The sequence below is a fragment of the Tabrizicola flagellatus genome, from assembly GCF_046295235.1.
GTDB lineage: Bacteria > Pseudomonadota > Alphaproteobacteria > Rhodobacterales > Rhodobacteraceae > Tabrizicola > Tabrizicola flagellata_A.
The window spans coordinates 1-55,999 of sequence record NZ_JBKBLV010000002.1; the positions used below are offsets into that span (position 1 = coordinate 1).

A 55,999-nucleotide genomic window follows, 5' to 3' on the forward strand; every position below is an offset into this window, starting at 1 on the left:
CGCGCTTTCCGGTGGGCGTGGCTCCCCAGATCATGGCGGGATCGAACCAGATCGTCAGCGAGCCGCGGCGCTTGAGCGCCTTGTTGTAGGCTGGCCAGTTGCGGGTCTTGTAGGCGGGGGGGTGTCGGTCTGCTCATGTGCCCCAGCTATCATGCTGGAGTCACGACATGAATCCCCTCAGGCGATTTGTGCAACAGAGCCGTCGCGGTCCTGAACCGCTTCACCGCGCTCGGAACGCCCGTCACAGAGGTCGCGGGATAAGTCTGTCCAGGGATGGGGAAGTTCCGGACATCAGCCGATTTGTGCAACAGAGCCTACTCAGGCTGGTAGCCCGCAATCAGCTGTCTCAGGCCAATCATGGCCCCGGCGGCGATGGCCGCAAGCGTCACCGGCCCCGACCAGGCCAGCGTGGCGAATCCGGTGACGCCCTGTCCGACCGAGCATCCCATCGCCACCACGCCGCCGATTCCCATCAGCGCCGCGCCGCCAACTTGGCGGCCGAGTTCCCGCGGGTCCTCGCAGGCTTCCCAGCGGAACAGACCGCGGATGGTTGAGCCGATCAGTGAGCCGGCCATCACCCCCACCACCGAGCCGACCGAAAAAGTGATGCCGCCGGCGGTCGAGGTCATCAGGAAGATGAGCGTCCGCCCGACCGGCGCGGTGAAGGAGGGGCCCTCGACCGCGACCTCGCCCAGGCTTTCGGCGGCGAGCCAGGTCGTGCCCAGGAAGCACCAGGCCACGGCCAGACCCGCCGCGACGCCCCAGGCGATCTGGCGCGGACTCTGCCGCAGCTCCTTGTGCGCCAGGCCCCAGGCCAGGAAGGCCAGCGCGATGCCGGCGATCACCAGGACTGGCGGAAGGCCCATCTGGCCGAGGTCGTGGACGATGCCCTGCGGCCCGGTCGCCTCGGGCTGCGGAAAGAGCATCACGCGCATCGGTGCCAGCGGGCCTGAGAGTGCTATGAAGCCGAAGATGCCCATGACCACGACCACGACCAGCGAGCGCAGGTCGCCGCCGCCGAAGCGGACCAGCGCGCCGAAGCCGCAGTTGCCGGCCAGCGCCATGCCGTAGCCGAAGACCAGCCCGCCAAGGATCGAGCCGAGCGCGTTCCATTCGAGACTGTGGTAGAAGGTGGCCGACAAGTCGATCAGCCCGGCCATCGCGCCGAACTGCGTGGTGAGGATCGCGACGGCCAGCACGACGCCCCAGAGCCGGAGCCGGGTCTGGTCGCCGCCATAGGTTGCCGATTCCAGCGCACCGAGCGTGCAGAAGTCGCCCAGCCGCGCGGCGAGGCCCAGAACCAGCCCGCCCGCAAGGCCCACCAGGGCCGCCAGCACGCCAATCGGAACCACATCCAGCATTCGACCTCCTCCTTGCCGGCTGTTCAGCCGTAGTCGTTCCTGTCGTAGAGCTGCGCGAGCAGTTCGATGATCGCCACAGCCTTCGGATCTAGCAGCGAATAAAAGATTGCCTGACCTTCGCGCCGGGCGCTGACCAGCCCCTCCAGCCGCAGTCGCGCCAGCTGCTGGCTGACGATAGCCTGACGCGCCGACAGAAGCTTTTCAAGTTCGGTCACGCTTTTCGGCCCGGTGCGCAGGCAACACAGGATCGTGAGGCGCCCGTCATGGCCCATGGCCTTCAGAAGAGTCGAGGCCTCCTCGGCGGAAGCGACCAGCCCGCGCAGGTCGGGAGCCGCGCCGTCCTCGGCGCTCTCTGCCAGTCCCTCCATCGGTGGAAGCGGCTTGTCCACCCTAATCCTGCCCCCGGCGTCTCCCGGTCGGTTAATGCTCTCACCCTGGCGAAAGGGCAACCCTTGTTCTGTTGCGGCGCGTCCGAGTCGCCCCGGGGCGCGTTCTTCTTGCCTCAGTTCGCCGCCGCCTCGGTAATCAGCCCCGCCAAAAGCGGCCAGAAGAAATCGGCGCCCGGATAGCCTTCGATCCGGCCGGTCTCGACGCCATCGGCCATCAGGACGAAGGTCGGGGTGAAGACCGGCGGCCGGTCCAGCGCGAGGTCGGGCGGCAGCGGCGCGCGCAGCTGGAGCCGGCGCAGGGGCGCGGCCTTGCCCTCGGTGGTCAGCGGGTACTGGGGCGCGATCTCCTGGTCCCAGGCGGCGCAGTAGACGCAGCCGGGCTGCTCGAACATCAGCAGTTCCAGGTCTGCCGCCGCCGCGCGAAGCGGGGCCAGGGCAAGGGCCAGAAGCGAAAGCAGAAGGCGAGCGGCCACGTTGACAGCCTCATAGAAACATAGAACTATCGTAATCTGCCTTTGCCCTTCCGGCAAGGCGGCGCTTCCCTGGGAGGAGGGGCGATGCTCGACATTTCGTTCGGGGGCGCAGCCCTGGCAGGGTTGTTGTCATTCCTGTCACCCTGCATCCTGCCGATGGTGCCCTTCTACCTGTCCTACATGGCCGGGCTTTCGGTGCGCGAGCTGCGCGATGGCGGGACCATCGCCCCGGGCGCGCGCGGGCGTCTGGTGGTGCAGGCGCTCGCCTTCGCGCTGGGCGTCACGACGATCTTCGTGCTTCTCGGCCTCGGGGCCACCGCTCTTGGCCGCAGCTTCGCCCAGTGGAAGGAGCCCCTGTCCTATGTCGCCGCCGCGGTGCTGATTCTCTTCGGGTTGCATTTCCTGGGCGTGCTGCGCATCGGCTTTCTCTACCGCGAGGCGCGGGTGGAAAGCGCGGGCAACCCGCGCACCCTGGCCGGGGCCTACCTGATGGGGCTTGCCTTCGGCTTCGGCTGGACGCCCTGCGTCGGCCCGGCGCTGGCGGCGATCCTGATGGTCGCCTCGGGGATGGGCGACCTGTGGCGGGGTGGGATGCTGCTCTTGGTCTATGGCCTGTCGATGACGCTGCCCTTCGTTGTGGCGGCGCTGTTCGCCGGACCGTTCCTGGCCTGGGTCGCCCGCCACCGCGCGCTGATGGGTCATGTCGAAAAGGCGATGGGCGTCATGCTGATCGTCTTCGGCATTCTGATCGCCACCAACACCGTGAACCTGATCGCCGACTGGATGATCCGCAATTTCGACTGGTCCGCGACCCTGACCTGACAGGAGACACCGATGCTGCGCCGCCTTGCACTTGCCGCCGCCCTTGCCCTTTCCACCCCGGCCCTTGCCGTCGAACTCGGTGACGACGGCCTGCACAAGCCGGCCTGGCTGCGCGAGACCTTCAAGGACCTGCGCGAGGACCTGGCCGAGGCCAATGCCGAGGGCAAGCGGCTGATGCTGATCTTCGAACAGCGCGGCTGCATCTACTGCACCGAGATGCACGAGAAGACCTTCACCGATCCCGCCATCGAAGCCCTGATCCGCGAGCATTACTTCGTGGTGCAGCTGAACCTGTTCGGCGATGTGGAGGTGACGGATTTCGATGGCACCGTCCTGTCGGAAAAGGCCATGGCGATGCGCTGGGGCGTGATGTTCACGCCCACGCTGATCTTCCTGCCCGAAGAGGTGCCCGAAGGCGCGACCACGCCCGAGGCCGCCGTTGCGATGATGCCGGGCGCCTTCGGCAAGGGCACGACCGAGGCCCTGCTGATCTGGGTGCGGGACCACGGCTACGAGTCGGGCGAGAACTTCCAGAAATTCGTCGCCGAACGCATGGCCGGCGGCCAGCAACCGTAGCTAAGGCGCTAGAAACATAGCAATATAGGTTTCCTGCTATATTTTTCTTGCGAGCCTTCCGAATTCGCCTCATAGTGTATGCGGAGGAATACAGGGAGGATGAGGATGACACGCCAGCCTTGCTTGGCGACAGCGTTTCTGCTGTCTCTCGCGATGCCAGCCCTGGCCGAAGTCGCGCCCAAGGACGTAGTCTACAACGAAGGCAAGGTCGAGGCGTCCCTGACCGGGACTCCGGGTGACCCGGCCAATGGAATCAAGGTGATGACGACAAATGCCCTGGGCAATTGCGTCGCCTGCCACACCATCGCGGCGCTGCCGGACGTGCAGTTCCCCGGCAACATCGCACCGCCGTTGGACGGCGTGGCCAGCCGCTGGTCCGAGGCCGAGCTGCGCGGCATCGTGGCCAACGCGAAGATGACCTTCGAGGGCAGCTTCATGCCGGCCTTCTACAAGACCGAAGGCTTCATCCGCCCCGGCAACGGCTACACCGGCAAGGCGCCCGAGGGGGATCTGCCCCCGATCCTGACCGGCCAGCAGATCGAGGATGTGGTGGCCTACCTTCTCACTCTCAAGGAATGACGGGCCGGACCTGACCGCCCACAGACAGACAGGAGATTTCCCGTGACCCTCAGCAGACGCAAAGCCCTGACGCTCGGCCTTGGCGGCATCGCCTTCGCCGCCATGCCCGGCCTGTCCGCCGCCGCGACCATCGAGGAACTGACCGCCGCCTTCACCGGCGGGGCGGCCCCCGGCACCGACGGCATCACCCTGACCACCCCGGAAATCGCCGAGAACGGCAACACGGTGCCGGTGTCGGTCGATGCGCCCGGCGCGGTGGCGATCATGCTTCTGGCTTCGGGTAACCCGGAACCGGCGGTTGCCACCTTCACTTTCGGCCCCGCCGCGGGCCGCCAGTTCGCCGCCACCCGCATCCGTCTGGCCAAGACCCAGGACGTGATCGCCATGGCCAAGATGGCCGACGGCTCGATCGTCCAGGCCCAGGCCACCGTCAAGGTCACCATCGGCGGCTGCGGCGGCTGAGAGAAAGGAGAAACACCATGGTCGAAGAAGTAAAACCCCGGGTGAAGGTTCCGAAATCCGCCAAGGCGGGCGAGGTCGTCACCATCAAGGCGCTGATCTCGCACAAGATGGAATCCGGCCAGCGCAAGGGCTCGGATGGCAACCTGATCCCGCGCCAGATCATCAACCGCTTCACCTGCGACCTGAACGGGGTGAACGTGATCGACGTCGCCATCGACCCGGCGGTTTCCACCAACCCCTATTTCGAATTCGACGCCAAGGTGGACGCGGCCGGCGAGTTCAAGTTCACCTGGTATGACGACGACGGCTCGGTCTACGAGGACGTCAAGCCGATCGAGCTCGGCTAGCGGTCGGCCAGGGGAGGAGAAAGCCATGCACCGCACAGCCACCGCCATCGCCGCGCTCGCCTGCGGGCTCGCCCTGTCGGGCGCGGCCCTTGCCGATCCGGTCGAGGACACGCTGGTCATCGACAGCGAGAACGGCCCCATCGAGATGGTGACGTCCGCCCCCGCGCCGGAGTTCCTGAAGGACAAGATGGATACCATCCATTCCGGCTGGCTCTACCGCGAGGACGAGACCCGCGATCTGGAACGCGACGATTTCGACAATCCGGGTATGGTCTATGTGGACCGGGGCCTGGATCTGTGGAACTCGGCAATCGGCAAGAACGGCGAAAGCTGCGCCGGCTGCCACGAAGGCCCGGAAAGCATGGCCGGCCTGCGCGCGGTAACCCCGCGGGTCGATGAAAAGACCGGCGCGCTGATGACGGTCGAGAACTACATCGACAAATGCGTGACCGAGCGCATGGGGCTGGAGGCCTGGAACTGGACCGGCAACGAGATGAAGGACATGCTGGCGCTGATCTCGATGCAGTCGCGCGGGATGATCGTCAACGTCGCCATCGACGGCCCCGCCGCCCCGTTCTGGGAAAAGGGCAAGGAGCTTTACTATACCCGCTTCGGCCAGCTCGAGATGTCCTGCGCGAACTGCCACGAGGACAACCAGGGCATGTTCATCCGCGCCGACCACCTGAGCCAGGGCCAGATCAACGGCTTCCCGACCTACCGGCTGAAGGACGCGGGGATCCTGTCCGCCCAGCAGCGCTTCGTCGGCTGCGTGCGCGACACGCGGGCCGAGACATTCAAGCCCAACTCGGACGAGTTCAAGGCGCTGGAACTCTTCGTGGCCTCGCGCGGGAACGGGCTATCGGTCGAAGGCGTCGCGGTGCGGCACTAGGCCATCCGGGTGGCCGGTCCATCGGTCGGCCGCCCCTCACAACGGAAATGACGGGACGGCCCGCCTGACGCGCCTGCGCGACCGGGAGAGCTTTCCGAAGGGAGTGAACGGGATGATTACCCGGCGCGAGTTTCTTCAGGCATCCCTTGCCGCCTCGGCGATCTACGGGGCGTCGGGCTTCGGCAACTGGTCGCGGCTGGCCGCGCAGCAGGCCCTGACCCAGGACCAGCTTTTGCAGTTCGACGATTTCGGCAACCTGACGCTGATCCACATCACCGACATCCACGCCCAACTGCGGCCGATCTGGTTCCGCGAGCCGGAATGGAACATCGGCGTGGGCGAGGCGAAGGGCCAGCCGCCGCATGTGGTGGGCAAGGCCTTCCAGGAGATGTTCAAGATCGCGCCCGGCAGCCCCGAGGCCTATGCGCTGACCTACGAGGACTTCGCAGCCCTTGGCCGCACCTATGGCCGGATGGGCGGCATGGACCGGGTGGCGACCGTGGTCAAGGCGATCCGCGCCGCGCGGCCCGAGAGCCTCCTTCTGGACGGCGGCGACACCTGGCACGGCTCGATGACCAGCTACCTGACCGGCGGGCAGGATATGGTCAACATCATGAACGCGCTGGGCGTCGAGGCGATGACCAGCCACTGGGAATGGACCTTCGGCACCGCCCGGGTGCAGGAGATCGTGGAAAGCCTGCCCTTCCCCTTCCTCGGCGCCAACATCTTCGATGCCGAATGGGACGAACCCGCCTTCGAACCCTACAAGATCTTCGACAAGGCGGGCCTGCGCGTCGCGGTGATCGGCCAGGCCTTCCCCTACATGCCCATCGCCAACCCGCGCTGGATGTTCCCCGAATACAGCTTCGGCATCCGCGAGGAACGGATGCAGCAGGTGGTGGACGAGGTCCGCGCCGAGGGCGTGGATCTGGTCGTCGTCCTGTCGCACAACGGCTTCGACGTGGACAAGAAGATGGCTTCCCGCGTCACCGGCATCGACGTGATCCTGACCGGCCATACCCACGACGCGATCCCCGAACCCGTGCTGGTCGGCCAGACGATCCTGATCGCCTCGGGAAGCCACGGAAAGTTCGTCTCCCGCGTCGATCTGGACGTGCGGGACGGCAAGATGATGGGTTTCCGCCACAAGCTGATCCCGATCTTCTCGGATGTCATCACCCCCGACCCGGAGATGGCCGCGTTGATCGAAAGCGAGCGCGCGCCCTTCAAGGCGGACCTGGAAGAGGTTGTCGGCCAGACCGAGAGCCTGCTTTACCGGCGCGGCAATTTCCAGGGCACCTGGGACGACCTGATCTGCAACGCAGTCCGGGCCGAGCGCGACGTGCAGATCGCGCTGTCGCCCGGCGTGCGCTGGGGCGCCTCGCTTCTGCCGGGCGATGCGATCACCCGCGAGGACATCCACAACGTCACCAGCATGACCTACGGCCAGGTCTACCGGACCGAGATGACGGGCGAGACGCTGAAAACCGTCCTTGAAGACGTGGCCGACAACATCTTCAACCCCGATCCCTACTACCAGCAGGGCGGCGACATGGTCCGGGTGGGCGGCATGGGCTTTGCCTGCGACGTGTCGAAACCCATCGGCGAACGGATCAGCGACATGGTGCTTCTCGACACGGGCGAGGCGATCGACCCCGCCAAGTCCTACACCGTGGGCGGCTGGGCCAGCGTGAACGAAGGCACCGAAGGGCCGCAGATCTGGGACGTGGTGGAAGCGCATATCCGCAAGCTGGGCACCGTCCGGCTCGAGCCCAACCCCTCGGTCTCCGTGACCGGAATCTGAACAGGAGAGTTCGCCAGATGACCGACGAACCTGCAACCAGCCGCCGCGCCTTCCTGGCCGGCACCGCCGCCGCCGGGGCGGGGCTTGTGGCCACAGCCGCCACCGCTCAGACAGCGCCCGATCCGCTGATCACCGAGGTCCAGCCCTGGGCTTCGGCCTTTGGCGATCCGGTGGACGCCACGCCCTACGGCATGCCGATCCATTTCGAAAGCCATGTGGTGCGGCGCAACGTTGAATGGCTGACCGAGAGCCCGGTCAGTTCGATCAACTTCACGCCGATCCATGCGCTGGAAGGCACGATCACGCCGCAGGGCTGCGCCTTCGAGCGGCACCATTCCGGCGCGATCGAACTGTCCAAGCAGGACTACCGGCTGATGATCAATGGGCTGGTCGATCGTGAACTGGTGTTCACCTACGACGACCTGATGCGCTTCCCGCGCCATATCGCCATCGCCTTCTGCGAATGCGCGGCCAACGGCGGCATGGAATGGGGCGGCGCGCAGCTGGAGGGCTGCCAGTTCACCCAGGGCATGATCCACAACATGGAATACACCGGGATCATGCTGCGCGACCTTCTGGCCGAGGCGGGGGTGAAGCCCGAGGGCAAGTGGGTCTATGTCGAGGGGGCGGATGCCTCGTCCAACGGCCGCTCGATCCCGATGGAAAAGGCGCTGGACGACGTGATGGTCGCCTTCTTCGCCAATGGCGAGGCCCTGCGCAAGGAACACGGCTATCCCGTCCGGCTGGTGGTGCCGGGCTGGGAAGGCAACATGTGGGTCAAGTGGCTGCGCCGGATCGGGGTCTATGATCAGGCGGTGGAAAGCCGCGAGGAGACCTCGAAATACACCGACCTGATGCCGGACGGCCGGGCGCGGAAATGGACCTGGGTGATGGATGCGAAGTCGGTCATCACCTCGCCCTCGCCCCAGGCGCCGATCCGGCACGGCAAGGGGCCGCTGGTCATCACCGGGCTGGCCTGGTCGGGGCATGGCAGGATCACCGGCGTCGATGTCTCGGTGGACGGCGGCAACACCTGGGTTCCCGCCCGCATCACCGGCGAGGCGCGGTCGAAGGCGCTGACGCGGTTCCATTACGACATGACCTGGGACGGGCAGGAGATGTTCATCATGTCCCGCGCCATCGACGAGACGGGCTATGTCCAGCCCACCAAGCAGGCCCTGCGCGACATTCGCGGGCTGAACAACGTCTATCACAACAACGGCATCCAGGTCTGGTGGGTGCGCGCCGACGGAGAGGTCGAGAATGTCGAAATCGCCTGAGTTCCCGACGATCCTTCTGGTCACCGGCTGGGCCACCGCCGCGACCATCGCCACCGTCCTTTTCGCCACGACCGGCCCCAGGGAGCAGCCCACCCCGGCGCCCGCGCCGGCCGTGACCGCCGCGGCCACGCCCGAAGCGACGGCAGAGCCGCCGGTTGCCGCCGTGGCCGAGGCGCCTGCCGAGCCCGCACCTTACGGGGCGGCGTCGGCGGAAACCATGCCGGCACCGGCCGCGGCTGAAACGCAGGCGGCTGCTCCGGTCATGGGCAAGCCGCTGGGTCTCGGCCGTCCCGCCCTGCCCGAAGAGGTCGAGGCCTGGGACGTGGCCGTGCTGCCCGACGGCACCGGCCTGCCCGTCGGTTCCGGCGATGTCGAAACCGGGGACGCGGTCTTCGGCGAGAACTGCGCCTCCTGCCACGGCGACTTTGCCGAGGGGCTGGACGCCTGGCCGGTCCTGGCAGGTGGTGCGGGCAGCCTGAAGGATCCCCGCCCGGTCAAGACCATCGGCAGCTACTGGCCGCACCTGTCCACCGTTTTCGACTACGTCCACCGCTCGATGCCCTTCGGCGGCGCTCAGACGTTGTCGGTGGACGACACCTACGCGATCACCGCCTTCCTGCTGTATTCCAACGGGCTGGTCGCGGACGACTTCGTCCTGTCGAACGAGAACTTCACCGAGATCGTCATGCCCAACGCCGAGGGCTTCTATGTCGATGACCGGCCGCAGACGGAATATCCGCTGTTCTCGGCCGAGCCCTGCATGGAGAACTGCCGCACCGAGCCGCCCAAGGTGACCAAGCGCGCGGTCGAGCTGAACGTGACCCCGACCGATCCCGACGGCAAGCCCGCCGGAACGCTGCCGGTGATTACCCTTGCCTCCACCGGGGCGACGGCAGAGCCCGCCCCCGAACCGGCCGAGGCCCCCGCGACCGAGGTCGCCCAGGCCGAGGCCGCGGCGGAACCGGCCACCGAGGCCGCTGCTGCCGAACCGGAGGCTCAACCGGCGGCTGCGGCGGGCGGCGCCGATCCGGCTCTGGTTGCCGCGGGTGAGGCGGTGTTCAAGAAGTGCTCCGCCTGCCACAAGGTCGGAGAGGGCGCGAAGAACGCGGTAGGCCCGGTGCTGAACGGCATCGTCGGCGCGCCGATGGGGCAGGTCGAAGGATTCAAGTATTCCAACACCCTGGCCGAGATGGGCGCCGCGGGCGGCATCTGGGACGATGCCTCGCTGCATGCCTTCCTCGAGAACCCCAAGGGCTTTGTGAAGGGAACCAAGATGTCCTTTTCAGGTCTCAAGAAAGCCGAGGAGCGCGACGCGGTGATCGCCTATCTGTCCACATTCACCGACGACTGACCATGCGAAGGTTCCTTGGCCGGCTTGCCCTCTGCATTGCCCTCGGCCCCGTGCCGGGGGGCGCCGAGGCGATCGGGGATTCAGAACGGGGGGCGGAGCTGTTCACCAGGCAATGCAGCGCCTGCCACCAGATCGGCGAAGGCGCAGTGAATCGGGTCGGACCCAGGCTGAACGGCATCTTCGGACGTCACGCTGGCAGCCTGCCGGATTTCACCTACTCGAAGTCCATCGCCCGCATGGGCGCCGATGGCCTGGTCTGGACGCTCGAGACGCTGGATGCCTACATCGCCAATCCCAAGGCGCTGGTCTCGGGCACACGGATGAACTATCGCGGCATGGCCGAGGCGACGGATCGCGCCGACCTGATGGCCTATCTGCGCGCCTATTCCGACCGGCCGCAGGACATTCCTGAATCCGAACCTACCGCCCGCAAGACCGACCCGGCGCTCTCGCCCGAGATCCTCGCGATCCAGGGCGACCCGGCCTATGGCGAATACCTCGCCTCGGAATGCCAGACCTGCCACCAGGCCGACGGGTCCGACCAGGGCATCCCGTCCATCACCGGCTGGCCGGCTGAGGATTTCGTGGTGGCCATGCATGCCTACAAGCAGAAGCTGCGCCCGCATCCGGTGATGCAGATGATGGCCGGCCGCCTGAACGACGAAGAGATCGCGGCGCTGGCAGCCTATTTTGCCACGGTTCAATGAGAAGCGCGGGTCAACCGCGCGGGAAGACGCAACCCAAGGGGAGGAGAACCCGATGCACCTGAACAGACGCAATTTCCTCGGCACCGGCATGGCCGCCAGTGCCCTGCTGACCGCGCCCACCGTCTGGGGCCAGGCCAAGCCCAAGGTCGTGGTCATCGGCGGCGGGGCGGGCGGGGCCACGGCCGCGCGCTATCTCGCCAAGGACTCGGGCGGCGCGATCGAGGTCACTCTGGTCGAGGCGAACCCGGTCTACACGACCTGCTTCTTCTCGAACCTCTATCTCGGTGGTTTCCGCGACTTCGAAAGCCTTCAGCACAACTACGACAAGCTGGCCGGCGGCGGGGTCACCGTCATCAACGACATGGCGACCGGCGTCGAGCGCGCGGCAAAGACCGTCACGCTGGCTGGCGGGCAGGTGCTGCCCTACGACCGGCTGGTCCTGTCGCCGGGCATCGACTTCAAGGACGGCTCGGTCCCCGGCTGGTCGCTGGACGCGGCCGAGAAGATGCCGCATGCCTACAAGGCCGGGCCGCAGACCCAGCTGCTGAAGAAGATGGTCGAGGAGATGCCCGAAGGCGGCGTCTTCGCCATGATCGCGCCCCCGAACCCCTACCGCTGCCCGCCGGGGCCCTATGAGCGCATCAGCATGATCGCCCATGTGCTGAAACAGAAGAACCCGACCGCCAAGATCATCGTCGCCGACCCGAAGGAGAAATTCTCCAAGCAGGCGCTGTTCGAGGAAGGCTGGAACAAGCATTACGCCGGCATGGTCGAATGGATCGGCCCCGACTTCGGCGGCGGCAAGGTCGAGGTGCGCCCGGACACTATGGAGGTCGTGATCGACGGCGAGGTGACCAAGGTCGATTGCTGCAACGTGATCCCCGGCCAGATGGCCGGCAAGATCGCGGCGCTGGCCGGGGTCACCGACGACTCGGGCTGGGCGCCGGTCGATCCGGCGACGATGAAGGCCAAGGCGGACGAGAACGTCTGGGTGCTGGGCGACAGCTCGGCGCAGGGCGACATGCCCAAGTCGGGCTTTTCGGCCAACAGCCAGGCCAAGGTCGCCGCCATGACGATCCGGGGCGAACTGACGGGGTCCAAGACCTTCCCGGCCAAATATTCCAACACCTGCTGGTCGCTGATCGCGCCGGACGACGGGGTGAAGGTCGGCGCCTCCTATGAACCGACGCCGGAAAAGATCGCCTCGGTCGAAAGCTTCATCTCCGAAACCGGAGAGGACGCCGCCCTGCGCAAGGCGACCTACGAGGAATCCCTGGGCTGGTATGCCGGGATCACGGCCGACATGTTCGGCTGAATTCTTCCTCCCAGACTGGCGGGCGCCCGACGGGACGCCCGCCCTTTCACAAGGATCTCCCCATGCTGACCCGCCGCCATCTTCTGACCGCCACCGCCGCCGCGCTTGCCGCGCCGCTGGGGGCAAGGCGGCTCTGGGCCGCCAGCACGCTGACGCTGGGCGAGGTGCAGATCGACACGCTGTCGGACGGCAACCTGGTGCTGCCGGGCAACTTCATCCTCGGCGGCATGCCGCAGGAGGAGATGCAGGCCATCGTCGCGAAATACGGCCTGCCGACCGACCAGCTGACGCCCCCCTGCAACGTGACGCTGCTGCGCGACGGCACGAATACGGTGCTGTTCGACGTGGGCGCGGGCCCGGATTTCCAGCCCTCGGCCGGCAAGCTGATGGAGGCGCTCGATGCGCTCGGCCTGACGGTCGAGGACATCACCCATGTCCTTTTCACCCACGGCCACCCCGATCACCTCTGGGGCCTACTGGACGAGTTCGACGAGCCGGTGTTCCCGAACGCCGAACACATGATCGGCCAGGCGGAATTCGATTACTGGACCGACCCGGGCACGGTGGTCTCCATCGGCGAGGCGCGGACGACCTTTGCCGTGGGCGCTGCACGGCGGCTGGAGGCGATTGCCGAAACCGTGCGCCTTCTGGCCGACGGGGAAGAGGCCGTGCCCGGCGTCACTGCCCGTCTGACCCCCGGTCACACGCCCGGCCATCTGGCCTTCGAGATCGCCGGTCCGACCCCAGCGATGGTGCTGGGCGACTGCATCGGCAACCATCACGTCGCCTTCGAGCGGCCCGAATGGCCCAGCGGCTCGGACCAGGATCCCGATCTTGCCGCCGCGACGCGGGTCGCGCTTTTCGACCGACTGGCCAGCGAGGGCCATGCGATCATCGGCTACCACCTGCCCGAAGGCGGCATCGGCCGTGTCGAACGGGCGGAAAAGGGCTATCGTTACAGCGCCGGGGCCTGAGTCCCGGCCCGCAGAGAGAGGTGCCGCCATGAGCAGACTTGCCGCAACCGTCCTTGTCTTCGCCCTTGCCAGCCAGACGGCGCTCGCGCAGGACGCCACCACCTATCCTTTCGACGGCAGCTTCGAGGATGCCACCTTCGCCGTGGAATCGGCCATCGTGGACCGGGGGCTGGTGATCGACTACCGCAGCCATGTCGGCGAGATGCTGAACCGCACCGGCGCCGATGTCGGCAGCGAGGTGAAGATCTACGACCAGGCGGACGTATTCCTGTTCTGCTCGGCGGTGCTGTCGCGCAAGGTGATGGAGGCCGATCCGATGAACATAGCGCATTGCCCCTATGGCATCTTCGTCACCGACCGCGAGGGTCAGGTCGCCGTCGGCTATCGCCATCTGCCCGAGGGTGCGATGCAGGAGGTGCAGGGCCTTCTGGACGAGATCGCGCGCGAGGCGACCGGGCAGTAGGGCTGGAGCAGCAGGGCGGTCAGGCCGGGACGCGCTGGCCGAGGCCGCCCTGATCGACCAGCCAATCGGTGACGCCCGCGCCGACCCACATGCAGAACAGCGCCAGCCAGGCGGTTGCGACGAAGATCGACCCGCCGGTCACGCCCGCGCCGATCGCGCAACCCCCGGCCAGCATCGCGCCGAAGCCCATCAGCGCCGCCCCGGTCATCGACCGGCGCATCTGGCCCTCGCCCTCGAAGCCCTGGAACTTCAGCTCGCGCCCCCAGGCCGCAGCCAGCAGCGCGCCGAGGAACACCCCCGGCACCAGACCGATGTCGAAGTCGAGCTCCGGGTTCTCGGTCAGGAAGAACATCAGCGTGTTGGCCGAGGGACCCGAGAAGGTGGCCGAGGTCACCGCCATCGGCTCGAAGGCGACCTGCGCGAGGGAATAGGTCAGCACCCAGCCCAGCGCAACGGCAAAGCCCACGCCCGAGGCGAAAACCATGGTCGAAAGCCCCAGCCCGTTGCGGCGCACCAGCACGAAAGCCAGGGCAGCGATGGCCATTCCCAGCACCAGACCCGCGGCATCGGGCAAGCCGAGCGCCGTCAGGAGGTTGACGTTCGCGCCCCCCGGCGTGACCCAGAGCCCCGCCAGCCACCCGCGAAGCGGAGCAAGCCAGCCGTGCAGCGACATCTGCGCCACCACGGCGAAGATCAGGCCCGACACCACCGACCTGAGGTTCCCCGTCGCCGCCAGCACCAGGAGCCGTCCGGAGCACCCCCGCGCCAGCACCATCCCCGCGCCGAACATCAGCCCGCCGATGATCGCACCGGACCAGGAACCGGCCACCGCCATCATCCGAGCCTCGCCAACATCGAAAAGGCCCGACAGCGCCGCCCCCTGCACCCAGATGAGCGCCGTCGAGAAGGCCAGCAGCCAGACCGCCACCCTTTGCCCCAGCCGGCCTCGGGCGAACTCCACTGTCGCCGCGCGCAGACAGAACTGCGACCGCTGCGCCGCCACGCCGAACACGACCCCGGTCAGAAGGCCGAAAAGCGCGGCCAGCGTTGCCTCGTCAACCAGTTCAAGCAGAGAAAGCACGTCCATTGCGGTCCTCCGATCATCCATTTACGCCAGTTCGATCCCTGCTGCCTTGATCCACATCAGTCCGAGCGGAAAAGCCGGACCGGAACCGGGCCAAGACGGCAGATGAAGTGCCCCCCGGGAGGGGCAGGTCATCCGAGATGACCGCTCGCTCTGTGGATCCTCGCAGATCCACCTTGGCATATCGACTCCGTCGGCGGGCTGTCACATCATCAGCGCCGTCAAATTCGCAACCGCATACTTATCGACCCGTCTTCAGACTGAGCCGTCGGCCGAAATCCTAACGCTAAATACAGATGCATAGCCCTGACCGCCCTGCGATCAACCTCGAGGTGCATGCTCGAGAAACCCAATCCGACGACATGCGCGATTGCAAACTGCATTAACCTGCGGGCGATCCCTTTACCGGCATGGCCCGCGAGAACGCTGACATTGCTGACGAATGCACCGTCTTCATCCTTTGAGTTGCAATAGATTGCAACAAGTCCGACAAGGTCGTTGCCAACCCACGCCTCAAATCGAACAGCATTGTCGAAAAGCTTGCGAGAGTAATCTTCCAGATTTACACGCGACGACAACGGTGGCTGAAAAGCATCATCATGGGCCTGCAAGTGTCGCAGCACATCTGTCAAACTAGACCGATCAATGTCAAAATCCGGACCCATTACAAGGCTAGCTCGACTGCGCCAAACCCCCACCGTCCAAAGCTGTTGCCATTGTAAAGGACATAGGGTCGGCCACCAGACACTGTCAGATGCGGATAGCACTGCATGTCGCTATCCCAGTCACCAGGCTGCCCGGTCAATCCGAGCGCCGCATCATCCCGGGTCCAGCCAACAAGGTCGGAGGAATAGGCATAACCGATGCGGTATCCTTTGGTCGGATCTGTACGAAAGCCGAACACATCGCGATAACAGAACACCATGTGATAGAGACCGGACCAACGGATCACGCTTGGCAGGGCCTGGCATTCGTTCGGTCCGATCCGGTCAGGCAGAATCTGGAGTCCGTCTTGCTTTGTCCAGTTCAGGCCATCCGGCGAGATCGCGTGGCCGATCTTGTAGACTCGGTCCGGGGCACTTCGGTCGTTTTCCCTCATCCAGCGCTGACCGAACATGTACCACATGTGAAAACGGCCGTCGGCCTTCAGCACAAAGGCATCGCCGACCAGAAAGGGCTCGTTCAAGGATGGACCCAGGATCGGCCCTGGACCAAGCCTGCGAAAGGTCTCGCCTTGATCGTCGCTGACGACGAACCCGACCGCCGTATCCACCGACACCGACCTGCGCCGGTTCCAGCCGCAGGTATAGCCCCAGATCTGGTTGCCCTCGCGGATGACGTTGATCGGGAAGATGCCGTGTTCGTCGAAGGTACCAAGATCGCCGAGCGGCAGAACGGTGTGGTCGGACACGCGCAACACCGAGGAGAAATCAGGCGTCATGTCGGTGAATGCGACATGGCTACGAAAACTCGCGCCATCGGTGTCCATGGATCGAGTTGAGAAATAGACGCGGGTGAAGTTGTCAAATTGCAAGGTCTGGGGACTTTGAGCAAACTCTTTGCATCCATTTGGCAGAGTATGCCCTGTCGGATCGAAGACCTTGCCAAGTCGTCGCCGTATCACGTCATGCCCCCCAGGTCAGTGCTGTCTTCAGACGGGCCAGGCCAAAACCTTCACGCCCGACTCCGTTGCCGAGATAGGCCATGTAAGTGGTGCCATCGAGGTGAAACACATGCGGATAGCTTATCATTTCGCTGTCCCAACCTGTCTGCGAAACGTCGATCCCAGCGCGAGCATCGTCGCGGGTCCAAGCTGTCAGGTCAGTACTGTGCGCATAGCCGATGCGGTATCCGCGGGCGTGACTGCGATACCCTTCGCTGTACCGATAGCAAAAGAACATGTGATAGCTGCCATCGGCAAAAAAGACATCGGGACTGGCCTGCGCCTCGTCGTTTTCCAGAACGGTTTCGATCAGATTTCGGTTCAATTTCGTCCATGAAAGCCCATCGATGGATGTGGCCATACGGATGCGGTAGACGGGTTCAGGCCGCCCTTCGACGACTTTCCAGGACGTCCCAGCGATGTAGAAGAGGTAGTACAGGTCGTTGAAGCGCCTGATCTTCGGGCCGCTCATCACAAAGGGCTCGTTCAGGGAATACGGGATAACCGGACCCGGCCCAAGTCGGTGGAAGGTGAGACCGTCGTCAGTGCTTTCCGCGCAGCCGATGGCAACGTTGAAAGGAACCGAGACGCACCGTGTCCATCCACCGTAATAGGCCCTTATCGTGTTGTGATGGCGGATGACTGAAACAGGATAGGTTCCGAATTCGTCGAACGTGCCCAGTTCCCCCAAGGTCAGAATCGGATCGTCGGCCACCCGAAGGACGCGGGTCGGGTCCGCCCGATCAAGATCGACATAGGCGGAATAACTTACGTACTGCCCCGCAGCATCGGCAGGCGGACGGCAGGAAAAGTAGATGCGGACGAAGTCGTCGAACAGCAGCGAGGCAGGGGCCTGAGCGAACTCACGCAACCATGGGCGCCCCGAAATCTGTTTCGGGTCGAAAACCTTTCCTAGCTTCTCCCACAGAAAGGGTTGCCTGGCTGGATCAATCGACAAGCTCTGCGGCCTCCAGCATCGTGGACCGGATGGTCTCGGGTGCATTGAACATCATCACATCGAGAATCGACAAGGACGGCACGAAGCCGGATCCGAATTGCTTGTACGGCGGCAGGCTTGGTTGCAGGAACTTCAGCTCTAGCCCGTGGGCGCGGAAATGCTCACTTGAATAGAGCGCCCGTCCTCCGGGAGGGTTCACATAGGTGCTTGCACCCGTGCGGCGGCAGATATCGATCACCCGATCGACACCGCGCAAAGAAGGGGCACCTCCCTCGACATCGCTTGAAACCTTGATTGGCGTCGCAATGCCCAGATGATCGCAGCACTGCCTGAGCGCGTTGTGGATGACATCGAACAGGTTGGCACCACGGTAGTTCAGCAGGCTTTCGATCAGTGGAAAGGTGCGGTCGAACTCTGGCGCTTTGCGATAGGCTCCCGCTATTTGCGCACTGAGGCTAGACGGTTCGAAGCTTTCAGCAAGTTGTCGGTCGCGAACATCCAAGAAGTCCGACGCCTTCTGCAACGGAAGCGTGAATGTGACCTTCTCTCCGTCACGCAGCATCTGGTTTCGGTTGATCCAGCCCTTCTTGGTGTACTGGATGGTATCGTAGATGACAAAGCAGTCCACCGCCGCAATCAGCTGAAAATACCCAAGATAGGGCAGAAAGTACGGCTGCATGATCGCGGTTTTCATATGAGCTGCGTCCCGTCACAAACTGGTGGATCGATCAGGACGGTTGCAACAAGGCCAGAATTCGGTCTACGGCCACCTGGTCGAGATCGGGATAGATCGGCAGACACAGGACCTGTTCCGCCATCATCCGGGCAATCGGCAGGTTTTCGGCACGGGCACTGGGAAGGTCGCGGTACATTTCGAAAGCGGTGATCAGCGGATAGAAGTAACGCCGCGGATGAACGCCGTTTGCCTTCATGTGATGGTAAAGCTCATCGCGGGTCCGGGGATACTCCGGACGCACGAGGATTGGAAAGTAGGCGTAGTTGGGCGTGACACCGCCAAGCTCCGGAGCAAGGTAGTCCAACCCCTCGATCAGGTCGATTCCCGCTCGATAAGCCTGGGTGATTTCGCCCCGGCGATGGATGACTGAATCGATGTGCCTGAGCTGGAGCAGACCAAAAGCGCAGTTGATCTCGCTCATCTTGCCATTGATCCCGGTGGCGACCACGCTGGTTTCACCGTCGTGACCAAAGTTCTTCAGTTTGTCGATCTGATCCTTCATCGCTGCCGAGTGCGAAACGATCGCCCCACCTTCGAAGGTGTTGAACACCTTTGTCGCGTGCAGGCTCAGCGTAGAAAGATCACCATGGTTCAGGATGCTGCCAGACACGTCCTGCACGCCGAAGGCGTGGGAAGCATCGTAGATCAACTTCAACCCGTGCCGCTTCGCAATATCGGCGAAGGCCTCAACTTTGGCTGGATTTCCGTAGCAATGGACGGGGAGAATTGCCGTTGTCCGAGGCGTTATGGCGGCTTCTACCCGGTCCGGGTCAAGGTTAAGGCTGTCCGGCTCGATGTCGGCAAAGACCGGGGTCTGACCGTTCCAGAGCACGGCATGGGACGTGGCCACGAACGAGAACGGAGTAGTGATGACTTCACCTTCTCCAGCCAGCATCTGCAGCGCCGTTACCAGGGCGATGGTCCCGTTGTTGAACAACGAAATGTGGGAGACACCCAGATACTCCGCCAGTTGCCGTTCCAGTTCGGCGTGATAGGGGCCACAGTTCGTGAGAATGCCATTGTCCCAGATCTGCTGAAGGTAGGGGGTGAATTCCTCTAGTGGAGGAAGGAATGGCTTGGTCACGAATATGGTCTTGGTCATTCTTTGACTTTCTTATTCCTGCACCATCCCAATCGAGCCTCAGGACAGATCTAGGTCAGTTGTTCAACAGGCGCCAGTTTCCGAACTGGCACCAGCAACCTGCGCGGCAGAAAATCGCGAGGTCAGCCCCTGTGATGCCCCTAGCCGGGCCTTTTCTTCCTGCTTAGCCCTTTCCTCCACTTGGTGAAGGCCTTTCGCCAACGCTTCAGACGTAGGCCGAGGGGGGCTGAACCCGACTTGTAGTACCTTAGCGCGCCGGGCCCGATCAAGTTGTAGTGCGCCTGTGCGTCCAGCATCGCGACATCGTGCGCGCCGGCGTCGCCCATTTCGGAATGGTAGGCGGCGATATGAAAGCGGGCGATTGCGGTTGTCAGGATCTGACGTTCGCGCCCTTGCATCGAGATCAGTCCGGACGCATGCAGCCTGTAGTTCGCCGGCAGCAGGTCGGGAAGATAGCGGGCCTGACCATGATAGCCCAGCATCGCCCAGACCAGGAGGTCTCCGATTGTCGAGGTGCGGACGAAAAGCGAGACCGGTCGGCCGCGGTAGATGTTTCGAAAACACGCGGTCAGAGTGTTGATCGGAGGCGCTGTCTTCAACTCCTCAGGGGTCAGGTCATGCTGAACACCGCCTTGGTAGCGCACTTCGGCCCCGGATGCGTCAACTCCGCGGACGGACCCGAAAGTCAGCACGGTCCCGGGTTCGGCGTCCAGAACGGCGGCTTGCCGCGCCAGCTTGTCTGGATCGGCCCAGTAGTCGTCGCCGTCGCAGATTGCCAGGTAGTCGCCCCGTGCGGCGGGAAAGACATGAGAGAAGTACGGGTTTACCCCCTTGGAATACAGGTTCTCCTGCATAAGGATCGTTCGAAAGATCGTCGGATGGCGTTTGGCGTAATCTTCGATTATGGCCGCGGTCCGGTCGGTTGACGCATCGTCGTAGATCACGACTTCAACCCTGAAATCGCAACGCTGGTCCAGAAAGCCCTCAAGGCATTGGGCGACGAAGGCTTCGTGGTTGAAGGCGATGCAGCAGATCGTCAGCTTGACCGGTTCGTCCGCCTCGAACACCCGGTCTCGCAAGGCCGGGATCGCTTGTTGACTGGTCATTGATAGTGCGTCGCAGCCGCCGCCAGCTCGGTATCCTTCCGGACGAACACGGCTTCGATCAGCCACAACACCCCGAGCCGAGGGCTGCGATTGAGGTCGGTGATGTCGAACAGCCGAAACCCCATCTCATCCATCCTCTGAAACACGACCGCGGCGGTGTTCGGATAGGTCGGACAGGCGACGGTAGCCTCAATGAGCACGATCGTTGCCCTCGCTATCGTCGAGGGTGCACCGTCCAGAACATTCAGGTCCAATCCTTCTGCGTCGATCTTGACAACTTCGGGCTGACCGAAGGTTGACGCAAGCATTGCCGTATCGAGGCGGCAGATCTCTACTTCGCCCTGAACCATGCCCTGCGCCGCGGCTTCGCTGGCACTGTAGATGAAGCTGGAACTGTCGTCATGCGGATGGAAGGTGAATGGAGCGGTGCCGTCAAAGTCGCCCAGACCTTTGTAGTGGATGGCAACCCGATCATCAGCAGCGAGATCCCGATGGTGATCAGCAAGCTTCTGCTGCGGCTCGAACATCGTGACTTTGGCAGAGGGAAATGCGGCCAATGCTGCCCGCGTCCAGTTGCCATGATTTCCACCCACATCGATCAAGTGACCCGGCCGCAAGCCAAGAGACTTCAGGGTTTCAAACAGTCGATCCGTCTCCGACACCCGGTGAGGTTTTCGACGCCCAAAGCCCCAAACCATGCTTAGTACTCCGCCTGTGGTGCCCGATCTTGGGTCAATGACGCGATGGCACGGTGAAGTCTTGGCGGTTCGGGTTGGAACGGTCAAGGGGCCGGGACCCTGTGCGCCACGTTGTTGTCACCTGCCGGATTCGCAAACCAGGAAGATACTTGCGCAAAGGTCCGGATACTGCTGACCAAGCATGAAGCATCCGTCCAGATACTCGCTGGAAACGATATCGGTCGCAAGCAGGCGGTCCCACTGGAAGTTTGCCAAAGCCTTGAAGAATATACCTGACCGGTGCACGATATGAAGGCCGGCGGCGCGTGCGTCGCGCTCAAGAGTGTCCAGGCTGTAGGTGATACGATGGCCATGCGCCTCTTCCGCGGGAGTTATGGCAGCGTTGTGTGAAATCAGCCCCATCTTGACGGCGATCTGACGGGAAGGCGCGTTAGCGTTCGGGCAAACAAGGAAGAGCCGACCGGTTTCTGTCAGCCACTCGTCACGAACCCGCCGCAACACGCCAACAGGGTCGTCGAGGTGCTCAAGCACATGGGTAAGCAGGATGTTGTCGTATCGACGCGGCAGTTGCACCGTTTCAAACATGCCGTGGATCAGGTTGATGTGACCTGGCAAGGTAGCGCGAGCTTCCTCAAGCGCGAGCTTTGACGCCTCGACACAAGTGATGTCCGTGAAGCGCTGCAGCAAACGGCGGGTGAAGTCCCCTTTGAAACTTCCCAACTCCAGCAGCGATCCATCGCGGAAAAGGGGTTCAAAGGACCGCAGCATGTATTTGTGCATGACGTCGAAGTCGAAGTTGTAGGCATATCTGTGATCCGCCGTGTCCTTGAACTCGGCATCATAGTCACGCTTTACGGTCAACAGCGTCATCCTTCCGGCCAATAGTATCATCTGGGAAAATGCGGATCGCGTATAGGATCATACAGCGCTCCCTCAGCAAGCGGAGTTGGCAGCCTACTTGCGACCTTGATACCGTCATCGGTTGACGCAGACAAGCGGCAGCGCGTCCCGACCGATCTTTGCCGGCTTCTGCGCGGCAGGATCGTCAGTCAGCCCTTGCACACCAAAGCCCCCGAACCAGCTGCGCTTCATCTCTGTTCCTCTCGGTTGGGCCAGAGCCTATCTCAAATCGGGTTGGGCGCAGGGGGCAACGTCACAGGGCCAAGCCCATGATTCCGGCAAAGCTCGGAAGTGGGCAAACCCGCCTCCTGTTCCTCGGGCATCCCGATGATTTGCGCCGTGGTGAAGCGGATTTTCCTCATGTCGTCTGCTCCTTCAGGTCGGGCAGGCCCTACTGCACAGCAAGGGAACTCCCGCGGGGGCAGGTCAGCCGTATTGGAGCGGCCGACACGCCCTCGCAGGCTGGAAGCGGCGCACCCGCCTATGCATTGCGGTGCATTGTACCGAACGCAACCTCAGGCGACAGTTTCATGCCGCCCAGGAAATTTCGGCCACCGGGGTCCAGGTCAGCCCTGGCCGGTAGCGTGCCGCGATCCGGCCGTCTTCCAGCGCGAAGAGGTGCAGCCAGCCGTTGTCGAACAGCTCGCGCACGCCGGGGTGGCGGGACAGGATCTCGGACATCGCGGATCGGGGCGCCTCGATCATCACCGACAGGCGCAGCGGCTGGTGCGCGGGCCTCTCGCCGTCATGGATGGTCTGCCAGGGCAGGCCGGGGCGCAGCACCCCGCCGTTGCCCTGCACCACGCCGATCCCGCCGACCACGTTGTGGATCAGCTTGTTGCCGCCGCCGAAGGCCGTGGGCGCGACGGACGAGCCGTAGTATTGCAGGCTGATCCAGCTTGCCACCACCACCGGCGCGGTCAGGATCAGTTCCAGCGTGGCAAAGCCCTGATCGGCCTGCCAGTCGTAGCTGTGCAGGAAGGCACGCCCCTGGAGGTCGGCCCCGGCAGTCACCGCGCGCGGGGCGGCGATGAAGGCCGCGCAGCCCGCAAGCCCCCATTCCGGCCGCACCTCGGCCCAGTCGCGCGCGCGGGCGGCGATGGTCAGGGCCGTGGCCCCGGGCAGGCGGCCGGCGCGTTCGGCCCGCGCTGCCTTGCCCGCGCGCATCAGCCAGTCCTTCGCCGCGGCAATGTCGGCCGCATGGGTCGGGGCGGGCGCATCCTCGTAAAGCGTGACGCCGTCGGTCGTGGTGTCGTGCAGCCCGGCCAGGAACAGCGTATCCGCGGGCAGATCGATCCCCTGCGCGGGCAGGCCGGCCCGCGCCTCGGGGTCGTTCAGAAGCGAGGCCAGAAGCCGCGCCGAGACCTCGCCCGTCTGCCCGCCGCAGGCGCCGCAGTGATAGGCGCTTGCATGCGGGTTGTTGGTCACATTGGCCCCATGGCCCAGAAGCAGCACCAGCCGGGCATGGCCCCGAGTCAGGCTCATGGCCTTCAGGACCGCCGCCGCGGTCGCCGCCTTGGCCTCGGCCGACAGCCCGCCCTCGAAGCGCGGCGCGGGAGCGGGCGCGGGCGGCTTGGAAAGCCCAAGTGCATCCTTCACCAGCTTCGCGCCGTAGAAGGGCCCTGCCGCCTCGACGAAGGCGAAGGACGAGACGGCCGCCTGCCGGAACCGGCCCCAGGCGCGGGTCGCGCGGGCGGCGATGCGGGTGGCCTGTTCCACCTCGGGCGCGGCCTGAGCGGTCGAGGTCAGCGCGGGGGTCAGCAGCACCGGCAGATGCGCCGCCAGCTCGTCCGTGCCCTGCGCCCTGTGCGCGAGGGGCAGGCCGAAGAAACCGGCAAAGCCGATCGTCGCGATGCTGGGGTCCAGCGACTCGAGCGCGCGGCGGAAGACTTCCGAACGCACGTCGATGCAAAAGGCGGCCTGCAGGGCGGGCCGGCCGGTTTCGGCCTTCGGTCCGGCCAGGACAGCGGCCAGGCGGCGCTGGTGGGCGCGTTCGGCGGCCTCCTGCAGGATGGCGTCGATGACCTGATCCTGCGTCGGTGCGACCGGCGCGGCATGGGCGGCGACGGTCGCGGCCCAGTCTCCGGCGACGGATGGCGCATGGTCGAGGAGCGCCTCTTCCCAGACCAGCCGGATCGCCAGGAGGTCCGCCGCCGTGGAGTCGGTCTCGCCCTTCAGTTCGGCCTCCCACAGAAGCCAGCGGGCGTGCTGCGCCCAGCCGCCGAGGTCCATCAGCAGCCGGTGGAAGGCGGTGGGAGCGGCGGCCTCGTCGATGCCCAGACGCGAGGCGGCGCGCAGGATCGCGCGTTCGGTCGTGTCGGGGGCGGCGGCGACATGGGCGCAGAAGCCCGAAAGGCCGGCGATTTCCGGCGTCAGGTCATGCGTCGCCCATTCCCGCCAGGCCGCGAATGCCCCCTGTCCCGGCGCGGGCGTCCACAGTGCCTGGCCCCGGTCGAACCGCCCCGCGGCCCAGAGCCCGAAGGTCCGCGCGATCACTGCCGGCCAGTCGGTCCCGCCGGCGCGGGCGGCCAGGTCGGCCAGCGTGGGCAGCGCCTGCGGAGCGGGCGGACTGGCCAGGAGCCGCGCCTTCAGCAGCGCGAGGTCCGCCGGCTTCAGGGCCGAGCGGCAGGCGATCAGCGCCTCGGCCAGGTCGTCGTCGTTGATCCGGCCCGCGGCGATCTCGGCCGCAAGCTCGGCCCGCGGCCGCAGGATCGAGACCCCGGCCACGCGGGCAAGGCGCGCGGCGGCGGTGGCAAGGTCCTCGCCCGACTGGCCGAGGAAGGGGTTGACCGCGACCGTGGCCGAGAGCGGGAAGGCGGGCGGGATGGCGCGCACGGCGGTCTCGGCGGCGCGCAGGATCCCGGCGATCCGGGCGGGGGCGATGTCGATCTGCTGCATGAACATGGGAATTCTCCTGCCGGAAGGGGATCAGAGGCTGCGCGGGGTCTTCAACCCGCCGATGGCGCGGTCGAGCAAGGCATTCAGGTAAAGCCCGTTGGCCAAATGCACCCGCAGGCCCGCCGCCGCCGGGTGATGTGCCCAGTGCGGAAACAGCGCCTGCGCCACCGCGACCAGGCCGAAGGACAGAAGCGCCAGCACGATCAGCGCCCATTCCAGGGCTCCGGCCTCGGGCACCGCCGGCAGGCTGCCGCCCCAGAGCGCGAAGGCGATCTGATGGAAGGCGAAATACGCCACCGCCGCGCCCGCCGAGGCCGCCGCCGTGCGCTTGGTCAGTGCCGCGGGCGCGGCATCGGCCAGGCCCTGGGCCACCAGGTAGGCCACGCCGAAGACGAGGATCAGCCCCAGCGCAAGCGCCTGCGGCGTCTTTTCCCCGGCAATCAGGGTGAAGCCCGCCGCGACTGCGCCGTAAAGGGCGACCGCGATCAGGAAGGCGCGGGCGACCGCCGCGATCCCGGGCACCGCCACCGGACCGGGCCGGCGCACGGCGGACACGGCCTCGACCGCTCCGCCCGAGGCGAGGAAGGCATGGGCCTTGTAGAGCGAATGCGCCACGATGTGCAGCAGCGCAAGCGCCCAAAGCCCCAGCCCGCATTGCAGGAGCATGAAGCCCATCTGCGCGACCGTGGACCAGGCGAGCGCCGTCTTGACCGCGGCCTGCGTCAGCATGACCACCGCCCCGAACAGCGCGGTCAGGCCCCCGATCATCACCAGCGCGGCCATGGCGCCGGGGCTCGCCTGCACCAGGTCAGACAGCCGGATCAGCAGGAACCCGCCCGCGTTGACGATGCCCGCATGCAAGAGGGCCGAGACGGGGGTCGGGGCCTCCATCACCTCGGTCAGCCACCCGTGCAGCGGGAAGGAAGCGGTCTTGAGCGCCGCCGCCAGGACCAGAAGCGCCACCGCGACCTTTGCCGCGACCGGCAGCCCCCCCGCCGCCGCGGCCGAAATCGCCGCCAGATCGGCGGTGCCGAAGGCCTGCCACAGAAGGATGCCGGCCAGGATCACCGCCGCATCGCCGGCCCCCCAGACCAGGGTAAACTTTGCCGCCGCCCGCCGCGCCTCGGGCCGGTCGGGGTAGAACAGCAAGAGCTGCCGCAGCCCCAGCCCGACCGCGACGAAGGCCGCGGCCAGCACCGCTAGACTGCCCGACTGCACAAGGATGAGAACGCAGGCAAGCGTCGCCAGCATCAGCGCATGGAACCGCCCCTCGCGCGCCTCGCCGTCGAGATAGCGCCGGGAATAACGCACGACCACCCAGCCCACGAAGGCGACCAGCAGGCCCATCGTCGCGCTGATCGGATCGAGCGCCAGCGACAGCGCCAGCGGCCCCGACCCGAGCGTCAGCGCCGCCGGCCCGGCGACCGCCAGCCAGACGACGCCCGCCGCCGCCAGCACCAGCGCCAGAAGGGCGGCCGCCTCGGCCAGGGCGGGCACGGCTGCGGGGCGGCGGCCCGGACGGGTCGCGGCCAGGCCCGCGACGACGAGGAGCGGCAGGGGGGCAAGCAAGAGAGGGTCCATCGGGCGGTCTCCGCAGGGTTTCAGACTGTGGGAGAGCAGATAGCGCCTGGCGATCACCTAGAAAAATACATATTATTGGCAAAAATGATCTATGGAATGGAACGATGGCCCAGATCAACCTGCATCACTTGCGCCTGTTCCGCGCTGTCGCCAATGACAGTTCGCTGACGGCGGCGGCGCGGCGGCTCAACCTGTCGCAATCCGCGCTGTCCACCCAGATCCGCACGCTGGAGCAGACGCTTGGCCACGACCTGTTCGAACGGCGCGGCCGGACGCTGGTGCTGACCGAGGCGGGCCGCATCGCGCTCGACCATGCCGAGGCGATCTTCCGCACCGCCGAGGACCTGACCGCGACCCTGGCCCAGACGGGCCGGGGGCGTCAGGTGCTGCGGTTGGGCGCGCTGGCGACGCTGTCGCGCAACTTCCAGCTTCAGTTCCTGCGTCCGCTGATCGGGCGGGCGGATGTCGAGGTGGTCCTGCGTTCGGGCAGTCAGGCCGAGCTTCTGCGCGGGCTGGAGGCGACCTCGCTCGACGTGGTGCTGACCAACCTCGCGCCGGCGCGCGATGCCGGCAGTCCGTGGCTGGTGCACCGGTTGTCGGAACAGCCGGTCAGCCTGATCGGCACACCGGGCCGGATCGGCAGCCCGCCGCAGGGGCTGGCCGGTCTTCTCGCCCGTGAACCCGTCGTCCTGCCCCCGCGCGAGACGGCGCTACGCGACGCCTTCGATGCGCTGGCCAGCCGCCTTGGTGTCCGTCCCTCGATCGCTGCCGAGGTGGACGACATGGCCATGCTGCGCCTTCTGGCGCGCGAAGACGCGGGCCTTGCAGTGATCCCGCCTATTGTCGTGCAGGACGAACTCGCCGCCGGCCTGCTCGTGGAGGCCGTGAAGCTGGACGGGATCTCCGAATCTTTCATCGCCGTCACGCGCGACCGACGGTTCCCGAACCCGCTGTTGGCATCCATCCTCGACGCGGGCGTTTGAGGCGGAGAGGCGCCCCGAAATGGGGGCATAGGTCACGCGCGTTCGGCAGATGCAGTGCCCGCTTGCCACCTCGATCGGACTGCGCGCGGCCTTGGGCCACAGACTGCCCCGAAGAAGCCTGTGCTGGGTTTCCTCCAGCTGTCCGTTCAGGACCCTGGCTCCACGGGCCCGGCGCGGAAGAACCAGGCCTTCACTAATTCGGTCGCCCCGATGTAGCCCACGAGGATCGCGACAATGGCGGCCAAAGTGTCGAGCGGGAGTGTCACGAAGCCGAAGGCCGTGGTGAGGGGGCCAAGCCAGGGTATGGCGAAGGTGAGACCGAGAACCACCACGGTAGACCACAAAAGGATGGCCCCCGGTCTGCTGCGGATCGCCGATCGGCGAGTGCGCAGCACCAGGACAACTGCCAGTTCGGTCATCAGCGAGATGATGAACCACGAGGTCTGGAACAGCGCCTCGCCGGCCTGAAGCACCCACAGCAGGAGGCCAAAGGTCAGCAGGTCGAAGGCTGAGCTGACCAGTCCGAACACGACCATGAAGCGCCGAACTTCTGCGACGTTCCAGCGCTGCGGCGTGGCCAGATTCTCGGGATCCACGCGGTCCGAGGCGATGGCGAGCGAAGGCAGGTCCGAGAGGAAGTTGTTGAGCAGGATCTGTTTGGGCAGAAGGGGCAGGAACGGCAGGAACGGCGTCACGATCGCCATGCTGACCATGTTGCCGAAATTGGCGGATGTGGTGATCGAGATGTACTTCAGCGTGTTGGCGAAGGTGCGACGTCCGTCCTCGACACCCGCGCGCAGGACCTGAAGGTCGCGGCGGGTCAGCACGATGTCGGCACTTTCGCGCGCGACATCCACCGCCTCGGCGACCGATATGCCGACATCGGCGGCGTGCAGCGCGGGCGCGTCGTTGATGCCGTCACCGAGGTATCCCACCGCCTCGCCGGTGCGCTGCAGGGCGCGGACGATGCGCTCCTTCTGCTGCGGGTCGATCTCGACGAAGAGGTCGGTGCGCGGCGCGAGGTGCCAAAGCGCCTCGTCGCGCATCGCGGCGGTCTCCTCGCCGGTCAGCATCGCGTCGGCATCGAGGCCCACAGAGCGCGCGACATGGGCGGTGACATGACGGTTGTCGCCGCTGATGACCTTGACCGCGATGCCGAGAGCCCGAAGCGTGGCGATGGTCTGGGCCGCATCGGCCTTGGGCGGGTCGCGGAACACGAGGAAGCCGCCGAAGGTCATCACCGCTTCGTCGTCGCGGTCATAGTCCGCCTGCGGGGCGAAGCGGCGTGTGGCCAGCGCAAGCACGCGCAGCCCTTCGGCACTGCGGGCGCGGAAGATCGCCTCCAGCGCGGTGCGGTCTGCATCATCCAGGGGCACCGCGCCCGCATCGGTCGCCACGCTGGTGCAGATGTCCAGCACCTCGGCAAAGGCGCCCTTGGTCACCATCAGGTGTCCATCGTCAGCGCCTTCAGCCAGCACGATCGTCAGCCGCCGACGCTCAAAATCATAAGGGATCTCGTCGATCTTGGCGTAACCCGCCGTGCCGAACCCGGCCACATCGCCGGCCGCCACAAGGGCTGCGTCGAGCGGATTTTCGATCCCGGTCTCGAAGCTGGCGTTGAGCCAGGCCAGCCGTGCCACCTCTTCCGACGCCTGGCCCGCAGGGTCGAGCGCCGCGTGCAGCACAAGGCGACCCTCGGTCAGCGTGCCGGTCTTGTCGGTGCAGAGCACGGTCATCGACCCCAGGTTCTCGATCGCGTCCAGCCGGCGCACGATCACCCCATCGGCAGCCATCCGCCGCGCCCCGGCCGACAGCGTGACACTGACGATGGCCGGCAGCAGTTCGGGCGAAAGCCCCACCGCCAGTGCCGCAGCGAACATGAGCGAGTCGATCACCGGCCGGTCGAGCATCAGGTTGGCGCTGAGCACGAACAGAACCACCAGAACCATGACCCGGATCAGCAGATAGCCGAACTGCCGCACCCCGCGGGCGAACTCGGTCTCGGGCGCGCGGGCGGCGATGCGCGCGGCAATGGCGCCGAAAGCGGTCTGGCGGCCGGTGGCGGTGACCAGCACCTGCGCCGTCCCGCTGCGCACCGAGGCGCCGAGCCAGACCATGTTGGTGCGATCGCCAAGCGGCGCATCGGCGGGCACGAGACCGGGACGCTTCTCGACGGGGTAGGACTCGCCGGTAATGCTCGCCTCGCTCACCAGGAAGTCCTGCGCCGCGAGGACACGCCCGTCGGCCGGGACCAGGTTGCCCGCCGACAGCAGGATCACGTCGCCCGGAACGATGTCGTGCACAGGCACCACCTGCTCGGCACCATTGCGCAGCACCCTGGTGGTCAGCGCAAGGCGCCCCTTCAGCGCATCGACAGCGGTCGAGGCCCGGTACTCCTGTAAGAAGCTGAGCATGGCGCTGCCCATCACGATGGCAAGCACGATGCCGGCATCGATCCATTGCCGCAGTACCAGCGAGATCGTGGCGGCGACCAGCAGGATCAGCACGATGGGGTTCTCGAATTGCCGTGCGAAAAGGCGCAAGGCACCGCGCTGCGCCACTTCCTCGACGCTGTTCGGCCCAAACGTGGACAGCCGCTCGGCCGCTGCCTGCGAAGTCAGGCCGTCGGGGCCGGACCGGAAGCGGGCGGCAAGCTCGTCTACCGCAGCACTCCAACTGGTTGCGTCAGGGGCGGCCAATGCCATGCTTCACCCCGCCGGCGGCCGTCGCCGCCCCCCACTCGAATGCCGTCATCTCACGCCCCCGACTTGCGCGCCGATGCCGCCGGTCTGCGCCATGACCTGTGCACCCATGCGGGTCACGCGCGAGGTGACCCTGCCGATGTTCGGGCCGCCCCGAACCTGACGCCGTCACCCCAACGATCAGACTGGCCTTGGACATGATCGGATCGTTGGCCCCCAGCACCGGCGCGCAAAGCCAGCCGACACGGGCGACGCGATGCGAGTCATGACGGGTGTGTGGACGCGACATGGGAATTCCCGCAAAGCAAGCCGGCAAAGCCTACTCTCGAACCCGGCATTCTAACAGTCGCAACAGTAATTCTTTGCCTGGACCAGGTCAAAGCGACTACACCGGCGCCGCCGCCCTGTCGGGAAGTCTGCCCGCCGCCGAGTGGATCATTGCGGACCGGGTTAATGACTCCGATCGGTTCCGGGATGCGTTGAAAAACTAGGGGACACGCCCCTGGTCCAAGGCAGGAAGTCGCGCGGCAAGGCTTTCCGCCACGACAAGCGACGCTACCGGCGCCGCGACCGGATCGAGATCATGTTCGGCCGACTGAAAGACTGGCGCAGGGTCGCAACACGATATGACAGATGCGCCAAGACCTTCCTGTCCGCTGTCGCCCTCCCCGTCACCGTCATGTTCTGGCTTTTAGAGCCAATGAGTCTGGACCTAAAAGCCGGTCGGCATCATCGCCTCGATCGGCCAGCAGCCAATCCGCCCTTGGCGATCTGCCCGGAAGAGCCGCAGCACTGGTATGATCGTGTATCTGGCCTGCAGGCATTGAGAACCCGACTTGCGCTACAGAGCATCGAGGGCCTGGAAAGGTTGCTCAGCATGACCCCCGTCAGTCCCGGGATTTGCCTCTCCCGGCCGCGGATGCTTCAGGCAAGGCAATGGATCCTGACCCTTGGAATGGGGGAGAACATTCCCTGCTGCGACATGGTGCCCGCAGCCCTTCCGCTGAAGAAACTGAAAGAAGGATTGTCGGCGTCACCGCGGCGTGAAAGACTGGTGCTAACGATTTTCCCAATGCGACGCAGTCGTGCTTGGTGCCAGCCTAAGCCCGCGCAGTGTCACGCGGAGCAATTCTTCGGTACCGCGGGACGAGGGCAGGGCAACCCGCGCGCCATGGCCCAGACGGGAGGGGGCGAACATGTCCGGAAAACCGGTCAAGTCTGGAAACAGGAACGCCGAGGTGCGGGAGAAGGAGCGCGCTTTGGTTCCGGCCCTGGCCGAACGACCCGCCCCTCAGCAGCAGGCAAAATCCCATCAAGCCCTCGATCGCGGCGTAAGGGCGACGATGGCGCGGCTGAGCGGTGGCGTCTCGGTCCACTCGTTCATCGGAGCCTGGTCCGACTGGGCCTTCCACCTCATTGAAGCGCCCGGGCGTCAACTTCAACTGATCGAGCATGCGCAGCTGAATGCGCTCAGGCTGATCGCCCATGCCACGCGCATCGATGCGGAAGACCCGCCGCCGTTCAAGCCCAAGTCCTACGATCACCGCTTCAATCACCCGGACTGGCAGAAGCCGCCGTTCCGGATGTGGCAGCAGGGGTTCCTGGCCGTGCAGGACTGGTGGGATCACGCCACCGACCATCTGCGCGGCCTGCGCCCCGAGGATGCCGACCGAGTGCGCTTCATGGCGCGGCAGGCGCTGGACACGGTCTCGCCGTCCAACTTTCCCATGCTCAACCCCGAGATCATCGCGGCGACAGTGGCCTCGGGCGGGCGCAACCTGACCGAGGGGGCGTCGCATTTCGCCCGAGACATGGTCAAGACGCTGACCCAGAGTCATGACCCGGCACCAGAAGGCTTCCGGGTCGGGCAGGATCTGGCCTGCACGCCAGGGACGGTCGTGTTCCGCAACGACTTGTTCGAACTTATCCAGTACGCGCCACAGACGGACAAGGTTGTGGCCGAACCGGTCCTCATCGTGCCGGCCTGGATCATGAAATATTACATTCTCGATCTGTCGCCCCACAACTCGATGGTCAACTACCTGGTGGGCCAGGGGTTCACGGTCTTCATGATCTCATGGTGCAACCCGACCGCCGCGCAGGCCGATCTCTCGCTGGAGGATTACCGCAGGACCGGCGTGATGACAGCACTGGAGGCGGTGAACCAGATCGTCCCGGACCGCAAGGTGCATGCGGTCGGCTATTGTCTTGGCGGCACCATGCTGGCCATCGCGGCGGCGACCATGGCCCGCGACCAGGATGATCGGCTTGCCAGCATCACGCTGATGGCCGCGCAGGTGGATTTTGCCGAGGCGGGCGAACTGATGCTGTTCGTCGATGAAAGCCAGGTGGCCTTCCTCGAGGACATGATGTGGGATCAGGGCTACCTGGATCGGCCGCAGATGGCGCGGACCTTCTCGGCCATCCGGTCCGAGGATCTGATCTGGACCCGGGCCGTCCGGCGCTATCTGCTTGGCGAGGACGACCTGCCGACGGACATGGGTGTCTGGGTGGCCGACACCACCCGGATGCCCGCGCAGATGCATTCGCAGTACCTGCGCGGACTGTTCCTGGAAAACCGGCTGACCGCAGGCCGTTTCGCGGTCGAGGGCCGGGTGATCGCGCTGAAGGACCTCGCAGCCCCGATGTTCGTGGTCGCTACCGAGACCGACCATATCGCGCCGTGGAAATCGGTCTACAAGACACAGCTTTTCACCGACTGCGACCTGACCTTCGTCCTGACCAGCGGCGGGCACAACAGCGGGATCGTCAACGAGCCGGGAAATCCACGCAGCCATTTCCGCCTGTCGCATCGAGCAGCCGGTGCCTTGTATGTCGGCCCGGATGACTGGCCGGCAAGGGCGCACTCCCGGCAAGGGTCCTGGTGGCCGGCCTGGAAGGACTGGCTGGAATGCCACAGCAATGGGCTGGTCCTGCCGCCCGCGCCCGGCGCGCCGGACAGGGGCCTGCCGCCCCTCGACGCGGCACCGGGGACCTATGTGTTCCAGACCTGACCCGTCAGCCACGCGGCGCGGATGGATGCCCCGATGACCAATCCCCGACTGACCTTCCATGGCGCGGCAGGTGCCGTCACCGGATCGTGCTTCCGGCTTGGGACCACGGCCGGAGAGGTGCTGATCGACTGCGGCATGTTCCAGGGCTCCAAGACCGAGAAGGAACTGAACTACCGCCCCTTCCCCTTTGCGCCGGACCGGATCGCGGCGGTGATCCTGAGCCATGCCCATATCGACCATTCGGGCCTTCTGCCAAAACTTGTCCGTCACGGCTTTGCGGGCCCGATCCACGCTACCCCGGCCACCATCGACCTTGCCGGCGTCATGCTGCCCGACAGCGCCCATATCCAGGAGTTCGAGGTCGAGCAGTTCAACCGCCGAGCGGCCCATCGCAACCGCAGCCGGGTAGAGCCGATCTATGACAGTGCCGACGTCGAGGCCTGCCTGTCCCTGTTCCGCCCGCATGACCTGGGCAACTGGTTCGCAGTGCTGCCGGGACTGCGGGCCCGGTTCTGGAATGCGGGCCACCTCCTGGGATCGGCCTCGATAGAGGTCGAACTGGCCCAGCCCGAAGGATCCGCCCCGTTGCGCCTGCTGTTCTCGGCCGACATCGGACCGGACTGCAAGTTGATGCATGCAGACCCGGAGGGGCCGGCCGGCGTGGATTTCCTCATCTGCGAATCCACCTACGGTGATACGGACCGCCGTGACGCCACCGCCCAGGCCCGCCGCACCCTATTGCGCGACGAGGTGCGGGCCGCCATGCATCCCAATGGTGCGCTGCTTATCCCGTCCTTCGCCGTCGAACGTGCCCAGGAACTGATCAGCGACATCGGCCGGCTGATGGCCGAGGGCGAATTGCCGGACATTCCCATCCATGTTGACAGTCCCCTTGCGACCAGGGCCACCAGGATCTTTGCCAAGCACCATCGCGAGCTTGAGGAGGGGGCAGTTTTGATGCAGGGCCTGCGCGCCCGCAACCTGCATTTCACCGAAACCGTCGAACAGAGCATGGCGCTCGACCGGTTGCGCGAGTTCCACATCGTCATCGCGGCGTCAGGCATGTGCGATGCGGGAAGGATCCGGCACCGCCTGAAGAACTGGCTGTGGCGCGACGAGGCGACTGTCCTTTTCACCGGCTATCAGGCCGAGGGCACGCTCGGCCGCATCCTTTTGGATGGCGCGCGGTCGGTCCGCATCCAGGGCGAGGAATTCGTCGTGCGCGCCCGTATCCGGTCTCTGGATCTCTATTCCGGGCATGCCGACGGCCCGGAACTGGCCGACTGGATCAAGGCGCGATTGCCGTTGAGGCATGATCTGTTCCTCGTCCACGGCGAACCGGCCGCGATCGAGGGCCTGGCCGCGCGACTGGCGGGGATCGTCGATCCGGCCCGGATCCTGCGGCCGGTGCTGGACGAAGAGTTCGAACTGACCGGCGCAGGCGCCAGGCGGATCGGCGGCGAAACCCAGCGGCGTCTGTCGCCGGAGAAGGTGGCGCGGCTCGATTGGCATAACGACGTCTCGCGGCTGATCCTCGACATCAACGACAGGCTTGAGGCCGAGCCGGACGAAAGGGCCCGCGCTGTCCTGATCCGGCGTCTGCGGCGGGCGCTTGAGGCAAGCGAAAAGGTGGACCATCCGTCCTGACTGCGTTTGTCCTCGGCCGGGACCAGCCGTCACCTCCCGGGATCTGCGGCGCCCTCATGGATGGGGTGCAGGACCGACAGGCAATCTGATGCTCGCCTCCAGTCCCTCGGGATGGCCGGGGCGGGGCGATTGCAGGGCAAGACCGCTGCCGATGCGCTCTGCGATAGCCGACACGATGGCGAGGCCCAGCCCGCTTCCTTCTCCCTGCGCGCCGGCGCGCTCGAACCGCTCGGCAAGGCGGCTCAGGATGTCGGGCGGCACGACCGGGCCGTCATTGGCCACCGCAAATGTGCCATCAGCCTGCAAGCGCACCGCGACCGTGGCACCCCCGGCTCCGTGCCGCAGGGCGTTTTCCACCAGATTGCGGAAGAGGATGGCGAAGGCGTCCGGGTCCAGATCGGACATCACCGGCCCATCGGGCAGGGACAGGACGATCCGCCCGGTGCCGGCAATGCGCTGCATGTCCTCGGTCAGGAGCCGGGCGACCGGCCGCAGATCCGCGGGGCCGTCCAGCCGCAACCGTCCGCCCTCGGCCCGCGCCAGTTGGAGCAGACGCTCCGACAGTCCCGTCAGCCGTTTCAGTGTCGATTCGATCCCCGCCGCCCGTGCCTTCGCCTCGACGTCGCGTGTCTCGCTCTGAAGCCGCTGCACCTGGGCGATCGCGCCGGCCAGAGGGGTGCGAAGCTCGTGCGCGGCATTCGCGGCAAAGCTGCGTTCCGCTTCGAAGGCAGCGGCCAGCCGGGCCAGAAGGCCGTTCATCGTGGCGGCGAGCGGCGCGATCTCGGTTGGCAGATCAGCACTTGCGACGGGGCTCAGATCGCTTGCCCCGCGGGCCGAAAGCCGATCGCGGAACTGACGCAGGGGCGCTAGGCTGGCACGGACGGCCAGCACGATGGCCAGAAGCGCCACGGGCACGACGATCAGCAGCGGCAGGCCGAGGCCCATCTGAAGCTCCCGTGCGACGCTGGCGCGGTGGTCCAGCGGCTCGGCGACGGTGATGCGTATGGTGCCCTGTACGGCCGCGTCGTTGAAGATGCGGTGTGTGGCCGTCTGGCGGAACCCGATCCCGTCCCAGGCAGGAAAGTCCGCCGGGTCGGCGGCATGCGATTGCAGCAGGATGCGCCCCTGGTCGTCACGCACGATATAGGTGAAGAACTCGTCATGTTCGCGGATCGCGGCAAGGCGTTGGCTGATGCCGGCTTCCTCGCGGTTCAGGATGTCGACAACGGCAAGCGGCAGGATGCGCTGCGCGGTTTCCTGAAGGGCGGCATCGAAGACCTCTTCGATTTCGCCCCTGGCAAGCAGCGCAGTCACGCTGGCCGCGGCGGCCCAGATCAGCGTGAGCGCAAGGCCCAGCCAGAGCCCGAGGCGCCCCTGAAGGCTGCGCGGCGCCCTCATGGGCGGCCCAGCCGGTAGCCGAGGCCGCGTTCGGTCTCGATCACCCCGGCGCCCAGCTTCTTGCGCAGGCGGCTGACATGGACCTCGATCGTGTTGCTTTCGATCTCGGCGCCGAAGGCGTAGAGCTTTTCTTCCAGCTGCGCCTTTGACAGAAGCTGGCCGGGGCGGGACAGGAATGCCTCGAACAGCGCCCATTCGCGGGCGGTCAGGGTGACGGGTCGGCCGTCGCGATGGATGCTGCGGGCAGCGAGGTCGATCGTCAGCGGCCCGTGGCTGACGATGGGGTTCGGGTTGCCCGCGTAGCGCCGCGCGACCGACCCGATCCGGGCGGAAAGCTCGGCAAGGTCGAAGGGCTTCACCAGATAATCGTCGGCCCCGGCGTTCAGCCCCTCGATCCGGTCGCTGATCTGGTCCAGGGCGGTCAGGATGATGACGGGCGTCACATCGCCCCTGGCCCGCAGGCGGCGCAGGAAGGGGATGCCCCGGCCGTCGGGCAGCATCAGGTCCAGAAGCACAAGGTCGAACCCTGCGCCGGCCATCGCGTCAGCGGCAGCATCCAGGCGCTGCACCCAGTCGACGGAATGGCCATCGGCGGCAACCTGATCGCGCACGGCCGCGCCCAGAACCGTGTCATCCTCGATCAGCAGTATGCGCATGGTCTCTTGCCGTCCCTTCGGGCCCTTTTCGCCTTGTTCTGACCCGCTCGCCTGACAGCAGGCTGAAGCGGCCTGCCAGCCGTCTTCAGGCTGCCGTAAGCTTGGGCGTGCATGAACGCATCCAGACTGGCCGTAACCCGGAGTGTGGCCCATGCGAAAGACCCTGACAATTCTTGCTTTCCTGGCAGCCCTTCCCGCCGGTGCGGCCCTTGCCGATGACGATTGCTTCGTGCCGATGGCCGACTGGCAACCGCGCGAGGCGGTCGCCCGCTTCGCGGACGCGCAAGGCTGGACGGTGCGCCGGATCAAGATCGACGACGGCTGCTACGAGATCGACGGCCGCGATGCGGAAGGCCGCGCCATCGAGGTGAAGCTGCATCCCGGCACGCTCCAGATCGTCGAGATGGAATTCGAGGATGACGACAATGGGCACGACCGCGAGGGAAAGGAAAATGACTGACCGGGCTTCGGCACTTGCCACGGGTGACGCAACCGTGCGGGTCTGGGATCCGCTGGTGCGCCTGTTCCACTGGAGCCTTGTTGCCGCCGTCGCGACCGCCTGGCTGACCGCCGACGAGGTGCAGCCGGTTCACGAAGTGGCAGGCTACACGGTTGCGGGCCTTGTGGCCTTTCGGCTGGTCTGGGGCTTTGCCGGTAGCCGCTACGCGCGCTTTGCGCAGTTCGTGAAGGGACCGGGGGCGACGCTGGCCTATCTGGGCGCCATGCTGCGCGGGAAAGAGCGCCGTCATCTGGGTCACAACCCTGCCGGCGCCGCGTTGGTCCTGGCGCTGCTCCTGACGCTCTCGGGCACCGCCTTCACCGGCTGGCTGATGGCAGACCCTACCCGCGTTGCACTGCTGCCGACCCTGCCGCAGATCGTGGCCCCCGCCTGGGCGGATGAGGACGGCGACGAATATGGCGAGGGGCGAGAAGCCGAGGGTCCGCTGAAGGACATCCACGAGACCCTGGCAAACCTGCTGCTTCTCCTGATCGCGGCCCATGTCGGCGGTGTTGTCCTCGCCTCGGTCCGCCACCGCGAGAACCTTGCCCGCGCCATGGTCACCGGCCGGAAGCGCGCGGCCGGACCGGACGACATCGCCTGATACGCTTCCCCGACCACCTGTCCCTGTGGTCCGACTGGCCCCGCCTCTTCCCGGCGGGGCCTTTTTCTTCCTGACGGCAAGCTGAAGCAGAAAATCTCCGCGCGTCAGGAACCGCTCAGGTCCGGGGCACAGATTGCTGCCATCAGATCAAGGAGACCATGCCATGACATCCCGACTTTCCCTTCTCTTCGCCTCGACCTCCCTGACCCTGACGATGGGCCTGCCGGCCCTTGCCGCAGGGCCGACCCCGGTCAGGACGGATGGCCAGTGCGGCGGCGTCTGCGCCGCAGTGTTCACCTCGGACGACCTCCCCTTGCCGCTGATCCGGGTCAGCGGCGACGACGACGAGGAGGATGATGAAGACGGCGGATGGTTCCGTCGCGGGCATGACGACGATGATGACGAGGATGAGTGCGAGGACGACGACGATGACGCCTGCATGGGCGCCGGTGGTCGGGGCAACCCTGCGCCCGCGGGCACTGTCGCGCCGCCCGCGAACGGGCTGTTCGGCAGCGGCGCGCCGCCCGCCGCCGTGACCAAGTGAACCTCTCCCGCTTCCCGGCCCCCGCCCTGCGCGGGGCCGCCTCCTGTCGAAAGGATCTCCGATGAAATCGCTTCTCGCAACCCTCGCCCTGACCACGGCGCTGACCCTGCCGGGGCTGGCGATGGCCCGCCCGGTGACGCTGACCACCACGCTGAACAACTATGGCGGCGATGGCGCCTATCTGGCGCTTTACGTCACCGATCCCTCGGGCGCCTATGTCGGCAGCCTCTGGATGGCGGGCGGCAAGTCGAAATACTACGAACACCTGACCGACTGGTATGCAGCCACGGGCGGTGACCCGGCGCAGATCAACGGCATCACCGGCGCCAGCGTCGGCGCCGGCCGGACGCTGGAGATCACGCTCGACCTCGCCGACGCCCTGTTCGATGCAGGGTACACGCTGCACATCGACGCCGCGGTCGAGGACATGCGCGACAGCCCGAACGAGATCGCGGTTCCGTTGACGAGTGGCGGGGCGGGCTCGCCCGTTCAGGGCCGCCGCTACATCGCCAGCTTCGTCTACAAGTAAGGGGTCCGGTCCCATGATCCGCACGCTTCACCGCTGGCCGGGGCTGGTGGCCCTGGTTCTCGTGACCGTCCTCGCGCTCAGCGGTGCGGCGCTGTCGGTCTTTCCGGCGGCGGATCGGCTGTCGGCCCCGCAGGCCGTGGCGGGGCAGAACGTGGCCGATCTGGCCGCCCGCGTGGCCGCCACGCATCCGGGGCTGGAGGAGATCCGCCGCTCTCCCTCGGGCCGGATCACCGCCTGGTGGTTCGACGGCGGCACACCGGGCTCGGCCCTGATCGACCCGGCGACCGGGGCGGATGTCGGGTCGGCCGATCCGAACCCGGTGGAACGCTGGCTGACCAACCTGCACCGGTCGCTGTTCCTGGACGATGCCGGGCGGCTGGTCATGGCTGCGGGTGCGGCGGCGATGCTGGTCCTTGCGCTGTCCGGCGCGGCGCTGGTGGCGCGGCGTACGGGGGGCTGGCGGCGCTGGTTCGCGCGCCTGCGCGGGCCTCTGGCCGGACGGTTGCACACCGAGATCGCGCGGGTCGCGGTCGCGGGCCTTGCCCTGTCGGCGGCGACGGCGCTGTGGATGACCGCCTCCATCTTCGACCTTCTCCCCGACGCCTCGCTGCGCCCGGCCGATCCTGCGACCGTCAGCGGGCAGACGGGGTTCCCTCTCGACCGGATGGCCGCGCTGCGGGACGTGCCGGTCAGCGCCCTGCGCAAGCTGAGCTTTCCCTATGCCGGCGATGCGCAGGACGTGTTCACCCTGTCCACCGATACCGGCACCGGCCTGATCGACCAGGGCACCGGCGAGATTCTGTCCTGGGCCGATCCCACGCCCTGGCAGAGGGTGTCGGAAACGATCTACATGCTGCACACGGGGCAGGGCGCGGCGGCGCTCGGGCTGATCCTCGGCCTGGTCGCCCTGGCCGTGCCGGTGATGGGGGCCACCGGCGCCCTGGTCTGGCTCGCCGGGCGGCGGGGCCGGCCACGGCTGCGCGACAACGCCCCCGCCGGCCGCGCGCAGACGGTGATCCTGGTGGGCTCCGAAGGCGGCAGCACCTGGGGCTTTGCCGCGACGCTGGCCCGGGCGCTGCGGCAGGCGGGGCAATCGGTGCATCTCGCGGCGATGTCCGCCTTCGACCCCGACCGTCATCCCCGTGCGGAACGCTTCCTGATCCTGGCTGCCACCTGGGGCGAAGGCGACGCGCCCGCCTCGGCCAAGGGGTTCCTCGACCGTCTGGCGCGCATGACCGAGGCACCGAAGGCCCCTCTGGCCGTCCTGGGCTTCGGCGACCGCAGCTTTCCGGCCTTCTGCGCCTTTGCGGCCGAAGTGGAGGCCGCCGCCCGCGCCAGGGGCTGGGAAACCCTCGTGCCCATGGACAGCGTGGACCGCCAGTCCCCGCAGGATTTCGCGCGCTGGGGCCGGGCGCTGGGGCAGGCCCTCGGCCTTGCGCTGGAACTTGACCATCAGCCCGTTCGTCCCGCCGCCGACAGCCTGACCCTGGTCTCGCGCCGCGATCATGGGGCCGAGGTGCAGGCCCCGACCGCGATCCTGCGCTTTGCACTGCCGAAGGCGGGCCTCTGGGCGCGGCTGACCGGCCGTGGCTTCGCCCGGTTCCAGGCAGGGGACCTGCTGGGCATCCTGCCGCAAGGCTCCACCCTGCCGCGGTTCTATTCGCTGGCCTCGGGCAGCCGCGACGGCTTTGTCGAGATCGTGGTGCGCAAACACCCCGGCGGCCTCTGCTCTGGCCAGCTCCTGGCGCTGGAACCGGGCGACCGCGTCCAGGCCTTCCTGCGCCGCAACCCCGACTTCCATGCCGGACGGGGCCGGGCGCCGCTGATCCTGATCGGGGCGGGCACCGGGATCGGCCCGTTGGCGGGGTTCATCCGCGCCAATGCGCGCCGCCGCCCGGTGCATCTGTTCTTCGGAATGCGCCATGCGGACAGCGACTTCCTGTATCGCGACGACCTCGCCGGCTGGAAGGCTGACGGGCGCCTGACCGAACTGACGACCGCCGTCTCGCGCGGCGCGCGGCCGCATTATGTGCAGGATGCGCTGCGGGCCGAGGCGGCACAGGTGGCCGAGGCGGTCCGCCGGGGCGCAAGGGTGATGGTCTGCGGCGGACGCGAGATGGCGCAGGGCGTCAGTCGCGCGCTGGAAGACATCCTCGCGCCGGTGGGACTGACCCCCGCGATGCTGAAGGCCGGAGGGCGCTATGTCGAGGATGTCTACTGACACCGTTCGCCACGCGCTGAACGGCCCGACCATGGGCACGCGCTGGTCGGCGCTGTTCTTCGCCGCACCGGGCCTCGACCCCGGCCCGGTGCAGACCGCCCTCCAGGCTGCCGTAGCAGCGGTCGATGCGCAGATGTCCACCTGGAACCCCGACAGCGACCTGATGCGCCTGAATGCAGCGCCCGTCGGGGACTGGCAGGATATCCCCGGTGATCTGGCGCGCGTCCTGGCGCTGGGCCTGGCGATCGGTCGCGCCTCGGGCGGGGCCTTCGACATCGGCATGGGCGATGCGGTCCGCGCCTGGGGCTTCGGCCCCGCCGCGGCCGATCCGCACGCCATCCGCTCCGCGATGGAGACTGCGCGGCGCCCAGCCCATGAGCTGCTGGAGCTGGACGGCACCCGGGCACGCAAGACGGCGCCCCTGAGCCTCGACCTGAACGGCATCGCCAAGGGCTACGGCGTGGATCGACTGGCCGAGGTGCTGGGCGACCACGGCATCCGCAACGCGCTGGTCGGCATCGACGGCGAGATGCGCGCCATGGGCCTGCGCCCCGACGGCACGCCCTGGACGATTGCCGTCGAGGCGCCGGACCGCGACCGCCGCGCGCCTCATTCCATCCTGACGCTCGAGGATGCGGCCGTGGCCACGTCGGGCGACTATCGCCACTGGGTCACGGTCCGGGGTCGCGATCTGTCGCACACGATGGACCCGGCGCGCGGCGTGCCGCTTCTCGCCCCGCCCGCATCCGTCACCGTGATCGCCCCCACCTGCGCCGAAGCCGATGCCTGGGCGACGGCGCTGATGGTCCTGGGCGCGGATGCGGGCGCGCGCCTTGCCCGGCAGAGGGGGCTAGACGCCCTGTTCCTCGTCCGCACGGGTGCCGGCGACGTGCAGGGCCTCGGCGTGGGACGCATCTTTTCGGCCGGGTCCGCGACGGCCGGCCTGGACGTTTCAGACTGACCCCATCGGATCAGGCGCAGTCAGACCGTCCCGGATCCATTGCCCCGCCTCTGCATCTCTGCGCAGACAGGCCATTGCCCCGGTGGCGAGATCGCGCCAGATTCAAACTTCCGACCGGGCCACGACCGCGTCGGGATCCAGGGCGCCCGTCGCGCGGTGCCGACACCCGATCCAGACGGAGGCCCGGATGGCCCGACCGCCGCTCCTGATCCCGCGACCCGAGGGGCTTTACTGCCCCGCCGGCGACTTCTTCATCGACCCCACGCGCCCCGTGCCCCGCGCGCTTGTCACCCACGGCCATTCCGACCACGCCCGCGCCGGCCACGGCGCCGTCCTCGCCACGGCCGAGACGCTGGACATCATGGCCATCCGCTATGGCGACGACTTCACGCAAAGCCGACAGGTGGCCGGCGACCCCATCCGCATCGGCGAGGTGACGGTCAGCTTCCAGCCGGCCGGCCATGTGCTCGGCTCGGCTCAGATCGCGGTCGAGGGGCAAGGCCAGCGAATCGTGGTCTCGGGCGACTATGCCCGCGTTCCCACCCCCACCTGCGCCCCGTTTCAGCCGGTGCCCTGCGACATCTTCGTCACCGAGGCGACCTTTGCGCTCCCGGTCTTCCGCCACCCGCCGCCCGAGGCCGAAATCGCCCGGCTCCTGTCCAGCGTGCAGGCCAACCCCGACCGTGCCCATCTGATCGGCGCCTATGCACTGGGCAAGGCGCAGCGGGTGATCGCGGCGATCCGCCAGGCCGGCTGGGACGCGCCGATCTTCATCCACGGGGCGCTGCAACGGCTCTGCGACTACCACGTCGCGCGCGGCATAGACCTCGGCGACCTCCGCCCCGCCACCGCCGGGCGCAAGGCCGATTTCGCCGGCGCCATCGTCATCGCGCCGCCCTCGGCCTTCGCCGCCACCTGGGCGCAGCGTTTCCCCGATCCGGTTATCGCCTTCGCCTCGGGCTGGATGCAGGTCCGCGCCCGCGCCCGCCAGCGCGGCGTGGAACTGCCGCTGGTGATCTCCGACCATGTGGACTGGCCGAGCCTCACCGCCACCATCGACGAGCTGAACCCGGCCGAGGTCTGGATCACCCACGGCCGCGAGGACGCGCTGATGCGCTGGTGCGACCTCACCCAACGCACCGCGAAACCCCTCCACCTCGTCGGCTACGAGGACGAGGCGGAATGAGCCTTACTGCCTTCGCAACCCTCCTCGAACGGCTCGCCTTCACCCCGCAGAGGCTCGGCAAGGAACGCCTGCTCGCCGCCGCCTTCGCGGGCCAGCCCGACCCCGAACGCGGGCTGATGCTGGCCGCGCTGACCGGCGATCTGAAGCTGCGCCAGGTCACGCCCAGCCTCCTTCGGGGCCTGACCGAGGCGCGGGTCGATCCCGTGCTCTTTGCCGCCAGCTACGATTTCGTCGGCGACCTGGCCGAGACCATCGCGCTGATCTGGCCCGAGGGCACGCGGTCGGACCCGCCGCTGTCCGAAGTCGTCCACGAACTGTCCACCACTCCGAAGACGCGCCTGCCGGCGCTGATCGCCGCGCGGCTCGACAGCCTCGGCGCCTCGGAACGCTATGCCTATCTGAAGCTCGCCACCGGCGCGCTCCGGGTCGGGGTCTCCGCCCGGCTCGCGCGCTCCGCCTTCGCCGGCTGGGCGGGCCTGCCCCTGACCGAAATCGAGGAGATCTGGCACGCCCTTTCGCCCCCCTACACCGAGCTTTTCGCCTGGGCCGCCGGCGCCCCGCGCCCCGAGGCCGCCCTCCGCGCGCCCTTCCGGCCGGTGATGCTTTCAACCGCCACCGACCTTGAGGCCCTTTCACAACTGGACCCCGGCGATTTCGCCGCCGAATGGAAATGGGACGGCATCCGCATCCAGGCGGTCAGCGATGGCGGGACGCGGCGGCTCTACTCCCGGACCGGAGAGGACATCGGCGCCGCCTTTCCCGACGTTCTCGCGCTTATGGACTTTGACGGCACCCTCGATGGCGAGCTTCTGGTGCGGCGCGGCGACGAGATCGCGCCCTTCGGCGACCTGCAACAGAGGCTGAACCGCAAGACGGTGACACCGGCGCTGCTGCGCTCACACCCGGCGGGGCTCAGGCTTTACGACCTGCTGATCTGGCAGGGGCAGGATCTGCGCGACCGGCCCTATGACGCCCGCCGCGCGGTGCTGGCCGGCGCGGTGGCGGGCCTCGACCCGCGCATCGACCTCTCGCCGCAGCTGGAGTTCTCCAGCTGGGACGACTTGGCCGCGCTGCGCGCCGCGCCGCCCCTGGCCGTGATCGAGGGCATTATGCTCAAACGCCGCGACAGCCCCTATCTGGCCGGCCGCGTGCGCGGGCCCTGGTTCAAGTGGAAGCGCGACCCTTTCCTCATCGACGCGGTGCTGATGTATGCCCAGCGCGGCCATGGCAAGCGGTCGGGCTATTACTCCGACTTCACCTTCGGCGTCTGGAACGGCGACGAACTGGTGCCCGTCGGCAAGGCCTATTTCGGCTTCACCGACGAAGAGCTGAAAGAGCTCGACCGTTTCGTGCGCAACAACACGGTGGACCGCTTCGGCTCGGTCCGGGCGGTGGCGCGGACCCGTGTCGTCGAGGTCGCCTTCGAGGGGCTGAACCGCTCCACCCGCCACAAGTCCGGCGTGGCGATGCGCTTTCCGCGCATCAACCGCATCCGCCCCGACAAGCCCGCGTCCGAGGCGGATCACCTCGCCACGCTTCAGACGATGCTCGACCGCGCGCCCGGAGAGGTTGACGAAGGGTAAGCGCCCACGGCCAAGCCCTTGATTCCGAAAGGCCTGCTTCCCCTGTCCTGCGTGGACAGGGTGGGGTCAGAAGCCCATCAGCCCGGCCATCCGCGCCCGGCGCGGGGCAAGCGCGGCGGCGAGTGCGGGGTCGGGTGCGACCTCGCGGCGGGCGGGGACAGGGTCCGACAGGATCCCGACCGGCGCCCCGGCCGCGACGGCAGCCAGCCGCGCCGCCCCGCGCGGGCCGGCCATGTCGGCGCCCTCGATCAGGGCCAGCGGACGGCCCAGAACGCTCGCCAGCAGGCGCAGCCACAGCGCACTGCGGGTGCCGCCGCCGACCACGGTGAACCGCTCGGGCCTCACCCCCACCTCCTCCTGCGCGGCGATGCAGTCGGCGAACTGGAAGGCCACGCCCTCCATCGTCGCATAGGCCAGCATCGCCGGCGTGACGCCCGGATGCAGCCCCGCCATGCGCCCCGTCAGGTCGGGGCGGTTCAGCGGCGTGCGGATGCCGGTCAGGCAGGGCAGGAACACCGGCGCGGCCTCGATGTCCCGGGCCGCGAACTCCGTGGCCTCGGCGTCCAGATCGGGCACGGCGCGCCCGGTGATCTGGCCCACCCAGTCGAGGCTCGCTGTCGCCGACATCACCACGCCCATCGACAGGAACACCCCCGGCACGACATGGGCCGAGGTCAGGATCGCGCGCCGAGGCCCCGGATGGAAGGCGGCATCCACCACGCAGGCCACGCCCGAGGTGCCAATGGTCAGCACCGCATCCCCCGGCCGCGCCCCGCCCGCGCCGAGCGTCGATCCCATGTTGTCCCCCGCGCCTGCCGCCACCACGACCGGCCCCGCCATCCCCCAGCGGGCCAGAAGCTCGGGCCGCAGCCGCCCCGCCTCGGCCCAGCTGTCCAGCACCGGGGGCAGATATGCCGGATCCCAGCCGGCAGCGGCGCAGAGTTCGGGGTCCCAACGGCCCGAGGCCACGTCCAGCAGCTGCGTCCCGCCCGCATCCGACGGCTCGGTCGCGACCTCGCCGGTCAGGGCAAGCCGGACGTAATCCTTGGTCAGCATCAGCATCCGCGCGCGGTCCATCAGGTCCGGCTCGTGCTTTCTCAGCCACATGAGTTTTGGCGCGGTGATGCCGGGGTCGGGCGTGCCGTTGGTGCGCCGGCCGATGTCGGGAACGGCGGCCAGCAGCTCGGCGCATTCCGCGATCGCGCGCTGGTCGTTCCACAGCATCGCCGGGCGCAGGGGGCGCAGGGCCTCATCCAGGATCAGCGCCGCCAGCATCTGCCCCGACAGCCCGATTCCCCTCACCGCCGCCATCTCGCGCGGGGCCTCGGCCGCCAGCCGGTCGAGACAGGCGAACACCGTCGAGACCCAGAGATCGGCGTCCTGCTCGGAATGGCCCACCTGCGGTCGGCTCACCGCCACCGGTTCCGCCGCCACCGCGACGACGCGGGCGAGATCCTCGATCAGCACCGCCTTGATGCCGGAGGTGCCGAGGTCGATGCCGACATGCAGCGCCATCAGCCGCGCTCCAGCAAGGCGCGGGCCGTCGCCTCGTCGGTGACAAGGGTGTTGACCACCCCGCGTTTCAGGATCGCCCGGACGATCGGCACCTTGTGCGGTCCTCCGGCGGCAAGGATGACGTTGGGGATCGGCCCGAGATCCTCGAGCCCGATGCCGATGACGCGCTCGTTGATCGGATGGTCGATGGGCTGCCCCTCTGCGTCGATCACCACGCCCAGCACGTCGCCCACAGCCCCCAGGGCGCGCAGGTCCTCCATCGTCACGTCGCCGGGCAATCCGTCGCGCATCAGAAGCGAGGCCTTCGAGATGTCGCCCGCCGCCATTGCCAGTGCATCGACGCTCCGCAGCTTTTCCAGCACCTCGCGGAACACGTCGAGTTGCATGATCGTGTCGCGGCTTTCCCGGCTCCCGGCATAAAGCGGCGCAGTGAAATAGCTGTGCTGGGCGCCCACCAGGTCGGCGAGGCGGGTGGTGATCTCGAAACTGTTCAGGTCCGATCCCCGCGTCAGGCCGCCCATGACGCTGATGATCTCGAGGTCGGGACGTTCCATCGCCGCGACAAAGCGGGTGGCGATGTTCAGCGTCCCGCCCCAGGACATGCCGAAAAGCCGCACGCCCGGGTCGGCCAGAACCTCGGACAGAACGTTCCCCAGCGCCGCGCCGGTGATCATCTGCACATCGCGCGGGTCCATCGGCGCCGGGGCGACATAGGCCTGCCGCAGCCCGAACCGGGCGCGCAGCGCGGCTTCCAGTTCCGCGCAGGCGGCAAAGGCGGTGTTGAAGGTGATGCGCACAAGGCCCCGCGCGGTGGCCTCGGCGAGCGCCTTGTTCACCCGCAACCTGGTCGCGCCCAGCTTTTCGGCCACCTTCTCCTGCGTCAGCCCCTCGACATGGTAGGCCCAGGCCACCTGCGCCAGGAACCGCTCTTCAGTGTCGATCTGCGGAAGCTTCGGTGCGCGCGCCATGGATGCCCTATTTCACGGCCCCCATCGTCAGGCCCCGGACAAGGTGTTTCGACGCCAGCAGCGCAAAGATCAAGACCGGGACCACGATCAGCGTCGAGGTCGCCATGATCTTTCCGTAGGGCACGTCGTAGCCCTCCATGAAGGTCACGGCCATCGCTGGCGCAGTCTTGGCGACCTTGGGGGCCAGGATGTAGGCGAACAGAAGCTCGTTCCACGAGAAGATGAACGACAGGATCGAGCTGACCGCGACGCCCGGCATGGCCAGCGGCAGGCAGATCGACCGGAAGATGCGCCACTGGCTTGCGCCTTCCAGCATGGCGGCCTCGTCCAGTTCCTTCGGGATGCCGCGGAACTGGTCGGTGCAGATCCAGATCACGATGGGCAGGGTGAAGGTCAGATACATCAGGATCAGCGCGATATGGGTGTCGCGCAGGCCGGTCTGGCGGGCGATCAGGAAGACGGGGAAGGCCAGCACGACGGGCGACACGAAGCGGTTGGTGATGAACCAGAACCACAGGTCGGTCTTGCCGCGGAAATTGAACCGCGCCAGCGCATAGGCGGCGGGCGTGCCGAGGCCAACGGCCAGCGCCGTGGTGCAGACCGCGACGATGATGGAGTTGACGAGGGCGGGGCCGACCTTGTCGACGAAAAGGACCTCCCAGTAGTTCGCGAGCGTCGGCGTGAACCACCATACCGGCGGGGACTCCAGGGCGACGACCTGGGTCTTCAGGCTGGTCGTGACCATCCAGTAGAAGGGAAAGACGCAGAAAAGGCCGATGAGAAGGAGAAGGGCGCCTTCGGCCCAGAGGGATCGGCGCTGGACGGGGGCAGCCATCAGCGTTCCTCCTTGTAGGGCTCATCGCTTCCTTGCGGTCGCTCTTCGCAGGGGCGGCACAGCGAAGAGCGACCGGAGGAGAGCGATGAGCGGCGGTTCGAAGCTGCGGCCATGTCAGCGGACCTCGCGGTAGAAGAGGCGGATGTAGGTGCGGGCCAGCACGATGGTGATCGCGAGCATGATGATCGACTGCGCCGCGGCCATGCCGATGTCGAACTGGCGGTTGCCCACGCGCTCGATCAGGACGGCGATGAACTCGGTGGCCGATCCCGGCCCGCCGCGGGTCATGGTGAAGGGCATGTCGAACAGCTTCAGCGTATCGGCGGTGCGCAGGATGAGGACGGCAACAAGGCTGGGGACCAGGAACGGAAGCTGGACAAAGCGCAGGACGGTCCAGTTGGATTTCGTCTCCAGCTTCGCGGCCTCCTCGATTTCCGGCGGGACGGTGGACAGGCCGGCGAGAAGGACCAGCGCGACGAAGGGCGTCCATTGCCAGATGTCCCACAGCACGACCGCGATGAACGCATTTGTAGGGTCGCCGATGAAATTGATCGCATCGACGCCGATCCAGCCCAGCATCTGGTTCACGACGCCGTATTTCTGGTTCAACATCACCTGCGCCAGCAGCCCGACCACGGCATAGGTCGTGGCCATGGGCAGGACGAGGCTCAGCCGCGTCAGCGTCTTCCAGAAGCCGAGGCCCGGCCGGTGCAGGACCAGCGCAATGACAAGGCCCAGGAGGATCTCGATGGGCACGGCGATGACGAACAGAAGCGCCGTGCGTCCCATCGCCTGCCAGAAGACCGGGTCGGTCAGCACCGCCGCGTAATTGTCGAGCCCGACAAAGCGCTGCTGCGCAAGCTTGGTCAGGTTGAAGTAGTGCAGACTTTTCCAGACCGCATAGAGAAGCGGCGCGATGCCCACCAGCGCCAAGGCCGCGACGGCGGGGCCGAGGAAGGCTGCAACGGTGCGCCGGGGCACGCGGAAGGTCATCGGGTTCCTCGATTCGGTCCTGGGGGGATCAGGCCCCCGCCACGCGGACGGGGGCCTGGAATGCCCGAAGGCATGTCTCCTGGGAGGAGATCACAAGGCGGCTTACTGCGCCAAGGGCTTCTTGCCGTCGTAGTAGCCGGCCTCGGCAAGGACGGCTTCCATCTTTTCGCCGATCATCCTGGCGCCGTCCTCGATGCTGACCTCGCCCAGCATCATCTTGGTGCCCCATTCCTGCACGATCTCGGTGATCGCGGGCCATTCGGCAAAGCGCGGACGGAACTCGGGCACGCCTTCCTGCCACGACTCCACCAGGGCCGGGATGAACTTGAACTTCTCGGCCAGCGCCGGATCGGCATAGGCCGAAGCGCGCGCGGGCACGCCGCCCATCTCGAGATACTGGCCGGCCTTGGCCTTCGAGGTCACCCACTGGATGAAGAGCCAGCCCGCGGCCTTTTCATTGTCGTCGGCTTGGGCGGCCACCGCCAGCGAGAAGCCGCCCAGTGCCGGTTTCCGACCAGCCGGCCCCTTGGGTTCCGGAGCGATTTCAACGCAGTCCGCGACCTTCGAGGTCTCGGGGCTGACCACGGTCGAGTAGAAGGCCGACCATTCGGTAATCATTGCCACATCCCCTTGGGCGAAGGCGTTCACCGTCTCGGCATGGTCATAGGCGACGATGCCCGAGGGCATGAACTTCATCAGGTCCTGACGGAACTTCAGGCCCGCCTGGCTTTCCGGCGAGTTCAGGTTCGACTTGAACTCGGCATTCAGGAAAGACCCGCCGAAGGGCCAGAGGAAGCGCGCGAAGCTGTCGGCCGACTGGGTCTCGTTGCGCTTGGATTGCAGTGCATAGGCATACTTGCCGTCCTTGGTCAGGGCGGGGCCGTAGGTGTCCATCATCTCCTGCCAGGTGGCCGGCGGCTTGTCGAAGCCGGCGTCGGCAAGCATGCAGCGGTTCCAGAACAGAAGGCCCGAGTAGTTGTCGAAGGGCAGCCCGTAGTTCACCCCGTTCCACGACCCGAAGGCGTTCAACACCAGCGGGAAGAAGTCGGCCATGTCCAGTTCGGGATCGGCGAGGTCGGGGTTGTTGATGAAGGTCTCGGAGGGGACCAGCCAGCCGTTCTCGGCGAAGTTGCCGATCCAGACGAGGTCGATCAGCGCGATGTCGAGGTCGCCCCCGGCCACGAAGTCGCGCACCTGTTCGCCCAGCGCGTTCTCGTAGGGCACGGTGGTGTAGTTGACCTTGATGCCCGTGGCCGCCTCGAATTCCGGCAGCATCTTGATCGCGGCGTTGTAGCCCGGACGATCCAGGAACAGGACTTCCAGCTCGGTCCCGGCATAGGGCTTGGCGGCCTCTTCCAGCGACCAGGCCTGCGCCGCGCCGGCAAGGCCGGCCAGCGACGCGGACGCCAGCGCAAGGGCGCTGACATGCGACTTGAGTTTCATGGTTTCCTCCCTCAGGGTTCAGCGTTGCAGAGTTGACTTCCATTTGTAACGCTGCACATATAAATGTATCGAAGCCGGGGCGAGTCAACCGGAAAATTGCGGTCAGCGCCGGTGGATCGGCGCAAGGGAAGGGGGCGCCATGGCTGAGGTCAGGCTGTCGGGCGTGAACAAGTTCTACGGCAGCGCGCAGGCGCTGCACGATGTGTCGCTGACCATCGCGGATGGCGAATTCGCGGTCTTCGTCGGGCCTTCGGGCTGCGGCAAGTCCACGCTTCTGCGCTCGATCGCGGGGCTGGAGGAAATCAGCGGGGGCACCATTCACATCGGCGACCGCGACGTGACCCGCGCCGCGCCGTCCGACCGCGACGTGGCCATGGTCTTCCAGTCCTATGCGCTCTATCCGCACATGACGGTGCGCGAGAACATGGATTTCGGGATGAAGGTCAACAACTTCCCCGAAGCGGACCGCAAGCGCCGCATTGCCGAGGCCGCGCGCATCCTGCAACTGGAACCCTATCTCGACCGCAAGCCCGGCCAGTTGTCGGGCGGCCAGCGCCAGCGCGTCGCCATCGGGCGCGCCATCGTGAAGGAGCCGAAGGTCTTCCTCTTCGACGAGCCCCTGTCGAACCTCGACGCAAAGCTGCGCGTCCAGATGCGGGTGGAACTCGAGGCGCTGCACAGCGACCTCAAGGCCACGATGATCTATGTCACCCACGACCAGGTCGAGGCGATGACCATGGCCGACAAGATCGTGGTGCTGAACGCAGGGAAGATCGAACAGGTCGGCGCGCCGATGGAGCTTTACAATCGTCCCGCCTCGGAATTCGTCGCCGGGTTCATCGGGGCGCCGTCGATGAACTTCCTGACCGTCGATCTGCGCGACGGGCAGGCGCTTGTGGACGGCAAACCCCTTGGCGCCGCACCTTCGGGGACGGTGAAGCTGGGGATCCGGCCCGAGCATCTGGTCCTGCGCCCGGCAGGGCAGGGGCAATTGCCCGCCACCGTGTCCCTGACGGAGACGCTGGGCGGCGACGCCTACCTTTATGTCCGGCTTCCGGGCGGGCAGACGCTGGTCGCCCGGGCCGAGGGCGACACCACGCTGGACCATGGCGCCGAGATCGGCCTCGACCTTCCGCCGCATCGCCTGCACCATTTCGCCGCCGACGGGCGGACGCTTGCCTCGGGCGGGGTGACGGCATGAGCGGGCCGGACCTGATCCGGGAAGCGGTGGCGCGGTCGGCCAATGTGGCCGAGGTGGTGATCGGACGCGGCGTGCTGGCCGAGGCGGGCAGGCTTTACGCCCGGCATTTCTCGGGCCCCGTGGTGCTGATGGCCGACGACCGCGGCTGGGGCGCGGCGGGGGAGACCGTGGAGGCGGCTTTTGCCGCCGTAGGCATCGCGACGCGCCGCCATGTCATCCCGGCCATCCCGCGCCCCAAGCCCACGGTGGACCTGGCCGATTCGCTCCGCGCCGTGCTGCGGCCGGGCGAGACGCCCATCGCCATCGGCTCGGGCGTGATGAACGACGTGGTGAAACACGCGGCCTTCACCGCCGGCATCCCCTACATGTGCGTGGCCACGGCGGCCAGCATGGACGGCTACACCTCGGCCGGCGCGCCGCTGTCGGAGAAGGGGTTCAAGAAGACCATCCCCTGCCGTCCGGCGAAGGTCTTGCTCGCCGACCTCGACGTGATCGCCGCCGCCCCGCCCGAGATGACGGGCTGGGGCTATGGCGACCTTGCCGGCAAGGTTCCGGCGGGGGGCGACTGGATCATTGCCGATGCGCTGGGGATCGAGCCCATCGACGATGTCGCCTGGCCCATGGTGCAGGGCGGCCTCGAAGGCTGGCTCTCGCAGCCCGACCGGATCGCCGCCGGCGACCGTGCGGCGGTGGAGGGCCTCTTCCTCGGCCTGACGCTGGTCGGGCTGGCGATGGAGGCGCACGGCTCCTCCCGCCCCGCCTCCGGGGCCGACCACCAGATCGCGCATCTGTGGGAAATGGACGACCTGCACCACAACGGCGAGCGGGTCAGCCACGGCGCCTGCGTCGCGGTCGGCGCGATGGCGGCCTTGCGCATGTTCGACTGGCTGCTGACGCGCGACCTTGCCGCGCGCGACCCCGCCCGCCGGGCGGCCGAAGCCCCCGACCTTGCCGCCAAGGAAGCCGAGATCCGCGCCCGCTTCGGCCCGGGCGAGATCGCCGAACGCGCCATCGCCGAGACCCGCGCCAAGCATGTCGAGGGGGCTGCTTTGCAGGCCCGGCTGACCCGTCTTGCCGCCGTCTGGCCCGATCTTCAGGCCCGGCTGCGTGCCCGGCTCTGGCCCGCCGCCCGCATGGCCGACCATCTGGCCCGCGCCGGCGCCCCGGTCGAGGCGGCGGACATCGGCGTTGATCCGGCCTATCTGCACCGCACGATCCTGAAGGCCCGCTTCCTGCGCAGCCGCTATACCGTGCTCGACCTGCTGGACGAGGTCGGGCTTCTGGATCAGGCTGCCCTGGCGGCCCTGCCGCAGACCCTGCAATCGAAGGTGGGCACATGACGCTTTCCGACCTTGCCACCCGCGCCGCGGGGGAAATCCGCGATGCCGTGGCCGCCATCGACCCGGCCGCGTTGCAGGGGATGGTGGAGGACCTGTCCCACGCCCGCCGCGTCGTCTGCTATGGCGTCGGGCGCGAGGGGCTGATGATGCGGGCGCTTGCCATGCGGCTTTACCACATGGGCCTCGATGCGCATGTGGTGGGCGACATGTCCTGCCCGCCGGTCGGCCCCGGAGACCTGCTTGTCGTCAGCGCCGGTCCAGGGGGCTTTTCGACGGTGGACGGCCTGATCGGCGTCGCGCGCAAGGCGGGCGCGCGGGTGGCCTGCGTGACCGCGCAGGCCCACGGCAGCGCGCCGCAGGCGGCCGACCGCGTGTTCCTGATCCCCGCGCAGACCATGGCGAACGACCAGGGGGCTGCGGCGACCTCGGTCCTGCCGATGGGGTCGCTGTTCGAGGGCGCGCAGTATCTGGCCTTCGAGCTTCTGATCCTTGCGCTCCGCGACCGTCTCGGCGTCACGCCCGAGGCGATGCGCGCGCGTCATACCAATCTGGAGTGACCGATGGGCTGGCAGGACCGCTTTTCGCTGACCGGGCGCAAGGCGCTGATCACCGGGGCCTCCAGGGGCATCGGGGCCGAGATCGCCCGCGTCTTCGCCGAGGCCGGCGCCGACATCGTGGCGCTGGGCCGCGATGCGGCCGACCTTGCCGCCACCGCCGAGACGGTCCGCGCCCATGGCCGGCGCTGTCTGACCCTGACGGCCGAGATGGAAAGCCCGACCGAGCCTGTCGAAGCCTGCCAGCGCGCGCTGTCCGAATGGGGCACCATAGACATCCTGGTGAACTCGGCCGGGATCGCCCATGTCGCCCCGGCGGTGGACTTCCCGACCGAGGCCTGGGACCGGATGATGGCTGTCAACCTCCGCGCGCCCTTCCTGACGGCGCGGACGCTGGCGCCTGCGATGATCGCGCAGAGGTGGGGGAAGGTCATCAACATCTCTTCCCAGACCGGGGTGATCGCGCTGGATGACCACGCGGCCTATGCGGCCTCCAAAGGGGGGCTGAACGCGCTGACCAAATCGCTCTGCGCGGAATGGGCGCGGTTCAACGTGCAGGTCAACGCGATCTGCCCGACCGTGGTGATGACGCCCATGGGGATCGAGGTCTGGGGCAAGCCGGAAAAGGGCGACCCCTTCCGCAACGCCACCCCCGCCCGCCGCTTTGCCGAGCCGGTGGAGGTGGCGGACGCGGCCCTTTACCTCGCCTCGGACGCCTCGGCCATGGTCAACGGCGCGCTTCTGATGGTGGAAGGCGGGTTCACCAGTGTCTGAGGTTTCCCTCGACGCCGGTCCGGGGGACATGCTCTCCGACGCGGCCTCGGCCTTCGCGCGGTATGAGGCGATCCGCCACCGCCTGCCCGCCGCCCGCTATCCCGCCCGGTCGCTGCACCTGCCCTCGCTGGAAGGGGTGGCCGACCAGGTGGACGGGTTCCTTCTGGATGCCTTCGGCGTCCTCAACGTGGGCGAGACCGCGATCCCCGGTGCGGTGGCGCGGATGGCCAGCCTTCGCCGGCGCGGCAAACGGCTGGCGGTGCTGACCAATGCCGCCAGCTACACGCGCGCGCAACTCCTCGCCAAGTATCACCGCCTGGGCTTCGACTTCACGGCGGATGAAGTCGTGGCCTCGCGCGATGTCGCCGTGGCGCGGCTTCAGGCGATCGCCCCCGGCGCCACCTGGGCCGCCATCGCTGCCGAGGGCGACACGTTCGCCGACATCCCCGCACGCCTTGTGGATGCCCTGTCCGACCCCGCCGCCTTCGACCGGGCCGATGCGGTCCTGTTCCTCTCTACCGCCCGCTGGACGCCGGCGCTGCAACGCCGCCTGACCCTGGCGCTCGACCGCAACCCGCGCCCCCTGGTCATCGCCAACCCCGACCTCGTCGCCCCACGCGAAGGCGGGCTGACGCTGGAGCCGGGGCTCTTCGGCCACGAGCTTCTGGACACCCTGCCGGGGCTGGAAGTGCACTGGTTCGGCAAACCCTTCCCCGAGGCCTTCGCCGAAGGCATCGCCCGCACCGGCCTTGCGCCCGACCGGCTGGCGATGGTGGGCGACACGCTGCACACCGATGTGCTGGGCGGCGCGGCAGCAGGCTGCCGCAGCGTGCTTGTCACCGATCACGGCCTCTTTGCCGGCCGCGACACCGCGCCCTACATCGCCGCCGCGGGGATCGTGCCGGATTTCATCGTGCCCGGCCCCTGAGCCCGTCGCTCAGCTCGGCGCCTGCCCGCCGACATGCCGCGCGGCGGCCAGCGAGGCCGCGCCCGCCGCCGCGCGCAGGTCCAGCCCGCGCACCAGCCCGGCGGCAAGCGTGCCGATGAAGGCGTCGCCCGCCCCGTGGCTGGAGACAGCCCGCACCTTCTCGGCCGGCAGCGCGAACCCCGCACCCCCCTCGGCCGCCGCCAGGCCCAGACTGCCCGCGGTGACGATCACCGCCGGAAACCGCTGCGCCAGCCACCCGGCCGCCGCGCGCGCGTCCTCCAGCGACCGGACGGCGCCCGCGCCCATCATCTCGGCCTCGACGGCGTTCACCACCAGCAGATCGACCAGCCCCGCCAGATCCGCCGACAGCTCCCGCGCCGGGGCGGCGTTCAGCAGGCAGCGC

The 55,999-nt window shown here is 67.1% G+C and carries 52 protein-coding genes and 4 pseudogenes (1 of these 56 cut by a window edge); 30 read left to right on the plus strand and 26 right to left on the minus strand.

All coding sequences use genetic code 11. The annotated features are described in order from the left end of the window. From ACK4IU_RS00820 to ACK4IU_RS00835, 4 genes and pseudogenes are all read right to left on the minus strand, one after another. Positions 1-137 (minus strand): annotated as a pseudogene (locus ACK4IU_RS00820) (IS5/IS1182 family transposase); the annotation flags it as partial. Between the two features lie 177 nt (positions 138-314). Beyond that, a complete protein-coding gene (locus ACK4IU_RS00825) occupies positions 315-1,361 on the minus strand; it encodes a YeeE/YedE family protein (RefSeq protein WP_409730698.1) in 1,047 nt (348 codons plus the stop codon). A gap of 23 nt (positions 1,362-1,384) precedes the next feature. Beyond that, entirely contained in the window at positions 1,385-1,750 is a 366-nt protein-coding gene (locus ACK4IU_RS00830; RefSeq protein WP_409730700.1) for an ArsR/SmtB family transcription factor, read from the minus strand. A 113-nt stretch (positions 1,751-1,863) separates the two neighbouring features. Next, positions 1,864-2,223, minus strand: a complete 360-nt coding sequence (locus tag ACK4IU_RS00835; RefSeq protein WP_409730702.1) for a thioredoxin family protein — start codon at positions 2,221-2,223, stop codon at positions 1,864-1,866. 84 nt (positions 2,224-2,307) lie between these two features. Here ACK4IU_RS00835 and ACK4IU_RS00840 point away from each other — a divergent pair, with 84 nt between their 5' ends. The 13 genes from ACK4IU_RS00840 (at position 2,308) to ACK4IU_RS00900 (ending at position 13,792) form a co-directional block, all read left to right on the plus strand. Further along, positions 2,308-3,045 carry a cytochrome c biogenesis CcdA family protein gene (locus ACK4IU_RS00840; protein ID WP_409730704.1) on the plus strand — a complete coding sequence of 246 codons (738 nt, stop codon included), beginning with the start codon at positions 2,308-2,310 and terminating at the stop codon, positions 3,043-3,045. A gap of 12 nt (positions 3,046-3,057) precedes the next feature. Continuing rightward, positions 3,058-3,621 carry a SoxW family protein gene (locus tag ACK4IU_RS00845; protein ID WP_409730706.1) on the plus strand — a complete coding sequence of 188 codons (564 nt, stop codon included), beginning with the start codon at positions 3,058-3,060 and terminating at the stop codon, positions 3,619-3,621. Positions 3,622-3,774: 153 nt separating this feature from the next. Continuing rightward, a complete protein-coding gene (gene soxX, locus ACK4IU_RS00850; RefSeq protein ID WP_409730707.1) occupies positions 3,775-4,200 on the plus strand; it encodes a sulfur oxidation c-type cytochrome SoxX in 426 nt (141 codons plus the stop codon). A gap of 42 nt (positions 4,201-4,242) precedes the next feature. Continuing rightward, positions 4,243-4,662 carry a thiosulfate oxidation carrier protein SoxY gene (soxY, locus tag ACK4IU_RS00855; RefSeq protein WP_409730709.1) on the plus strand — a complete coding sequence of 140 codons (420 nt, stop codon included), beginning with the start codon at positions 4,243-4,245 and terminating at the stop codon, positions 4,660-4,662. Positions 4,663-4,679: 17 nt separating this feature from the next. Beyond that, entirely contained in the window at positions 4,680-5,009 is a 330-nt protein-coding gene (soxZ, locus tag ACK4IU_RS00860; RefSeq protein WP_409730711.1) for a thiosulfate oxidation carrier complex protein SoxZ, read from the plus strand. A 25-nt stretch (positions 5,010-5,034) separates the two neighbouring features. Continuing rightward, the gene (soxA, locus tag ACK4IU_RS00865; RefSeq protein ID WP_409730713.1) at positions 5,035-5,898 is read left to right on the plus strand and encodes a sulfur oxidation c-type cytochrome SoxA; all 864 of its coding nucleotides are present in this window, start codon (positions 5,035-5,037) and stop codon (positions 5,896-5,898) included. Positions 5,899-6,010: 112 nt separating this feature from the next. Continuing rightward, positions 6,011-7,702 (plus strand): thiosulfohydrolase SoxB, encoded by a 1,692-nt coding sequence (soxB, locus tag ACK4IU_RS00870; RefSeq protein WP_409730715.1) that lies wholly within the window; start codon positions 6,011-6,013, stop codon positions 7,700-7,702. A gap of 17 nt (positions 7,703-7,719) precedes the next feature. Further along, a complete protein-coding gene (gene soxC / locus ACK4IU_RS00875; protein WP_409730717.1) occupies positions 7,720-8,982 on the plus strand; it encodes a sulfite dehydrogenase in 1,263 nt (420 codons plus the stop codon). Further along, positions 8,966-10,333 (plus strand): c-type cytochrome, encoded by a 1,368-nt coding sequence (locus tag ACK4IU_RS00880; RefSeq protein WP_409730719.1) that lies wholly within the window; start codon positions 8,966-8,968, stop codon positions 10,331-10,333. Before soxC ends, ACK4IU_RS00880 begins: the two co-directional genes overlap by 17 nt. A 2-nt stretch (positions 10,334-10,335) precedes the next feature. Further along, positions 10,336-11,040 (plus strand): c-type cytochrome, encoded by a 705-nt coding sequence (locus ACK4IU_RS00885; protein WP_409730721.1) that lies wholly within the window; start codon positions 10,336-10,338, stop codon positions 11,038-11,040. Between the two features lie 52 nt (positions 11,041-11,092). After that, the gene (locus ACK4IU_RS00890) at positions 11,093-12,355 is read left to right on the plus strand and encodes an FCSD flavin-binding domain-containing protein (RefSeq protein WP_409730722.1); all 1,263 of its coding nucleotides are present in this window, start codon (positions 11,093-11,095) and stop codon (positions 12,353-12,355) included. A gap of 62 nt (positions 12,356-12,417) precedes the next feature. Further along, on the plus strand, positions 12,418-13,329 hold the full coding sequence (locus ACK4IU_RS00895) for an MBL fold metallo-hydrolase (protein WP_409730724.1): 912 nt from the start codon (positions 12,418-12,420) through the stop codon (positions 13,327-13,329). 28 nt (positions 13,330-13,357) lie between these two features. Continuing rightward, positions 13,358-13,792, plus strand: a complete 435-nt coding sequence (locus ACK4IU_RS00900) for a DUF302 domain-containing protein (RefSeq protein WP_409730726.1) — start codon at positions 13,358-13,360, stop codon at positions 13,790-13,792. A 19-nt stretch (positions 13,793-13,811) separates the two neighbouring features. On the opposite strand, the gene ACK4IU_RS00905 is transcribed toward ACK4IU_RS00900, so the two are convergent. The 12 genes and pseudogenes from ACK4IU_RS00905 to ACK4IU_RS00960 all read right to left on the minus strand — a co-directional run bounded on the left by ACK4IU_RS00905 (position 13,812) and on the right by ACK4IU_RS00960 (position 26,518). Next, on the minus strand, positions 13,812-14,879 hold the full coding sequence (locus ACK4IU_RS00905; protein ID WP_409730727.1) for a YeeE/YedE family protein: 1,068 nt from the start codon (positions 14,877-14,879) through the stop codon (positions 13,812-13,814). 218 nt (positions 14,880-15,097) lie between these two features. Beyond that, entirely contained in the window at positions 15,098-15,499 is a 402-nt protein-coding gene (locus ACK4IU_RS00910) for a GNAT family N-acetyltransferase (RefSeq protein ID WP_409730935.1), read from the minus strand. Positions 15,500-15,540: 41 nt separating this feature from the next. Further along, complete coding sequence (locus tag ACK4IU_RS00915) at positions 15,541-16,365, minus strand: hypothetical protein (protein ID WP_409730729.1); 825 nt, start codon at positions 16,363-16,365, stop codon at positions 15,541-15,543. Positions 16,366-16,501: 136 nt separating this feature from the next. Continuing rightward, entirely contained in the window at positions 16,502-17,410 is a 909-nt protein-coding gene (locus ACK4IU_RS00920; protein ID WP_409730731.1) for a glycosylase, read from the minus strand. A gap of 76 nt (positions 17,411-17,486) precedes the next feature. Further along, on the minus strand, positions 17,487-18,191 hold the full coding sequence (locus ACK4IU_RS00925; RefSeq protein ID WP_409730732.1) for a WbqC family protein: 705 nt from the start codon (positions 18,189-18,191) through the stop codon (positions 17,487-17,489). Between the two features lie 34 nt (positions 18,192-18,225). Further along, a complete protein-coding gene (locus ACK4IU_RS00930) occupies positions 18,226-19,335 on the minus strand; it encodes a DegT/DnrJ/EryC1/StrS family aminotransferase (protein WP_409730734.1) in 1,110 nt (369 codons plus the stop codon). Positions 19,336-19,475: 140 nt separating this feature from the next. Next, positions 19,476-20,441: a glycosyltransferase family 2 protein gene (locus ACK4IU_RS00935; RefSeq protein ID WP_409730736.1), complete on the minus strand. Its 966-nt coding sequence runs from the start codon at positions 20,439-20,441 to the stop codon at positions 19,476-19,478. Beyond that, entirely contained in the window at positions 20,438-21,103 is a 666-nt protein-coding gene (locus ACK4IU_RS00940; RefSeq protein ID WP_409730738.1) for an FkbM family methyltransferase, read from the minus strand. Before ACK4IU_RS00940 ends, ACK4IU_RS00935 begins: the two co-directional genes overlap by 4 nt. 153 nt (positions 21,104-21,256) lie before the next feature. Beyond that, positions 21,257-22,009 (minus strand): class I SAM-dependent methyltransferase, encoded by a 753-nt coding sequence (locus ACK4IU_RS00945; protein ID WP_409730740.1) that lies wholly within the window; start codon positions 22,007-22,009, stop codon positions 21,257-21,259. A 281-nt stretch (positions 22,010-22,290) separates the two neighbouring features. Then, positions 22,291-22,401 (minus strand): annotated as a pseudogene (locus ACK4IU_RS00950) (transposase); the annotation flags it as partial. 166 nt (positions 22,402-22,567) lie between these two features. Beyond that, complete coding sequence (locus ACK4IU_RS00955) at positions 22,568-24,943, minus strand: YbcC family protein (RefSeq protein WP_409730741.1); 2,376 nt, start codon at positions 24,941-24,943, stop codon at positions 22,568-22,570. Between the two features lie 24 nt (positions 24,944-24,967). Beyond that, complete coding sequence (locus tag ACK4IU_RS00960) at positions 24,968-26,518, minus strand: proton-conducting transporter membrane subunit (RefSeq protein ID WP_409730743.1); 1,551 nt, start codon at positions 26,516-26,518, stop codon at positions 24,968-24,970. Positions 26,519-26,622: 104 nt separating this feature from the next. Here ACK4IU_RS00960 and ACK4IU_RS00965 point away from each other — a divergent pair, with 104 nt between their 5' ends. After that, on the plus strand, positions 26,623-27,501 hold the full coding sequence (locus ACK4IU_RS00965) for a LysR family transcriptional regulator (RefSeq protein ID WP_409730745.1): 879 nt from the start codon (positions 26,623-26,625) through the stop codon (positions 27,499-27,501). Positions 27,502-27,647: 146 nt separating this feature from the next. Here the strand turns inward: ACK4IU_RS00965 and mgtA are convergent, their stop codons facing one another. Further along, positions 27,648-30,206, minus strand: a complete 2,559-nt coding sequence (mgtA, locus tag ACK4IU_RS00970) for a magnesium-translocating P-type ATPase (protein ID WP_409730747.1) — start codon at positions 30,204-30,206, stop codon at positions 27,648-27,650. 377 nt (positions 30,207-30,583) lie between these two features. Between mgtA and ACK4IU_RS00975 the strand changes: the two are divergent. Continuing rightward, positions 30,584-30,894, plus strand: a pseudogene (locus tag ACK4IU_RS00975) (transposase); the annotation flags it as partial. A 31-nt stretch (positions 30,895-30,925) separates the two neighbouring features. On the opposite strand, the pseudogene ACK4IU_RS00980 reads toward ACK4IU_RS00975, so the two are convergent. Then, positions 30,926-31,033 (minus strand): annotated as a pseudogene (locus ACK4IU_RS00980) (IS5/IS1182 family transposase); the annotation flags it as partial. Between the two features lie 366 nt (positions 31,034-31,399). On the opposite strand from ACK4IU_RS00980, the gene ACK4IU_RS00985 reads away from it, so the two are divergent. After that, positions 31,400-33,217, plus strand: coding sequence for a PHA/PHB synthase family protein (locus ACK4IU_RS00985; RefSeq protein WP_409730748.1), 1,818 nt, complete (start codon positions 31,400-31,402; stop codon positions 33,215-33,217). Between the two features lie 33 nt (positions 33,218-33,250). Beyond that, positions 33,251-34,864: an MBL fold metallo-hydrolase RNA specificity domain-containing protein gene (locus ACK4IU_RS00990; RefSeq protein ID WP_409730750.1), complete on the plus strand. Its 1,614-nt coding sequence runs from the start codon at positions 33,251-33,253 to the stop codon at positions 34,862-34,864. Positions 34,865-34,918: 54 nt separating this feature from the next. On the opposite strand, the gene ACK4IU_RS00995 is transcribed toward ACK4IU_RS00990, so the two are convergent. Together ACK4IU_RS00995 and ACK4IU_RS01000 are read right to left on the minus strand one after the other, a co-directional pair. Further along, positions 34,919-36,262 (minus strand): ATP-binding protein, encoded by a 1,344-nt coding sequence (locus tag ACK4IU_RS00995; protein WP_409730751.1) that lies wholly within the window; start codon positions 36,260-36,262, stop codon positions 34,919-34,921. Next, positions 36,259-36,918 carry a response regulator transcription factor gene (locus ACK4IU_RS01000; RefSeq protein ID WP_409730752.1) on the minus strand — a complete coding sequence of 220 codons (660 nt, stop codon included), beginning with the start codon at positions 36,916-36,918 and terminating at the stop codon, positions 36,259-36,261. The genes ACK4IU_RS00995 and ACK4IU_RS01000 overlap by 4 nt, the downstream gene beginning before the upstream one ends. Before the next feature lie 151 nt (positions 36,919-37,069). On the opposite strand from ACK4IU_RS01000, the gene ACK4IU_RS01005 reads away from it, so the two are divergent. From ACK4IU_RS01005 to ACK4IU_RS01040, 8 genes are all read left to right on the plus strand, one after another. Then, positions 37,070-37,378, plus strand: a complete 309-nt coding sequence (locus ACK4IU_RS01005; RefSeq protein WP_149588323.1) for a PepSY domain-containing protein — start codon at positions 37,070-37,072, stop codon at positions 37,376-37,378. Next, entirely contained in the window at positions 37,371-38,021 is a 651-nt protein-coding gene (locus ACK4IU_RS01010) for a cytochrome b/b6 domain-containing protein (RefSeq protein ID WP_409730754.1), read from the plus strand. The genes ACK4IU_RS01005 and ACK4IU_RS01010 overlap by 8 nt, the downstream gene beginning before the upstream one ends. Positions 38,022-38,184: 163 nt before the next feature. Then, entirely contained in the window at positions 38,185-38,565 is a 381-nt protein-coding gene (locus tag ACK4IU_RS01015) for a hypothetical protein (RefSeq protein ID WP_409730756.1), read from the plus strand. Between the two features lie 61 nt (positions 38,566-38,626). Beyond that, positions 38,627-39,094: a DUF2271 domain-containing protein gene (locus ACK4IU_RS01020; protein ID WP_409730757.1), complete on the plus strand. Its 468-nt coding sequence runs from the start codon at positions 38,627-38,629 to the stop codon at positions 39,092-39,094. A gap of 13 nt (positions 39,095-39,107) precedes the next feature. Continuing rightward, positions 39,108-41,315 carry a PepSY domain-containing protein gene (locus ACK4IU_RS01025; protein WP_409730759.1) on the plus strand — a complete coding sequence of 736 codons (2,208 nt, stop codon included), beginning with the start codon at positions 39,108-39,110 and terminating at the stop codon, positions 41,313-41,315. After that, complete coding sequence (locus ACK4IU_RS01030) at positions 41,296-42,276, plus strand: FAD:protein FMN transferase (protein ID WP_409730761.1); 981 nt, start codon at positions 41,296-41,298, stop codon at positions 42,274-42,276. The genes ACK4IU_RS01025 and ACK4IU_RS01030 overlap by 20 nt, the downstream gene beginning before the upstream one ends. A gap of 187 nt (positions 42,277-42,463) precedes the next feature. Next, positions 42,464-43,462 carry a ligase-associated DNA damage response exonuclease gene (locus tag ACK4IU_RS01035; protein ID WP_409730762.1) on the plus strand — a complete coding sequence of 333 codons (999 nt, stop codon included), beginning with the start codon at positions 42,464-42,466 and terminating at the stop codon, positions 43,460-43,462. Then, positions 43,459-45,045, plus strand: a complete 1,587-nt coding sequence (locus tag ACK4IU_RS01040; RefSeq protein WP_409730764.1) for a cisplatin damage response ATP-dependent DNA ligase — start codon at positions 43,459-43,461, stop codon at positions 45,043-45,045. The genes ACK4IU_RS01035 and ACK4IU_RS01040 overlap by 4 nt, the downstream gene beginning before the upstream one ends. 66 nt (positions 45,046-45,111) lie before the next feature. Here ACK4IU_RS01040 and xylB read toward each other — a convergent pair whose 3' ends face one another. The 5 genes from xylB to ACK4IU_RS01065 form a co-directional block, all read right to left on the minus strand. Then, positions 45,112-46,560 (minus strand): xylulokinase, encoded by a 1,449-nt coding sequence (xylB, locus tag ACK4IU_RS01045; RefSeq protein ID WP_409730766.1) that lies wholly within the window; start codon positions 46,558-46,560, stop codon positions 45,112-45,114. Continuing rightward, positions 46,560-47,528: a sugar-binding transcriptional regulator gene (locus ACK4IU_RS01050; protein ID WP_409730768.1), complete on the minus strand. Its 969-nt coding sequence runs from the start codon at positions 47,526-47,528 to the stop codon at positions 46,560-46,562. The genes xylB and ACK4IU_RS01050 overlap by 1 nt, the downstream gene beginning before the upstream one ends. Positions 47,529-47,535: 7 nt before the next feature. Next, entirely contained in the window at positions 47,536-48,363 is an 828-nt protein-coding gene (locus ACK4IU_RS01055; protein ID WP_409730770.1) for a carbohydrate ABC transporter permease, read from the minus strand. A gap of 114 nt (positions 48,364-48,477) precedes the next feature. Further along, the gene (locus tag ACK4IU_RS01060; RefSeq protein ID WP_409730772.1) at positions 48,478-49,356 is read right to left on the minus strand and encodes a carbohydrate ABC transporter permease; all 879 of its coding nucleotides are present in this window, start codon (positions 49,354-49,356) and stop codon (positions 48,478-48,480) included. 102 nt (positions 49,357-49,458) lie between these two features. After that, on the minus strand, positions 49,459-50,799 hold the full coding sequence (locus ACK4IU_RS01065) for an ABC transporter substrate-binding protein (RefSeq protein ID WP_409730774.1): 1,341 nt from the start codon (positions 50,797-50,799) through the stop codon (positions 49,459-49,461). Positions 50,800-50,938: 139 nt separating this feature from the next. Between ACK4IU_RS01065 and ACK4IU_RS01070 the strand changes: the two genes are divergently transcribed. Genes ACK4IU_RS01070 through ACK4IU_RS01090 form a run of 5 tightly spaced genes read left to right on the plus strand, consistent with a single transcriptional unit; the run spans position 50,939 to position 55,596 of the window. Then, the gene (locus ACK4IU_RS01070) at positions 50,939-52,000 is read left to right on the plus strand and encodes an ABC transporter ATP-binding protein (protein ID WP_409730776.1); all 1,062 of its coding nucleotides are present in this window, start codon (positions 50,939-50,941) and stop codon (positions 51,998-52,000) included. Then, entirely contained in the window at positions 51,997-53,340 is a 1,344-nt protein-coding gene (locus ACK4IU_RS01075; RefSeq protein ID WP_409730778.1) for a sn-glycerol-1-phosphate dehydrogenase, read from the plus strand. Before ACK4IU_RS01070 ends, ACK4IU_RS01075 begins: the two co-directional genes overlap by 4 nt. Then, positions 53,337-53,897: an SIS domain-containing protein gene (locus tag ACK4IU_RS01080; protein ID WP_409730780.1), complete on the plus strand. Its 561-nt coding sequence runs from the start codon at positions 53,337-53,339 to the stop codon at positions 53,895-53,897. The genes ACK4IU_RS01075 and ACK4IU_RS01080 overlap by 4 nt, the downstream gene beginning before the upstream one ends. Positions 53,898-53,900: 3 nt before the next feature. Then, positions 53,901-54,668 (plus strand): SDR family NAD(P)-dependent oxidoreductase, encoded by a 768-nt coding sequence (locus ACK4IU_RS01085; protein WP_409730782.1) that lies wholly within the window; start codon positions 53,901-53,903, stop codon positions 54,666-54,668. Continuing rightward, positions 54,661-55,596 (plus strand): HAD-IIA family hydrolase, encoded by a 936-nt coding sequence (locus ACK4IU_RS01090; protein WP_409730784.1) that lies wholly within the window; start codon positions 54,661-54,663, stop codon positions 55,594-55,596. The genes ACK4IU_RS01085 and ACK4IU_RS01090 overlap by 8 nt, the downstream gene beginning before the upstream one ends. 9 nt (positions 55,597-55,605) lie before the next feature. On the opposite strand, the gene ACK4IU_RS01095 is transcribed toward ACK4IU_RS01090, so the two are convergent. Continuing rightward, positions 55,606-55,999, minus strand: partial view of a PfkB family carbohydrate kinase gene (locus ACK4IU_RS01095; RefSeq protein ID WP_409730937.1) — the 3' portion only. Its footprint extends 485 nt past the window's final position; only the last 394 of its 879 coding nucleotides appear in the window; the start codon falls outside the window, past its right edge; the stop codon is at positions 55,606-55,608.

What these genes read in the sequence shown, in the direction of transcription:
- ACK4IU_RS00825 (WP_409730698.1), bottom strand. Translation starts at nt 1,361, where the DNA reads ATGCTGGATGTGGTTCCGATTGGCGTGCTGGCGGCCCTGGTGGGCCTT.
- ACK4IU_RS00840 (WP_409730704.1), top strand. Translation starts at nt 2,308, where the DNA reads ATGCTCGACATTTCGTTCGGGGGCGCAGCCCTGGCAGGGTTGTTGTCA.
- ACK4IU_RS00845 (WP_409730706.1), top strand. Translation starts at nt 3,058, where the DNA reads ATGCTGCGCCGCCTTGCACTTGCCGCCGCCCTTGCCCTTTCCACCCCG.
- soxX (WP_409730707.1), top strand. Translation starts at nt 3,775, where the DNA reads ATGCCAGCCCTGGCCGAAGTCGCGCCCAAGGACGTAGTCTACAACGAA.
- soxZ (WP_409730711.1), top strand. Translation starts at nt 4,680, where the DNA reads ATGGTCGAAGAAGTAAAACCCCGGGTGAAGGTTCCGAAATCCGCCAAG.
- soxA (WP_409730713.1), top strand. Translation starts at nt 5,035, where the DNA reads ATGCACCGCACAGCCACCGCCATCGCCGCGCTCGCCTGCGGGCTCGCC.
- soxB (WP_409730715.1), top strand. Translation starts at nt 6,011, where the DNA reads ATGATTACCCGGCGCGAGTTTCTTCAGGCATCCCTTGCCGCCTCGGCG.
- soxC (WP_409730717.1), top strand. Translation starts at nt 7,720, where the DNA reads ATGACCGACGAACCTGCAACCAGCCGCCGCGCCTTCCTGGCCGGCACC.
- ACK4IU_RS00880 (WP_409730719.1), top strand. Translation starts at nt 8,966, where the DNA reads ATGTCGAAATCGCCTGAGTTCCCGACGATCCTTCTGGTCACCGGCTGG.
- ACK4IU_RS00885 (WP_409730721.1), top strand. Translation starts at nt 10,336, where the DNA reads ATGCGAAGGTTCCTTGGCCGGCTTGCCCTCTGCATTGCCCTCGGCCCC.
- ACK4IU_RS00890 (WP_409730722.1), top strand. Translation starts at nt 11,093, where the DNA reads ATGCACCTGAACAGACGCAATTTCCTCGGCACCGGCATGGCCGCCAGT.
- ACK4IU_RS00895 (WP_409730724.1), top strand. Translation starts at nt 12,418, where the DNA reads ATGCTGACCCGCCGCCATCTTCTGACCGCCACCGCCGCCGCGCTTGCC.
- ACK4IU_RS00900 (WP_409730726.1), top strand. Translation starts at nt 13,358, where the DNA reads ATGAGCAGACTTGCCGCAACCGTCCTTGTCTTCGCCCTTGCCAGCCAG.
- ACK4IU_RS00905 (WP_409730727.1), bottom strand. Translation starts at nt 14,879, where the DNA reads ATGGACGTGCTTTCTCTGCTTGAACTGGTTGACGAGGCAACGCTGGCC.
- ACK4IU_RS00915 (WP_409730729.1), bottom strand. Translation starts at nt 16,365, where the DNA reads ATGGACACCGATGGCGCGAGTTTTCGTAGCCATGTCGCATTCACCGAC.
- ACK4IU_RS00925 (WP_409730732.1), bottom strand. Translation starts at nt 18,191, where the DNA reads ATGAAAACCGCGATCATGCAGCCGTACTTTCTGCCCTATCTTGGGTAT.
- ACK4IU_RS00930 (WP_409730734.1), bottom strand. Translation starts at nt 19,335, where the DNA reads ATGACCAAGACCATATTCGTGACCAAGCCATTCCTTCCTCCACTAGAG.
- ACK4IU_RS00935 (WP_409730736.1), bottom strand. Translation starts at nt 20,441, where the DNA reads ATGACCAGTCAACAAGCGATCCCGGCCTTGCGAGACCGGGTGTTCGAG.
- ACK4IU_RS00945 (WP_409730740.1), bottom strand. Translation starts at nt 22,009, where the DNA reads ATGACGCTGTTGACCGTAAAGCGTGACTATGATGCCGAGTTCAAGGAC.
- ACK4IU_RS00955 (WP_409730741.1), bottom strand. Translation starts at nt 24,943, where the DNA reads ATGTTCATGCAGCAGATCGACATCGCCCCCGCCCGGATCGCCGGGATC.
- ACK4IU_RS00960 (WP_409730743.1), bottom strand. Translation starts at nt 26,518, where the DNA reads ATGGACCCTCTCTTGCTTGCCCCCCTGCCGCTCCTCGTCGTCGCGGGC.
- ACK4IU_RS00965 (WP_409730745.1), top strand. Translation starts at nt 26,623, where the DNA reads ATGGCCCAGATCAACCTGCATCACTTGCGCCTGTTCCGCGCTGTCGCC.
- mgtA (WP_409730747.1), bottom strand. Translation starts at nt 30,206, where the DNA reads ATGGCATTGGCCGCCCCTGACGCAACCAGTTGGAGTGCTGCGGTAGAC.
- ACK4IU_RS00985 (WP_409730748.1), top strand. Translation starts at nt 31,400, where the DNA reads ATGTCCGGAAAACCGGTCAAGTCTGGAAACAGGAACGCCGAGGTGCGG.
- ACK4IU_RS00990 (WP_409730750.1), top strand. Translation starts at nt 33,251, where the DNA reads ATGACCAATCCCCGACTGACCTTCCATGGCGCGGCAGGTGCCGTCACC.
- ACK4IU_RS00995 (WP_409730751.1), bottom strand. Translation starts at nt 36,262, where the DNA reads ATGAGGGCGCCGCGCAGCCTTCAGGGGCGCCTCGGGCTCTGGCTGGGC.
- ACK4IU_RS01000 (WP_409730752.1), bottom strand. Translation starts at nt 36,918, where the DNA reads ATGCGCATACTGCTGATCGAGGATGACACGGTTCTGGGCGCGGCCGTG.
- ACK4IU_RS01005 (WP_149588323.1), top strand. Translation starts at nt 37,070, where the DNA reads ATGCGAAAGACCCTGACAATTCTTGCTTTCCTGGCAGCCCTTCCCGCC.
- ACK4IU_RS01010 (WP_409730754.1), top strand. Translation starts at nt 37,371, where the DNA reads ATGACTGACCGGGCTTCGGCACTTGCCACGGGTGACGCAACCGTGCGG.
- ACK4IU_RS01015 (WP_409730756.1), top strand. Translation starts at nt 38,185, where the DNA reads ATGACATCCCGACTTTCCCTTCTCTTCGCCTCGACCTCCCTGACCCTG.
- ACK4IU_RS01020 (WP_409730757.1), top strand. Translation starts at nt 38,627, where the DNA reads ATGAAATCGCTTCTCGCAACCCTCGCCCTGACCACGGCGCTGACCCTG.
- ACK4IU_RS01025 (WP_409730759.1), top strand. Translation starts at nt 39,108, where the DNA reads ATGATCCGCACGCTTCACCGCTGGCCGGGGCTGGTGGCCCTGGTTCTC.
- ACK4IU_RS01030 (WP_409730761.1), top strand. Translation starts at nt 41,296, where the DNA reads ATGTCGAGGATGTCTACTGACACCGTTCGCCACGCGCTGAACGGCCCG.
- ACK4IU_RS01035 (WP_409730762.1), top strand. Translation starts at nt 42,464, where the DNA reads ATGGCCCGACCGCCGCTCCTGATCCCGCGACCCGAGGGGCTTTACTGC.
- ACK4IU_RS01040 (WP_409730764.1), top strand. Translation starts at nt 43,459, where the DNA reads ATGAGCCTTACTGCCTTCGCAACCCTCCTCGAACGGCTCGCCTTCACC.
- xylB (WP_409730766.1), bottom strand. Translation starts at nt 46,560, where the DNA reads ATGGCGCTGCATGTCGGCATCGACCTCGGCACCTCCGGCATCAAGGCG.
- ACK4IU_RS01050 (WP_409730768.1), bottom strand. Translation starts at nt 47,528, where the DNA reads ATGGCGCGCGCACCGAAGCTTCCGCAGATCGACACTGAAGAGCGGTTC.
- ACK4IU_RS01055 (WP_409730770.1), bottom strand. Translation starts at nt 48,363, where the DNA reads ATGGCTGCCCCCGTCCAGCGCCGATCCCTCTGGGCCGAAGGCGCCCTT.
- ACK4IU_RS01060 (WP_409730772.1), bottom strand. Translation starts at nt 49,356, where the DNA reads ATGACCTTCCGCGTGCCCCGGCGCACCGTTGCAGCCTTCCTCGGCCCC.
- ACK4IU_RS01065 (WP_409730774.1), bottom strand. Translation starts at nt 50,799, where the DNA reads ATGAAACTCAAGTCGCATGTCAGCGCCCTTGCGCTGGCGTCCGCGTCG.
- ACK4IU_RS01070 (WP_409730776.1), top strand. Translation starts at nt 50,939, where the DNA reads ATGGCTGAGGTCAGGCTGTCGGGCGTGAACAAGTTCTACGGCAGCGCG.
- ACK4IU_RS01075 (WP_409730778.1), top strand. Translation starts at nt 51,997, where the DNA reads ATGAGCGGGCCGGACCTGATCCGGGAAGCGGTGGCGCGGTCGGCCAAT.
- ACK4IU_RS01080 (WP_409730780.1), top strand. Translation starts at nt 53,337, where the DNA reads ATGACGCTTTCCGACCTTGCCACCCGCGCCGCGGGGGAAATCCGCGAT.
- ACK4IU_RS01085 (WP_409730782.1), top strand. Translation starts at nt 53,901, where the DNA reads ATGGGCTGGCAGGACCGCTTTTCGCTGACCGGGCGCAAGGCGCTGATC.